Below are 53,865 nucleotides of genomic sequence, written 5' to 3' on the forward strand. Positions count from 1 at the left end.
CGATTAAAGATACCTTTCATGCAAGATCCTCCCAAAAGGCTCTGACATCATCGTTGCCGCATAACGGCGCTCTTTGGGGCGATTACGTATCGATCGAATCATCTTTCGATTGCAGCCGCTCAAGCAAAGTTGCTGTGCCGCCTTCCCCGCCTCCAGGGTGGGCGCTCACCGAGCCGCGGTGCGGAAGCCCGCGTAGATGTCGCGCCGGTCCGGCGTGAAGAAGTTGCGGTAGGCGTTGTCGACCATGCGGCCGCGGGTGATCCAGGCGCCGCCGCGCAGCACCTTGCGCGTGCCGAAGGCCGGCTCGGAATACTCGCGGTACACGTCGGGCGAGAAACCCGGATAGGGCAGGAAGTCGCTCGCGGTCCATTCCCAGACGTTGCCGAGCATCTGCCGGCAGCCCCAGGCGCTGTCGCCGTCCGCGTGGGCGGCGACGTCGACGCAGCCGAGGCGGCCACCGTCGAGGTTGGCTAGGCGGGCGTCCGGTGCAGTCTCGCCCCAGGGATAGCGCGACTTCGTGACGCCGATCGCGCCGTCCGGCGCCGGCGCCGTCGAGGCTGCGACCTCCCATTCGGCCTCCGTCGGCAGGCGCCGCCCGGCGAAGGCGCAGTAGGCTGCGGCCTCGTACCAGCTGACGTGGACCACCGGCTGGTGTGGGGCGAGGTCGGCGACGCCACCGAACCGGCTAACGCGCCAGCCCGCTCCGTCCCGCTGCCAATGCGCGGGATGCTCGGCTCCGGTCCGGCAGCGCCAGCGCCATCCCTCCGCGTCCCAGAACGACGGCTCGCGATAGCCACCGGCCTCGACGAAGGCGGCGAATTCGGCGTTGGTCACCGGCGCCCGCGCGATCTTGAACGGTGCGACCGCGATCGAGTGCGCCCACTTCTCGTTGTCGAAGACGAAGTCCGCGTCCGGCTCGGCGCCGAGCCGGAAGGTCCCGCCCGGGATCGCCGCGTCGCCCGGCCAGGGCCCTTCGGCGACGGGGGCGAGGCCGGCCGAGGCGGCGAAGGACGGCGCCGGATAGCCCAGCGTCTGGCGCGAATAGGTGAAGGCCTCCCCGTGCATGTCCTCGTGGTAGGTGGTCAGCCGGTAGCGGTAGGCCTCCTCGCGCGTCGGCGTGCCGTCGAGCCGGCGGACCAGCGCGTCGTGGACGCGGCCCATGTAGCCGAGCGTGTCCGCGAGCGGGGGTAGCGCGCGCACCCAGCGGTCGTCGTGGGCCAGCACCGCAGAGTTGTAGACCGCGTCGGCGTCCGCGATCGCCGGCGCGGCGCCGTCGAGGGCGCGCAGGATGAAGTGCTCGTGGAACCAGGCGAGGTGGCCGATCTCCCAGAGCAGCGGGTTGACGATGTCGAGGCGCGGCCCGATCAGCTGGTCGGGCACGAGACCGGCCACCAGCTCGAGGGTCCGGGCGCGGCTGTCCTGCAGCATCGCGATGAGTTGTGTGGCGTCGGTCATGGCGTGCGTCCGATAAGCGATCGACCCATGAACGTCATCCTGATCACGCCCGCACCCCGCCACTCGCGGACCGGCAACCGCACGACGGCCCTGCGTTGGGCCGGCCTCCTCCGGGGGGCCGGCCACCGCGTCGTGGTGGCGACCGCGTATGACAGCGAGCCCTGCGACCTGATGATCGCCCTCCACGCCTGGAAGAGCGCCCCGGCGATCCAACGGTTCCGTCGCGCGTACCCGGAGCGCCCCCTCGTCGTCGCGCTGACCGGCACCGACATCAACCACGATCTCGCCGCCGACCCGGCCAAGACCCAGCGCTCGCTCGATCTCGCCGACGCGCTCGTCGGCCTGCACGAACTCGTCGGCGAGGCGATCCCGGCGCGCCACCGCGAAAAGCTCGCGGTGATCGTGCAATCCGTGCCGGCGGGCGGGGACCGCCTGCCGGCGCTGAAGCGCGCCTTCGAAATCCTGGTCGTCGGGCACCTGCGCGACGAGAAGGACCCGCTGCGCGCCGCGATCGCCGCCCGCGCCCTGCCCACTTCCTCCCGCATCCGCGTCGTCCACCTCGGCGGCGCCCCCGACCCCGCCTGGGCGGCGCGCGCCCGGGACGAGATGCAGGCCAATCCGCGCTACGACTGGCGCGGCGAGGTCTCCGGTGCGCGCGTCAGGCGGTTCCTGCGGCGCGGGCGGCTGATGGTGCTGAGCTCGCTCAGCGAGGGCGGCGCCAACGTGGTCTCGGAGGCGGTCGTCGCCGGCCTGCCGATCCTCGCCTCTGCGATCCCCGGCAATGTCGGCCTGCTCGGGGGCGACCATCCGGGCTACTTCCCGCCCGGCGACCACGGCGCGCTTGCTGGCCTGATGCTGCGGGCGGAGCGGGAGCCCGACTTCCTCGAAGGCTTGCGCGCGCACGGGGCGGCGCGCGCCGACGCGTTCGACCCGGCCCGCGAGCGCTTGGCCTGGTCCGCCCTCGTTGAGCGCGCTTCCGCCGCGGCGCGGGCACGGGTGGCGTCCGGCATTGACGCGGCCCGTCCCGCACCGGCACTCCTGCAGCCATGAGTGAAGCCCCCGCGTCGCCGCTTGCGAACCGTCGCATTCTCCTCGTCGTCGGCGGGGGGATCGCGGCCTACAAGGCCCTCGACCTGATCCGCCGCCTGCGCGAGCGCGGCGCCACCGTCCGCCCGCTCCTGACGAAGGGCGCGCAGGAATTCGTCACGCCGCTCGCGGCCGCGGCGCTCGCCGGCCAGCCGGCCCATACCGACCTGTTCGACCGGGCCGACGAGGCCGAGATCGGCCACATCAAGCTCGCGCGCGACGCCGACGCGGTGGTGGTGGCGCCGGCCACCGCCAACCTGATGGCGCGGATGGCCACCGGCCACGCCCCCGACCTCGCCTCCACCGTGCTGCTCGCCACCACCCTGCCGATCCTGATCGCTCCGGCGATGAACGTGGCGATGTGGGCCCACCCTGCGACCCGGCGCAACCTCGCGACCCTGCTCGCCGACGGCGTCCGCGTCGTCGGCCCCAACGCGGGCAAGATGGCCGAGCCCGAGACCGGGCCGGGCCGCATGGCCGAGCCGGTCGAGATCGCCGACGCGGTGGCTGCGATGCTGGCCGAGGCGCCGCGCGAGACGGAGGGCTTCGGCTTCCTCGCCGGGCGCGCCAAGCCGCCGATACCCACGCCGACGCCGACGCAGCTTGCCGGGCTGCGGGTCCTCGTCACGTCGGGGCCGACGCACGAGCCGATCGACCCGGTGCGGTTCATCGCCAACCGCTCGTCCGGCCGCCAGGGCCACGCGATCGCCGCCGCAGCCGCGGCGGCCGGCGCCACGGTGACTCTGGTCTCCGGGCCGGTGGCGATTCCCGACCCGGCGGGCGTCACCGTGGTGCGCGTCGAGACCGCGCGCGAGATGCTCGCCGCGGTCGAGGCGGCCCTGCCCGCCAGCATCGCCGTGTTCACGGCGGCCGTCGCGGACTGGCGGCCCGCCACCGAGACCGGCTCCAAGATCAAGAAGGACGGCTCGGGGCCCGCCCCGCTGGCGCTGGTCGAGAACCCCGACATCCTCGCCACCATCGCCGCGCGGACGACGGGCCGCCCCGACCTCGTCGTGGGCTTCGCCGCCGAGACCGACACGGTGATCGCGCATGCGCAGGCCAAGATCGCCCGGAAGGGCTGCGACCTGATCGTCGCCAACGACGTCTCGGAGGCCGGCGGGGTGATGGGCGGGGGGACGAACACCGTGCACCTGATCGCCCGCGACGGCTCGGTCGAGACCTGGCCGACGCTCGACAAGGACGAGGTCGGCCGGCGCTTGGTCGCGCGATTCACGGAGCTGCTGCAGCGATAGGGACGGTCGCGCCGCCCCTGCCGCCCTGCCCTGCCGCCTAGCCCGGCGCGCTCTCCTGCTGCGCGGCCGCGAGGCGGGCGTCGTCGGCCGAGATCGCTTGGTAGGCCGGCCGCGCCCGGTAGCGCGCGAGGTAGGCCATGATCGCCGGCTCCTCAGGCACGAGCTTGAACGCGGTGGTCCAGCCGAGCGCCGAGCCCCACAGCACGTCCGCTGCGGAGAAGCGCTCGCCGAGGATCCAGGGGCCGGGGGTCAGCATGGCGATGACCTGGGACAGCACCGTGTCGTAGTCGCCGTAGGCCGACATCATCCGAGGCGGCGGGTCGCGCTCCATCGCCCGGTCGATCACGGCGGGCTCGAAGCACGAGCCGTAGAAGACCATCCAGCGCAGGTACGCGCCGCGAGCCGGATCGGTCAGGGCGGGCGCGAGGCCGGCCTCGGGAAACAGGTCGGCGAGGTAGAGGTAGCAGGCCGCCTGCTCCGCCACCGTCGCGGCGCCGTGGCGGATCGCCGGAACCTTGCCCATCGGGTTGACGGCGAGATGCGCGCTGCCCTGCTGCTCGCCCGCCTTCAGGTTGATGACGTGCAGATCGTGCGGCGCGCCGAGCTCCTCCAGCAGCACCCGCACGCCCGTCGAGCGGGTGTTCGGCGCGTGGTGAAGGACGATCGCGTCGGTCGTGGTCGGCATCGCGGTCTCCGAAGGGTGGACGTTTCGGGCGCACGCTATGCCGGTGCCCCGCTCCGGTCGAGCCGCAGCGTTCAGATCCGGTGCGTGCTCAGACCCGATACTTGCCGTTGCGTTTGATCAGCACCTGCGTTCCGACGGGGACGCGCTCGTAGAGGTCGACGATGTCCTCGTTGAGCATGCGGACGCAGCCGGACGACATCTGCTCGCCGATGCTCCAGGGCTCGTTGGTGCCGTGGATGCGGAACAGGATGTCGCGGTTACCCTGGTAGAGGTAGAGCGCGCGGGCGCCGAGCGGGTTGTCGACGCCGCCCTTGCGCTGGCGGTCGATCTCCGGGTGCAGGGCGACCATGGTCGTGGTCGGGCTCCAGTCGGGCCAGACGCCCTTGCGGCCGACGCGAGCCTCGCCCTTCCAGGAGAAGCCGAGCTTGCCCACGCCGACGCCGTACTGCATCGCCGTGCCGTCGGCCTGGACGAGGGCGAGCTGGCGCTTGTCGATGTCGACGACGATGGTGCCGGGCCGCTCGGGGCCGTTGTAGCTCACGACCTGCCGGCGGTACTTCGGATCGAGGCGGTTGGTGTCGACCAGCGGCACGTCGAACGGCTTGTCGGGCTTCGTGCCGATGTACCACGCCGCCTCCTCGTCGTTGGCGGCGACGTTCACCGGTCCGCGCTGGTTGCAGGCGGCGAGCGGCGCGATCAGGACCGCGGCGAGCAGGATCCGGCGGATTGGCATGGGGCCTCACGAGGCGAGGGAGCGTTCGGATCATGCCTACCGCCTCGCGTTCCCCCACGATGTGACTTTTGCGTCTCAGGTCGGACGAAGCGCCCGGTACGATTGCCCGGATTTCGCCTCGTTCGGCCGTGGCTTGCGCCCTAACTTTCCCGGATCGGTTTCGACACGAGGCGCATCATGGCCGACACGCTCACCCTTCCCGAGATGCAAGGCGCGCTGCCCGAGACGCCCCTGCGCCCGGCGATCCATCTCGACCATTGCGTGATCCACGTCAGCGACTGGACGCGAGCGAACGCCTTCTACGGCGACGTCGTCGGGGCCGAGGTTGTCCCGGTCGGGGCGGGCTTCGCCTACCGGCTCGGCGGGGTCCAGTTGAACTGCCACGGCCCGGGCCTGTCGCCGGAGCCCCTGGCGGAGAAGCCTGTGATGCCGGGCGGCAGCGACCTGTGCTTCCGCTGGTCCGGCACGATCGAGGAGGCGATGGCGCACCTGGCCGCCTGCGGCGTCCCCGTCGAGCGCGGTCCGGTCGAACGCCATGGCGCGGCCGGGCCCGGGACCAGCGTCTACTTCCGCGATCCCGACGGGTCGCTGATGGAGTTCATCACCTACCCGACGCCATAATCCGCCCGCGGCTTCAGCCGCGGCTCTGCGCCAGCGCCTGGTTCGTTTGCTCTAGGCGCAGTGCGAGTTCGCGCATCAGCGCGATGCTGATCTGAGGAAACTGCGCCAACAGCTCGAGGAACACGCCGCGGTCGATGCGCAGGGCCGTCGCCGCCGTCTCGGCGGTGACGGTGGCCGAGCGCGGCTGGTCGGCCAGGATGCCCATTTCTCCGACCAGCGCGTTTGCGCCGAGTAGGGCGAGCCGCACCGGCCCGGCGGCGCCGTCGATGGTCACCGCGGCGCTGCCCTCCAGGATCAGGTAGGCGGCGTCCGCCACGTCGCCGCGGGTGAAGAACTGTTGGCCGGGCTCGAAGTGCACCCGCTCGCTGGTGAAGGCGAGGAGCTTCAGCCGCGACGGCTCGACCTCGCGGAACAGCGGCACCTGCCGAAGGGAGGTAACCTCCGTATCGAGGGTCATGGGTGGGACTCCGGACCGCGCCGGATCTCGTGATGGGGCCGGCCGCGTCATCCATGCGGCTTGCGGCGATCTTGTCCAGCCCTCACGTTGCCGGGGCATGCTGCGACGGCTTGCCCCGGATGCCGCGCCGCATGGGATCGGGCATGCGGAGGCCCACAGGAGGTGCCATGAGCCGCGCCCGCCGTCTTCGCCTTGCTGCGTCCCTGCTCGCGCTGCTCGTGCTCGGCCTGCCGCTCGCCGTCGCGCCGGCGGCCGCCCGCCTGAACCGGATCGAACTCGCCCGCGTCGCGGTCGCGCCACCCTCGAGTGCCCGTGTCCCCCTCGACCTCGCGTTCACCGACGCGTCGGGCGACCGGCCGACCACCCTGGGTGCGGCTTTGGGCGGTCGGCCGACGCTGATGCTGCCGGTGGATTACACCTGCGGCAACGTCTGCGATCCGATGCTGGCGATGTCCGGGGCGGCGCTGGCCGCGACGAGGCTCGTCGCCGGCCGCGACTACAGCCTGATCCTCGTCGGCATAGACCCGCGGGACGACGCGGCCGCCGCCCGGCACATGCTCGGCACCGAACTGGGCGACCCGGCGCTCGCGGCAAAGGCGGCCGCCCTGGTCGGCGACGCCGGGGCGGTGGACAGGCTGACCCGGGCGCTTGGCTACGACTTCGTCTACGACGCGGGTACCGACAGCTTCGCCCACCCCGCCGCCGCGATCCTGCTGACCGGGGACGGCCGCGTCGCCCGCGTCCTTTCGCCTCTGGCGTTGAACGGCGGCGATTTGCGGCTCGCTCTCGTCGAAGCCGGCGAGGGTCGCACGGGCAGCCTCGCCGACCGGCTCGTCCTGCTCTGCTACGGCTACGATGCCGCCACCGGCATCTACACGCCTATGATCCGTCGCATCCTCAGCATCGCTGCGGCTGCGACGATCCTCGCGATGGCGGGCGGCATCGTGTTCCTCGCCCGTCGTCCGCGGCAGGCCTGAGCGTACTCAGCGCTTGGTGGACAGGCCGGGCTTCTCGTCACTCGGAGGATCGCGCTTCACGCTGGCGTTCGGCTGCGGCGAGTCGATCGGCTCCTCGTGGGTCGTCAGCGTCGCGCTGCCCTCGTCCGCGGGCATGGGCGGAAGCGCCGTCGTTTTCGGCTTCGGCGCGGCCTCCGCCGAAGCCCGGGCCGCGGCGGACACCATCTCGCGATTCGTCATGCTCGCAAACACCTTGTTCGAAGCGGGCGGAGAATGCTCGCGCCCCGCGCCTTCTGTGTTCCAACGCCATCGCACCGGCGTGGTTGCGGCTAAGCTTGTCGCAGAAGCGTGAGAGGAACCTTCGGATACTGGCGAAGGTTGTGAAAGGGTGAAGAGAAGCCTGAGGAGGAGCTGATGGCATCCGGTAATTCGACCTCCAAGCGAGGTTTTGCGTCGATGGATCTTGAGCGCCAGCGCGAGATCGCCAGCAAGGGTGGCCGCAGTGTGCCGGCCGAGAAGCGGTCCTTCTCGCAGGATCGCGAGCTGGCCTCGTCTGCCGGTCGCAAGGGCGGCCAGGCGACCGGCACCGGACGCGACGGCGCCGAATAATCGATCGTCGTCGGCGATAGGCGGCGCCTGCCCTCCGAGGGCAGGCGCCTTTTTTTGGTGCTCGGTTTCGGTGACGGAAAACGCAAAGGCCCGCCCCAGGTGTTGGGGCAGGCCTTTGCGTTGGTCGGTCTCAGTGAAACGTACTAGCACGACGTATCGATTAGGAAATGCAGCGGCCCGGGATCATGCGGCGGGCCTCGGGGCCAACGAGGGAACTCAGGGCCGCTTCGCAACCCTCGCGCATCCGCATGCGCGGCTTCAGCGGCGGCTTCGTCCCGATCTCCTGTGCCGTCTCCATTGCGGCCGGCACGGCACGGTTCGGCCCGGCCTGGAGGCTCGCCACGCGGCTCGGCCGGATCGCAAGCGACACGGGGCGCAGGCCGGGCAACGGACGCGCCTCGAACGAGGCCGGAGCCACGATAGGCGTTGCCGGAACCCACTGGTCGGCGCCGGCCTGCACCATCGGGTGGACGAGCAACGTCAGGATGGCGGCCGGTGCGCTAACGCCGAGAAGGAAGCCTGACCGAAGCATCGTCGTGATCTCCGAGTGGGAGCTTGACAGGATGATTCGAAAACGCGTCTTCCGCGATCCGGTTCCGTCACTGCCGCGCTTTCGCCGGAATCAGTATTGAGGTCGGATTTTTCGAATCGCTGCAGCGATCCGCGCATCTTATCCACAGGCGGCCGTCATGGCGTTAACGCCACACACGTCGAAAAAGCGCAGCGTATCGGAACTCACCGGGGTGGCGCTCGTTGATGATGCACCCGGCCACCTGGTCCTCCCCGCATTCCCCTTGTGCATCGGCCGGAACCTTATCGACGGGTCGGAGATTTCTCCGGCCCTTTTTTTTGTGCCCGGTCACCATCCGGGCGTTCGGGCAACAAAAAACCCCGGCGCGAGCCGGGGTTTCGTCGTTTTGGGGACCGAAGCGCAGGCGGCCGGGTCGCCGCCCGGATCTCAGGCGGACTTGGCTTCCCGCCGACGCGCCGTCTGCTGGAAGAACAGCGCCTGGCTGATGACGGCCGAGACGTTGGCGGGCTGGAACGGCTTGGCGATGAGGAAGGCCGGCTCGGGCCGCTCGCCGGTGAGGAAGCGCTCGGGATAGGCGGTGATGAAGATCACCGGAACCTCGAAGGTTTTCAGCAGGTCGTTCACCGCGTCGAGGCCGGACGAGCCGTCGGCGAGTTGGATGTCGGCGAGTATCAGGCCGGGGCGCTTGCTGTCGGAGGCGATCTTGACCGCCTCGGTGCGGGTGCGGGCGACGCCGATGACGTTGTGACCCAGCCCTTCGACCAACGCCTCGAGGTCCATGGCGATCAGCGGCTCGTCCTCGATGATGAGGATGTCGGTCGCCATGTCGGCGGCGAGCTCGCGGCCCGCCTCATCGACGAGGTCGCGGACTTGGCTGACATCGACGTCGAGGATGATCGCCGCGTCCTCCTCCGAGAATCCCTCGAGGCAGGAGAGCAGGAAGGCCTGGCGCGGCAGCGGCGTGATTTGACCGAGCCGGACCTCGGCGGGGAGATCGTGCTGCACCTGCTCGCTGCGGCCGTTGACCGACAGGGAGTTCCAGATACGCGTGAACACGCGGAACAGGTCGGCCTTCACGTTCGTGCTGCGGCCGAGCGTATCCGGCTCGTTGACCAGCGTCTCCAAGGTCGCGGCGACGTAGGCGTCGCCCGCCACCTGGCTGCCCGTCAGCGCGCGCGCATAGCGCCGCAGGTAGGGCAGGTGCTGCACCACGAGTTGCGATGTCGACATACGATCCCCTGTGCCTTGTCGGCCTGCTATTCAACCTGCCGCCCCAACGCGGGGCATCCGACTCCGTTCCGGGCGGGTGCGGAACCGCCTCCGCCCGTCGGCGTTGCTGATGCAGCCATGGCGTATGTCGCGCTTCAAGACAATGCGGGCATGGCTCGTGACGAGATGCCGTGAACGGCACCAGGGGGCGCGAGGATGACCGACGCTGCGAAAGCCGAGAGGCCGATCGGCCGTGGCCGTGCGGGCGATGGCATCGCCGACGGCGGCGGGGTCTCTCAGACGATCGTTCCCGACTCTGCGGGTCGGCACCGCGGATCGTCCCGCCTCAGCGATCATGCCCAGGCTCGTATCGGAAGCACGCTGCGTTCCCTCTACGACGGCCTCGTCCAGCAACCCGTCCCGGATCGCTTCCGCGACCTCATCGAGCGCCTCGACGCGAAGGAACCGAAGTCACCCTGAGGCGCTCCGGCTCCTTCCTAGAAGATCCCGCGGCGCGTTGAGCGCCTGCGGGATCTTGTATCAGTCTTCGTCACCCAGCGCGTGTCAGAGCGTCGGCGAACGGCCGCGCATCAAGCCGATCACGGCGGAGATGGCGAACAGGACGATCGCGACGAAGAACACCAGCTTCGCGGCTTCCATCGCCGTTCCGGCGATGCCGCCGAAACCGAGCAGAGCGGCCACGAGGGCCACGACGAGGAACGTAACGGCCCATCCGAGCATCTGCGTTGTCCTTGAAAACATGGACGCGGGCTTGGCCGCGACCTTCTGACATCCCAAACGTCAAGTCGTTGTTTCGGTTCCGCGACTTCGAATGCCTGCACACACGAAAAATGAGAGTTGCGGCCCGGGTGCCGGTGATTCGCCGAATTCCTCGATCGACCCCTCGCGCCAGCGCGCATGTCACGCCATATTGTTGGAGTGGGCACGAGGCCGCAGCCGGAACGGATCGATCCGGCCCGGCGTTCCTCATCCCAGGTCCGAAACCAGAGAACAGCGATGAGAAACGCCTCCGCCCTCGTCCAGCGCCTCACGGATATCGTCAACTCCGCCGCCGGAGCCGCCGCACGCGGCGTCGAGGAAGTGTTGGGCGCCCTGGTCCCGCAGCCGGAGGCGCGCCTCGTTCCGGTGCGCGTTCGGAGCAACGGACCGGTGCGCCGGCCCTGATCGCACCCGAGCTCATCCTGCGTCTTTCTGCGAGCCGCCCTCCGGGGCGGCTTTTTCATGCGCTGTCCACCGGTTTTCCGTGACGGAGAAAGTTCGAGAGCCGTGCCATCCACCGCGCCGATCCCGCAAGGGTCGAGGACGACGATCTGGGTCCAGCAAGTCGAAACGGCTGTAACCTTAACGCCGATCGCTGGTTCGACCGGCCTATTCCTGCTCCTGATCGCAGCGATGTTGTGATCAACTCGGTTGTCTTACGCACTTGCCGCTCGGCTTAACCGGTCTTTAAGTCGGCGCCGACCGCCCCGCCCTCGCCGGGCCGGCGTGCCGGACTGATTGGGATCTGACGAAGCATGGCGTTCTTGGCGCGGTGGAGTGCGTTTTACGGCTCCGGAGGAACGCGGCGACAGATGATCGGCACTGCGGTTGCGGGTCTGATCCTCGGGCTCGGCAGCGTCACGATCGGCTCGAGCCTCGTGCAGGCGTCCGAGCGCGGCGGCTTGTTCGACTTCTTCCAAGAGCTGTTCGCGCCGGCCCTGCCGCAGCCCGCGCCTCAGGTGCACCGGCCCGGACGCTACGCCAACCTGCCCGATGGCCGCCGCCTCGGCGTTCCGCGTCCGCTCTACCACACGCCGCGTCCCGTGGCCGACCTTGCGCTCGGCCGGTCGCGCCGGGCGCGGGCACGGGCTCGCTCGGAACGTGCGGCACCGGTCGCCGTGGCCGTCGCCTCCACCGGGCGGCGCACGGTCTGCGTGCGGATGTGCGACGGCTACCTCTTTCCCCTCGGCACCCTCGGAGCGCGGGCGGACATGCCGGTCCACGAGGCGGCCTGCGCCGCCGCCTGTCCTGGTGCGCCGACGAACGTCTACACCCTCGGCGCACGCGAAACCGAACTCGACCGCGCGATCAGCCCGCAGGGTTTGCCGTACCGTGCCTCGGCACTCGCCAACATCTACCGCCAGCGCCGCGTGGAGAACTGCTCCTGCCAGGCCGCGCCCGGCACTACCCCGCTGCCGGTCGCCAACGACTTGACGCTGCGCAAGGGCGACGTCGTCGCCACCCATGACAGCGCCGACGTGGTGACGCGCAGCCGTTCGGGCTCGGTTGCCCTCGTCGACTTTCGGCAAGCCGCGATCACGCGCGGCCAGAGCCGGCGGATCGAGGCCAAGGTCGGCGCGATCCGGCGTGACGCCGAAGCGCGCGTCTTCCGCAGGACGCTGCGCACCGCCGAGCGGGCGAGCCTCGTGCAGGTCGCCTCCGTCGGCGATGGCTTCCGTATCCCGGCCCGCGCCGTCGGCGGCCAGAACGAGATCCGCGTGGTCACGCCCTCCCCGTTCCGGTGACGGCGCGCCGCGATCGCGTACCGTCCCGCGCTCGATTGTCCACGATGCCGCGATCGCGTAGCCCCGGGTCGTTCGGGAGCGACAGGGGCCTACGATGGCGGAGACGAATGCGGGCGGTGACGCGCCGGACTTCGAGACGGCGATGCCTGCGAATGGCCGCCTTGAGACGCTGAGCCCTCTGGTCCGCCGTCGCGTTGCGCCCAATGGCGGTCCGTTCACGGCGAGCGGCACCTGCACCTACGTCGTCGGGCACGGGCAGGTCGCGGTGATCGATCCGGGGCCCGAGGATGCCGGCCACGTCGATGCGCTGCTGGCCGACCTCGGGTCCGAGACGGTCGCCGCAATCGTCGTTACCCATACCCATCGCGACCACTCGCCGGGCGCACGCCTGCTTCAGGCGCGCACCGGCGCGCCGATCGCCGGCTGCCTGCCGCATCGGGCGGCGCGCCCGCTCGCCGTCGGCGAGGTCGGCCATCTCGACGCCGCCGCCGACCGCGACCACGTCCCCGACCGGCCGATGCACGAGGGCGACACGCTCGACGGGTCGGGCTGGACGCTGGTCGCCGTCGAGACGCCGGGGCACACCATGAACCACCTCGCCTTCGCCCTGCCGGAGGAGGTGGCTCTGTTCTCCGGCGACCACGTGATGGCGTGGTCGACCAGCATCGTCGCGCCGCCCGACGGCTCGATGCGCGCCTACATGGATTCCCTCGACAAGCTCCGGGGCCGCGACGAAACCGTGTACTGGCCGGGACACGGGGGGCCGGTGCGCAACCCCCGTCGGTTCGTCCGGGGGCTCGCCAACCACCGCCGCCACCGCGAGGCCTCGATCCGTGCGCGGATCACTGCTGGCGACGACACGATCCCGGCGATCGTCACCGCTACCTACCAGAGCCTCGATCCGCGCCTGCGCGGCGCGGCGGCGCTGTCGGTTTTCGCCCACCTCGAGGACCTCGTCGCGCGCGGGCTCGTGGCCACGGACGGCCCGCCGCGGCTCGACGGCGTCTTCCGGCCGGTCACTCCGGCAGTCGGCTGAGGCGCCGGGCCGCAGGCCACTACTTCACCGCGAGCGCGAGGTTTGCGACCTCGTCGAGATAGGCTCGGATGCGGTCGGCGTTGACGCCGAGGTCGCGGGTGCCGAGCCGTGAGGCGGAGCGGACGTCGATGCGAGCGCCGTCGGCGCGCGGCCGGACGCGGATGGTGACGTCGTCGGGTAGGTTGAGGATGAGGCTGCGCGAGACGGCCTCGATCCGGCCGTTTCCGACCCGCCCGCCGGGGCGTATCGCCTCGACGATCTGCCACTTGCGGTTCACGGCGGCTTTGCGCGCCAGCTCGAACGCCTCGTCGGCGCCGATGTCTAGGGTCAGCGGCGCGATCTGCGGGTAGGCGGCGCGCTGCTTCTCGCGGGCCTGCGGACCGGGATCGGGCGGATAGCCTCCGTTGCGGGCGGCGAAGGCGGCGCGCGAGCGCGAGAAGGCTGGCGGGTTGTCGATGTCGGTGGTCACATCGGTCAGCGCGGGCAGCCGGAATCCGCGGAGCGCCGCGTAGGCCGGGTAGGCCAGGACCAGCATGGCGAGGACGAGGCCGGCGATCGCGGCGCCGAGGCCGCGGGCGCCCTCCCGCCAGACCCGGACGAAGGCGTACGCGGCGAGCGCCACGGCCACCAGCGCCACGCAAAGGCCGGCGGCGAGGGTCGCCAGCGCCGGCCCGGCCTCGGTACGGGGATCGCGCACCAGCATGATCGCGATCCCGGAGACCACGAGCGAGAACAGGGCGGTCCACCGTGCGAGCGGGCCGGCGCGGGTGACGGGTTCCTCGACGAGTAGGCGGCGCATGGCTCGTGTGGGGCTGCAGGGGATGCGAAGGCTATACCGGCCGCAGCGCAGCCGCGCCACTCGCGGGGACCGCCCGGTCTGCTATAGCCTCGTCCCCAATGCCGCGTTCCCTCCCAGCCCCCGATCCGGACCCCGCAGACGCCGCGGACCCCCTGCGCGTCTGGTTCCGCTTCATCCGTCTGAACCGGCGCGTGACCGCGGCGATGAGCGCGCGGCTGCGCGGCCTCGGCCTGTCGATCCCACAATTCGATGTGCTCTCCACATTGACCGAGCGCGAGGGCCTGACCCAGCAGGATCTCGCGGCCCGGCTCTACGTGACGAAGGGCAACGTCTCCGGCCTGATCGACCGCCTGGTCGAAGCTGGGCTCGTCGAGCGGCGGCCGATCCCCGGCGACCGGCGCTCGCACGCGCTCCACCTCACGCCGGTCGGGGCCGACCTCGCCGCGCAGGGGCTGGCGGCGCAGGCGGCCTATGTCGGGCAGACGCTGGGACGGCTCGGCGATGACGACCTCGCGGCTTTCGAGGCCTTGGTGCTGCGCTGGCGGGCGCTGGCCCGGGCGGAAGCCGAAAACCCTACCGACTGATACGGCTTCCGCTTGATCAAAGCGGAGGCCGTATCAGGCAAGCCCGCGCGGCGCCTGAGCGAAGCCTAAATCCGCCATCCCGAAGGGATCAACCGGATTTGGTATGACTGGGCCGGGCTCGGCGGATCAGGGTGCGTAGGCGCGCGCGGTGCCCGGGATCACGACCGAGGTCGGCACGTGCAGCGACGCCGGCCCTTCGTCGCGCCGCTCCGGCTCGGCCGCCTTCTGCGCGGCCCGGACGCGCACGGCATCCCACGGGCCGACGATCTCGAAGGCGAGCCCTGGGCGGCCGGGGTCGCCGCCGGCCTTCGGGCCGAGCTCCGCCCGAGCGCTGACGCTGCGCGCCGGCAGCGAGATCTGCCCGCGCAGGATGCCCGTGAGGCTCGCGGTCTTCAAAGTGCCCTCGCCGATCTCTCCGATGCCGTCGGCGAAGCGCAGGGCGATCGCGGCGCGCTCGAACGGCGTGCGGCCGTTGCGGCGGGCGAGCGCTCCGGGCGCGATCGCCCCGTTGCGGTGCAGGACGTCGACGAGGTCGATCCCGGCCAGCACGCCGCCGTCGATGGTGAAGCCCGCCCGCCCGGCGACGTGCGCCGCGAGGTCCGCGGTGTCGCGCCCGCTGCTCTCCAGGGTGAACTGGCCTTGCGTGCCGCCGAGCACCCAGCGCGCCTCCCCGAGGTCGAGGAGGAGCGATCCGAGGTCGAGCCGGTCGAACGCGCCCTGCGCTTTCACCTCGGTCTCGCCGCCGTCTGCGCCGGCGGCCGAGAGGGCGACCCGGCCCTTCAGGGTCGCGCCCTGCAGCCCGGCGCGGTTGAGCGCGACCTCGATCGAGCCCGGCCGCACCAGCACGCTCGCGGCGAGGTCGCTGAGGAGGACCGGGCCGATTCGGCTCTCGGCGGCCGAGATGCGCAGGTCGAGGTCGCCGCCGGTGAGCGGCGCCAGGGCCACCGGCCGGGCCGGCTCCGCGGTGCCGTCATCCGCCGGAGCGGTGCCGAAGACCTGCATCAGCCCGCCAAGCAGGGGCGCGAGGTTGAGGCTGTCGGCGGCGAGCGTTGCCTGGACCGCGGTGCGGGCCTCGCCGAAGCTCATCGAGCCCGCGCCTTCGAGCACGTCGTCGCCGAGGGTTGCGCGCAGGCTCGAGAACGACAGGGTCCGGCCGGCGGTCTCGAAGCGGCCGTCGAGCACGAGGGTCCGGATGAAGGGCGCCAGCGCCACGTCGCCGCCGATCCAGGCCATCGTCTCGGACAACGAGCGCGTCTCGACCCGTCCCCGCCCCTGCATCGCGAAGCCGCCCGCGGTGGTGGCGGTGCCGTCGGCCGACAGGCTCCCCGTGGGCCACGCGGCGTTCAGGGCGAAGGGCGACGCGGCTCCGGCCAGGAGGTCGCCCGCGCGCAGCCCGACGACCGCCACGCTGGTGCGCGCACCGCGCCAGGTCAGGGTCGCGGCCGCGTCGAGGCTGGCGCTCCAGATCGGCCAGGCGAGGGTCAGGTCGACCGCCTGCGCGCCGGCTCCCGGATTCGCGGAATCGAGGGTGGTGCCACTCAAGGTGATCCGGCGCGGATGGTTGGTGCCGCCTTGGGCTAGGCGCGCGCCGATGCGGCGGGCGGGCTCGGTCCAGCGCGGGTCGTCGGCGCCGTCGGGCATGTGGATGGTAGCGCCGCCCAGCGCGACCGAGCCGAGGTCGGCCTGGCCCGAGAGCAGGGCGAGCGGATTGAGGTCGAGGTCGAGGCTGCCGCCCTCGATCAGGGCAGGTCCGCCGGCCTGCGCCCCGGTGATCCGGGTGCGGGTGAAGCTCAGGCGCGGAAGCGGGAGTAGCGTCATCGTCGTCGCGCCCTCCGCGGTGAGCGCGAGGCCGAACTCGCGCAGGCCGCGGCTGACGAAAGCCGCCGCCGTCGGGGTGCCGACCGGCCAGGGCAGGGTCGCCAAGCCCGCCACGAGGGCGGCCATCGACGCGAGGCCGACGGCGATGAGGGGGCGGCGCGGCGACATTGCACTCCGGGCGGGCACGTCGCGGGAGCGCCGAGGAGCGGCGTAGGCGCGACGGGGGACGACGAACGCGTCCGCGATGTCTCAGGCTCCCCCCAGCCGTCATGCATCGGACCGTTCGGGTGATTCCCTTAAAGCCTTCGATCGGCTTTGTCTGCCCGCGGCGCCCGGCCGTCCCCGCCGCCTTCGAACGCATGCCGGCGCTTTGATTCCCGGCACCGGGCGCCTTTACCGGCGCGTCGGAATCGGAGACAGCTTTCGCGGAAACGATTGTCGGCGCCGTCGCGCGCGGGCCTTGATAGGGTTCAACGTCCATGAAGAAGGTCTATGCGGATCCGACGACGGCGCTCGCGGGGCTGCTGAAGAACGACATGATGGTGATGTGCGGCGGCTTCGGCCTCTGCGGCATCCCCGACGAACTGATCGAGGCTGTGCGCGAATCGGGCGTGAAGGGCCTGACCATCGTCTCGAACAACGCCGGCATCGACGGCGTTGGTCTCGGCAAGCTGCTCGACACGCGGCAGGTCTCCAAGATGATCTCGTCCTATGTCGGCGAGAACAAGGAGTTCGCCCGGCAGTATCTCGGCGGCGAACTCGAGATCGAGTTCAACCCGCAGGGGACGCTCGCCGAGCGCATCCGCGCGGGCGGAGCCGGCATCCCGGCCTTCTTCACCAAGACCGGCGTCGGCACCAAGGTCGCCGAGGGCAAGGAGGTGCGTGAGTTCGACGGCGAGCACTTCGTGATGGAGCGCGGCCTGTTCGCGGACCTCGCGCTCATCCACGCCCACACCGGCGACACCGAGGGCAACCTCCGCTACCGGAAGACCGCCCGGAACTTCAACCCGATGATGGCCACCGCCGCGACCATGACGGTGGCGCAGGTCGAGCACCTGGTGAAGCCCGGCGAGATCGACGCCGACGACATCCACACGCCCGGCATCTTCGTGAAGCGCATCATCCACGTGCCGGGACGCGAGAAGCGGATCGAGCAGCGCACGGTGCGCAAGCGCGCCGAAGCCGCGCCCGCGGCGGCCGGCGGCGGCCAGATCTGATCAGGCAAGAGGGAACACGAAAATGGCCTGGACCCGCGAACAGATGGCGGCACGTGCCGCGAAGGAGCTGGAGGACGGCTTCTACGTCAACCTCGGGATCGGCATCCCGACCCTGGTTTCCAACTACATCCCCGACGGGATGTCGGTTCAGCTCCAGTCGGAGAACGGCATGCTCGGCATGGGCCCGTTCCCGCTCGAAGGCGAGGAGGACGCCGACCTGATCAACGCCGGCAAGCAGACGATCACGGCGCTGCCGACGACGAGCTACTTCTCCTCGTCCGATTCTTTCGGGATGATCCGCGGCGGGCACATCAACCTGTCGATCCTCGGCGCCATGCAGGTGGCCGGGAACGGCGACCTCGCCAACTGGATGATCCCCGGCAAGATGGTGAAGGGCATGGGCGGCGCCATGGACCTCGTGGCCGGCGTCAAGCGCGTCGTCGTCGTCATGGAGCACGTGGCGAAGAACAAGGACGGCACCGAGAGCCCCAAGCTGCTCAAGGAATGCGACCTGCCGCTCACCGGCACGCACGTGGTCGACCTCGTCATCACCGATCTCGGCGTGTTCACGATCGACAAGCACGGCGACGGCGGGATGCGGCTGATCGAGCTCGCGGACGGCGTCACCGAGGACGAGATCCGCGGCAAGACCGAGGCGGCCTACACGGTGGGGCTCGCCTGAGGTTCTACGACGTGGCTCGGCCGCCCCGCCGGGCGCCGAGCCACGTCGCGGCGCCGACCGCGAGGCCGACCGCGGCGATCAGGAGCGTCGAGGCGGCGTTGATCTCCGGGTTCACCCCGAGGCGGACCTGGCTGTAGAGCCGCATCGGCAGGGTGGTCGCGCCCGGCCCGGAGACGAAGCTCGCGACCACGAGGTCGTCGAGCGACAGGGTGAAGGCCAGCAGGAACCCGGCGGCGATGCCGGGGGCCAGGAGCGGCAGCGTCACCGTGGCGAAGACCCGGAACGGCCCGGCCCCGAGGTCGGCCGCGGCCTCCTCCAGGTCGCGGTCGAGCCCGCGCAGGCGCGCGGCGACGACCACCGCGACGAAGCCGGTGCCCAGCGTCGCGTGGGCGACGACGATCGCCCCCATCCCGCGGTCGAGCCCGATCCCGACGAAGAGCAGCAGCAGCGACAGGCCGGTGATCACCTCCGGCATCACCATCGGCGCGGTGACGAGGCCGGTGAACAGCGTCCGCCCACTGAAGCGGCCGTGGCGGGCGAGCGCGAGGGCGGCGAGCGTGCCGAGCGCGGTGGCGATTGCGGCCGACAGGGTCGCGACCCGCAGCGACATCCAGGCGGATTCGAGCAACGGCCCGTCGGCCAGCAGCACGCCGTACCACCGGGTCGAGAACCCGCCCCACACCGTGACCAGCGCCGACGCGTTGAACGAGTAGGCGACGAGCACCAGGATCGGCGCGTAGAGGAAGCCGAACCCTGAGATCAGCACGGCACGGATCAGGACGGATCGGGTCAGCACGCTCATGGTGCGCCCTCTCTGCCCGGGATCTCTCTGCCCGAGCCCTCGCCGCTCGCGGCCTCGGCGGCGGCGTCGCGGAACAGCACCACCGGGCCGACCACGAGGACGACCAGCAGGATCGCCACCGCCGAGGCGAGCGGCCAATCGCGGTTGGAGAAGAACTCGCTCCACAGCACGCGCCCGAGCATCAGCGTCTCGGAGCCGCCGAGCAGGTCCGGGATCACGAACTCGCCGACCATGGGGATGAAGCAGAGCGCTGCGCCGGCCAGCAGGCCGGGGAGCGCGAGGGGCAGCGTCACCGTCCGGAACACCCGGGCCGGCGAGGCGCCGAGGTCGGCGGCCGCCTCGCGCAAAGCCGGATCGAGGCGGCTCAGCACGGCGTAGAGCGGCAGCACCATGAACGGCAGGTAGGCGTAGACGAGGCCGATGAGCACTGCGACGGGGGTATTCAGGATTTCTAGCGGCTGTCCGATCAGCCCCAGGCGCATCAGCCCGAGGTTGAGCAGGCCTTCCGGCTTCAGGATCGCGATCCAGGCGTAGACCCGGATCAGGAAGCTCGTCCAGAACGGCACCACGACGAGGGCGACGAGCAGCGGCTGACGCCCCGCCGGGCTCCGGGCGATGGCGTAGGCGAGCGGGGTGGCGATGCCCGCCAGGATGATCGTCGCCGCCAGCGCGTAGGCCACCGAGGCCAGGGCCGCGTCGCGATAGAGCGCGTCGGTGGCAAGCGTGACGTAGTTCTCGACGTTCAAGGCCTGGAGGAAGTCCGACCAATCCCCCGCCCCGCCCCGCCAGTCGAGCACCGGCAGGTACGGCGGCATCGCGGTGGCCGGCTCCGACAGGCTGATCTTCAAGGTGATGACGAACGGCACCAGGAAGAACGCGCCGAGCCAGAGCCAGACCGGCAGGCGAAGCAGGGCCTGTAGGCTTCGCGCGCGCGACAGGGGGATCATTTCGAGAACCTCACCCGAACCACAATCTCCGGGGCGACGACGTTCATACATTGCACATGCGAAGCCGCCACGCGTTCCCTCCCCACGCAAAGAAGGGAGGAAGATGCGCGTCGTGGTCGCGACACACCAAAACCACCCCGCGCGAACAAAAGTCCGCCGGCGGCATGGCCCGAACATCACGAAACAGGAGACGCGGGACGCCGCGGAACCCTGTGATGATGCGCGATTAGCCGGTTCCCCGGCGTCCCGCGGTGCCGGGCCCGGAACGCGGGCGTCGGCGCCGATTTGGCGTCGCGACTGGTTCGATCGTAGCCACACAACGCGGGGCAGGAGGCGTAAAACCTCGAACGCCTGTCACGCTTCCGCGTCCGCGTGAGCGGTCGGTCGCGCCTAAGCCTTCCCGCGCGAGCACGAGCCCAGCCCCGCGTTGCGGGTCCGGTCACTCCGGGCCACGGCACGCGGGTGAACCCGCCGCTCTGTGTCCCTGCCCCACGATGCCCGCGCCGCCGGCTGACCGACCGACGACCCGGGAGCCGCCACGCTGCCGACCGCCCCGTCGATCACCGGGCCGGCTCCTGACGGCGGCACCGGGACGAAACGCAGCCCCGGCGCCGTGCAGCGCGTGATGGGGTTATAGGCAGGTTGTAGGAATTTTGTCAAGATTGCCCCGAGCCCGCCCCGATTTGGGCCGTTCCTGCATGCGATGATGAGCGACCGTCCGTTGGGTCAAGCAGCGACGGGGCGGTTTTGTCGGATGTCTCGGACTTGTGCGTCGAGCCGAGGTCGTCGTCCTTTCATCCGGCCAGTCGTCGCTTGGTGTGCACAGAGGCCTTCTTCTCGTCCCGGCCGACGATGTCGAGGGCGAGACGGCGCAGGAGGGCGAGGTCCCGAGCCGTCGGGGACAAGTCCTGCACTGCACGCATCGACCCCCTCCCGGCTTCTAATAGGCGTCGACGCACCACCCTCACCGCAGCGAGGGCTGGAAAAGCCATGTGCGATCGCTCTGCCCGCTTCAGGGGGAAGGCGGGTCGTCGTCGGAGATAGGCATGACGACGATCGTAGGGATCGCCGGTCCTCTCATGCCGGCAGGATCGTCGCGGCGTCGGGGGCGAAGCGGATCGCGACCGCTTCGCCCACGGCCGGTGCCCCCTCGCCCGGCGCGGCGGTCGCGCGCAGCAGGGTGCCGTCGGCGAGGCGGAGGACGCGGCGGATGCGGTCGCCGAGAAAGGTCTCCTCGATCAGCGTCGCGGGCGCGCCCTCCCCGCCGAGGCGCAGATCTTCGGGGCGCAGATCTTCGGGGCGCAGATCTTCCGGGCGCAGATCTTCGGGGCGGACTGCCAGGACGACGGCGGCGCCGGCCGCGACCGGCGCCTCGGGTGCGCGCCCGAGCCAGGTCCCGAATGCGGTCTCGACGGCGCGGTGCGGGCCGGGCGCGTCCGCCCCGAGGCGGCCGGGGATGAGGTTCACGTCGCCGAGCAGGCCCGCGACGAAGCGCGTGGCCGGCCGGCGGTAGAGGTCGGCGGGGCGTCCCACCTGAACCAGCCGGCCGCGATCCATCACGCCGACGCGGTCGGCGAGGGTCATCGCCTCGGCGGGGTCGTGGGTGACGACGACGAAGGCGGTGCCGAGCCGGCGCTGCAGGGCGCGCAGCTCCCCTTGCGTCTCCTCGCGCAAGCTCCGGTCGAGGGCCGCCATCGGCTCGTCCAGGAGCAGCACCCGCGGCTCGCGGGCGAGGGCGCGGGCGAGCGCCACGCGCTGGCGCTGGCCGCCCGAGAGCGTCGCCGGGGCGCGGTCGGCATAGCCGTCGAGGCGTACGAGGCGAAGCAGCGCCGCGACCCGCTCGGTCGTCGCCGCGCGGCCCGTGACGAGGCCCTTCAGCCCGTAGGCGACGTTGCGCCCGACGCTCATGTGCGGGAACAGCGCATAGGACTGGAACATCATGTTCACCGGCCGTCGGTGCGCCGGCAGCGCGGTAAGGTCCTCGTCCCCGAGGCGGATCGCGCCCGAATCGGGTGCCTCGAACCCGGCGACGAGGCGGAGCAACGTGCTCTTGCCGCAGCCCGAGGGGCCGAGCAGGCAGAAGAACTCGGACGCCGCCAGGTCGAGGGACACGGCGTCGACCGCGATCCCGCTTCCGAACCGCTTGGTCAGGGTCTCCAGTCGCAGCAGCGGCGCGGACAAGGCCTCAGCTGTCCTCGCGCAGGGCCTCGGCGACCCGGGCCTCCAGCAGGTCCGGCCGGCGGATCACCAGGGCGCCGCGGGTGCGGTCGACGAGGCCTTCGGCGGCCATCACCGTGAACTCGCGGGTCACCTGCTCGCGGCGGCAGCCGATGCGGGCTGCGAGCACGTGGTGGTAGGGCGGCGGCGTCACCACCCGTTCGTCGCCCCCGCCCGCCCGCGGCACCGAGAGCCGCAGCAGCTCGGCGTAGAGCCGGTGGCGCAGGTCGAGCAGCGCGTGCTCCATCAGGCGGGTGTTCAGCTCGCGCACGCGCTTGGTCAGCAGGCGGAACAGCCGGTCTGCGATGGGCTCGGAGGCGAACACCATCTGGCGGAACACCGAGGCCGGGACGACGCAGAGCTCGCCGCGGGTGAGCGCCGTGACGTTGGCCGAGCGGCCGACGCCGTCCAGCGCCGACAGCTCGCCGAAGAACGCGCCGCCGCGCATCTCGCCCAGGATCACTTCCTTGCCGGATTGCGTGCGGTTGAGGATCCGGACCTCGCCGGTGACCAGGAAGTACACGTCGGTAGACACGTCGTCGAAGTCGACCAACACCTCGTTCTCGTCGAAGCGGCGCCAGTGGCAGCGCGTCTCGAAGGGCGCGAGCTCGATGCCCGGCTCCTTGAAGAACGGAATGGTGGAGAGCCGCGCCATCGAAAACCGGTCCCTTCGCGATGCGCCGGGACCGTCGCGCCGCGGACCGTCTAGAAGTCCGCGCAGCCGACCCGGAGCGTCGCGTCGTCGAATGTGTTGCAAGATCGTGACGACCGGGTCGTCACCGGTCAAGCCGACGGCGGCCGATGAGGGTGGATGGTGCCGCCCGAGACGGCACGAGGCCGTGATTTCCTGACCCTGCCGGATGACTTTAGGTATAAAGCCCGCATTCGGCCTGCGAGGGTGCCCGGAACCCGGAATGCAGCGTCAGCCGCCCCCCGACCCGATGCCTCCAGCCTTTCCCTCCGAACGATCCGCGCCGGACCTCGTCTCGACGCCGGGCGGCCCCTTCCGCGCGACGCTCGGCGCCGCGTTCTCCCTGTCGGGACGTGGGCTCCACACCGGGCGCCGCGCCACCGTCCGCGTCGGCCCTGCGCCGCCCGGCCACGGCGTCGTCTTCCGCCGAACGCTGCGCGACGGCCGCACGGTCGACGTGCCGGCTTCGTGGTCGCTGCGCGAGCGCCAGCCGCTGTGCACCGCGTTGCGGTCCCCGGAGGGACCGCTGATCCGCACCGTCGAGCACCTGCTCGCCGCGCTCTCGGCCGAGGGCGTCGACGAGGCGCTCGTCGAGATCGACGCCGAGGAGCTGCCGATCTTCGACGGCAGCGCCGTGCCCTGGTGCCGCGCGATCCGTGCCGCAGGGCGGATCGAGAACGGCGCGCCGCGCCGGACGATCCGGATGCTGCGCACGGTCCAGGTGGAGGATGGCCGGCGCACCTTACGGATCGAGCCGCATGACGGGCTCCACGTCTCAGCCCACCTCGCGCTGGCGCATTTCGGCCCGCTCGACTGGTCCGGGACGATCACGCCGGACGTGTTCCTGTCCGAGATCGCGCCGGCGCGGAGCTTCGGCCGCTATTGGCGCGCCATGCTCGGGCGCGCCTACGGCTTCGTCACGCGAAAACCCTTCCTGCAGGGCTGCGGCGTCCGCTCGGCGGCGATGATCGTGCGCGGGCGCATCCTCGGCGGGATGCGGGTGGCCGACGAGCCTGTCCGCCACCGCGTCCTCGACCTCGTCGGCGACCTCGCGCTCGCCGGTCACCCGATCCGCGGGCGGCTGATCGCGGCCCATACCGGGCACGAGCTCAACCACGCCCTGGTGGCCCGGCTGTTGGCCGAGCCCGACGCCTGGGAGCTGGTCTGAGCGTTCGCCGCCGTCCGGCGCTTGCCACGGGGCGCCGGCCTCGCCAGAACGCCCCATGCTCCGCGTCAACGACCTCACCCTCCGCATCGGCGAGCGCCTGATCCTCGACGGCGCGAGCTTCTCCATCCCCGACCGCGCCCGCGTCGGCCTCGTCGGCCGCAACGGCGCCGGCAAGACCACGCTGTTCAAGGCGATCCTCGGCGAGTGGCCGGTGGATGCGAGCGCGGTCTCGATGCCCAGGGGCATGCGCATCGGCGCGGTGGCGCAGGAGGCGCCGGCCGGCCCCGAGACCCTGCACGCCGTCGTCCTCGCCGCCGACACCGAGCGGGCGCGGCTGATGGCCGAGGCGGAAGGCGCCGACGGCCTGCGCCGCGCCGAGATCGAGACGCGGCTCGTGGACATCGGCGCGCATTCGGCGCCGGCCCGCGCGGCGGCGATCCTGCACGGCCTCGGATTCGACGCGGCCGCGCAGGGGCGCCCGTGCTCGGACTTCTCCGGCGGCTGGCGGATGCGCGTGGCTTTGGCCGCGGTGCTGTTCTCCGAGCCCGACCTGCTGCTGCTCGACGAGCCGACCAACTACCTCGACATCGAGGGCACGATCTGGCTCTACGACTACCTCGAGCGCTATCCGCGCACCGCGATCATCATCTCCCACGACCGAGACCTGCTCGATGAGAGCGTCGACCACATCCTGCATCTCGACCGCGGCAAGCTGACGATCTACCGCGGCGGCTACACCTCCTTCGCCAAGCAGCTCTCCGAGAAGCGCATGCTGCAGGCCAAGGCCAAGGTGAAGCAGGATGCCGAGCGGGCGCACCTGCAGAGCTTCATCGACCGGTTCAAGGCCAAGGCGACCAAGGCGCGCCAGGCCCAGTCGCGCGTGAAGAAGCTCGCCAAGATGGTGCCGATCGCCGGGCTGATCGAGGACGACGTGCCGGTCATCCACCTGCCGAGCCCGGAAAAGCCGCTCTCGCCGCCGATCGTCGCGATGGAGCGGGTCGCCGCCGGCTACCCCGACCGCATCGTGCTCTCCGGGCTGAACCTCAGCCTCGCCCCGGACGACCGCGTCGCGCTGCTCGGCGCCAACGGCAACGGCAAGTCGACCTTCTGCAAGCTGATCGGCGGCCGGCTCGACGCGCTCTCGGGCGAGCTTCGCCGCTCCTCGAAGATGAAGGTCGCGTACTTCGCGCAGCACCAGCTCGACGAGCTGCGCCCGGCCGAGAACGCGGTGGCGCACCTGCGCACGCTGATGCCGGACGCGCCCGAGGCGCGGGTGCGCGCCGCCACCGCCCGGCTCGGGTTTCCCGCCAACAAGGCGGACACGCCGGTCTCGCAGCTCTCGGGCGGCGAGAAGGCCCGCCTGCTGATGGGGCTCGCGGCCTTCGAGGGGCCGCACCTGCTGATCCTCGACGAGCCGACCAACCACCTCGACATCGAGAGCCGGCAGGCGCTGGTCGAGGCGATCAACGACTACGAGGGCGCCGTCATCCTGGTCAGCCACGACCGCTTCCTGGTCGAGGCCTGCGCCGACCGCCTCTGGCTCGTCGCCGACGGCTCGGTGAAGGCCTTCGACGGCGACATGGACGACTATCGCCGCCTGGTGCTCGCCGGCCCCGAGCGCGACACCGCCCGCGACGAGGACGCGTCCGGCGGCAAGCAGGCCGAGGCCCGCCGCTCGGCGGTCGAGCGCCGCGCCGCCCTCGCCCCCTTGCGCAAGCGCCTCGAAGGCCTCGAGGCGCGCATGGAGAAGCTCACCGCCGCCATCGCCAAGATCGACGCGGCCTTGGGCGACGGCACCGCCTTCCTCCAGAACGCCGCCAAGGCCGGCGAGATCGCGAAGATGCGGGCGGATGCCGTGGCCGCGCTCGGGGTCGCCGAGGAAGAGTGGCTGACGGTGAGCGGGGAGATCGAGGCGGCGTGAGACACCACCGCGCTAGAATTCGGCTCGGCCCGCGATCGATCCCGCTCCCGCCGAGGCGCTTTCAGCCTGCGTACAGGCGCGGGCGGCGATGGAACCGCGACGCTCCGAGACACGAACCATCGCCATCCGGGAGCGCGTCGGCGATCGAGGATTGATGATGGCCGACACGGTCCAGCGCGATGCCACCCGGCCGACGTCGACCGCGGCTAGGTCACCCGATACCATCGTTGCCATCCCCGTGCGCAACGAGGCCGAGCGCATCGGCTTCTGCCTCGACGCGCTCGACGCTCAGGAAGGCCTCGCACCGGGCCGCCTCGGCCTGGTGTTGTTCCTCAACAACTGCACCGACGACACCGCCCGGATCGTGGCCGCGCGCGTGCCGGCCCTGTCCATGCCGGTCCGGGTGATCGAGGCGGAGTTCGCCGGCGCCCATGCCGGCTGGGCCCGGCGCAAGGCGATGGACGCGGCCGCCGAGTGGCTGGCCGAGGCCGGCACGATCCTCTCCACCGACGCCGACAGCCGCGTGCCGCCGGACTGGGTCTTCGCGAACCTGCGCGCGCTGGCGGCCGGCGCCGACGCGGTCGCGGGCCGCGTCGAGCTGATCGCCGAGGAGGCGGCCCTGCTGCCGCCCTCGCTTCCGGCCCGCGGGCGGCTGGAAGACGCCTACAGCGCGCTCTTGACCGAGGCCGAGGCGCGGATCGACCCCGATCCGAACGACCCCTGGCCGTGCCACCGCACCACCATCGGCGCGACGCTCGCGGTCAGCCGCGACGCCTACCTCCGGGTCGGCGGCATGCCGGAGATCGCGCTCGGCGAGGACGGCGCCTTCGTCGCCCGCCTTCTCGCCCATGGGTTCCGCGTTCGCCACGACCCGGCTGTGATGGTGTTCATCTCCGCCCGCCTCACCGGCCGGGCGCCGGGCGGGGTCGCCGACACCATCCGCTCCCGCTGCGAGGATCCGGGCGCGCTCTGCGACGCGCGCCTCGAGCCGGTGCCAAGGGCGCTGCACCGCTACCTCTGGCGCCGGCGACTCCGTCGCCTTCACGCCTCCGGCCGCCTCGGCACCTCGACGGCCTGGGCGCACCGCCTCGGCATCCAATCTCACGAGGCGGCGCGGATCGCCGCCCTGCCCCTCGTCGGGCAGGTCGTGGAGGAGGCCGAGCGGGCGAGCCCGAAGCTTCGTCACGCCCCGCTGAGCGTGCCGCAGCTGCCGGGCCAGATCAGGCTCGCGAAGGCGGTGCTGCCGCTCGTGCGGGCGTTCGCCTCGGTTCGGGATCGCTGGAAGGGGTCTGCCGCGGCCGCCACGCCGTCGCCGACGCCGTCGGTCACGCGGGCCATGCCTTGACCGGATCGGGAGCGGCTCCCCTCTCGTAGGACTCGGGATTTCTCGAAACGCGTTTTCGGACCCGCACCGTCATCCCGGGGCGGCGTAGGCGAGCCCGGGATCCAGAACCGCAGGTCGACCTTCAGGTCGGCTCCGTCGACGGCTCTGGATGCCGGGCTCTGCTGCGCAGCCCCGGGATGACGAGGTGGAGCGGGACCGACCGCGATCCATTCGGGGGGGCGTCAGGCCCGCGCCGCCGCGGTTGCCGGCGGTTTCGGCTTTCCCAGGCCGAGCACCAGCGCGCAGCCGGCGGCGGAGAGGATGGCCAGGGGGAGGAGGCCGAGCGGGTAGCTGCCGGTCGCGTCCTTGATCACGCCGAGCAGGTAGGTGCCCAGGAACCCGCCGATGTTGCCGATGGCGTTGATCTGGGCGATGCCGGCGGCGGCTGCGCCCGCCGAGAGCCACTCGGTCGAGAGCGCCCAGAACGGGCCCTTCACCATGTAGGTGCCGGTGACGGCCAGGCACAGGATCAGCATCGTCGGCCAGAGTTGGGTCGTCAGCACCGCGGCGCCGAGGCTGAGCGCAAGCAGCCCGAGCGGCAGCGCCGTATGCCAGGTGCGCTCGCGGCGCCGGTCGGACGAGCGTCCCCACAGGATCATCAGCACCGAGGCGATGCCGAAGGGCACCGCGTTCAGGAGCCCGGTCTCCAGGTTGGTGAGGCCGAAGGACTTGATGATCTGCGGCTGCCAGAGCGACAGGCACTGGCTCGCCCCCGAGGCGCCGGCATAGATCAGCGAGGCGGCAAGCACGTAGCGGTTGGTCATCACCTGCCGCAGCGAGAGGTGGCCGGCGGGCCGGGCCGCGCCCTCGACCACCGAGGCCCGCTCGTCGGCCAGGCGCCCCGTGAGCCAGGCGCGCTGCTGCGGCGTCAGCCAGTTGGCGCGGGCCGGGCCGTCCGGCAGCAGGAGGAAGGCGAGGATGCCGAGCACCACCGCCGGCACCGCCTCGATCAGGAACAGCCACTGCCAGCCGCGAAAGCCCAGCATCCCGTCGGTGCCGAGCAGCCACGCCGAGAGCGGCGAGCCGAGGAAGCTCGAGATCGGGATCGCGACCATGAAGATCGCCACGATCCGCCCGCGATAGGCGCGCGGGTACCAGTAGGTCAGGTAGAGGATCACGCCGGGGAAGAACCCGGCCTCGGCGGCTCCGAGCAGCAGCCGCACCGCGTAGAACGAGAACGGCCCGACGACGAAGGCCATCCCCGCCGAGACCAGCCCCCAGGTGATCATGATCCGCGCGATCCAGATCCGGGCGCCGAACCGCTCCATCGCGACGTTGCTCGGCACCTCGCAGAGCACGTAGGACACGTAGAACAACCCGCCGCCGAGGCCGAATTGCGCCGCCGACAGGCCGATGTCCTGGTTCATCTGCAGGGCGGCGAAGCCCGCGTTCACCCGGTCGACGAAGGCGACGAAGTAGGCGAGCATCAGGAACGGCAGGATGCGCCACGTCACCGTGCGCAGTGTGGCGCGCTCGATCGCGCCGATCTCCGTCTGAACCATGGCTTATCGTCCCCGCGCCGTCGGCGCACGCAGCGTTCGGCCATCCCGATCGCCCTTGGCCAGAGCCGATCACGACACCGCCGTCCATCCGTCGGCCGCCGCCCGACGCATGGCAACGTTCCGCCCGCCACCTCGTTGTCGCGACGACCGCTCAGCTCCAAGGACGCGCAAGGCGATGGCGACGAGCCTCGACGCATTAACCCCTGCCCTCCCCGGGCGCCGGGAGGTGATCGACACGGCGGCCGGCCGGGTCGGCTTCTACGCTTCGTCCGAGGCCGAGGGCGTGCCGCTGCTGCTGATCCACTCGATCAACGCCGCCGCCAACGCCTACGAGGTCCGCCCGCTCTACCTGCACGCGCAAGGCGCCCGCCCGGTCTACGCCCTCGACCTCCCGGGCTTCGGCTTCTCCGAGCGGTCGCGCCGCCTCTACGATCCGCGCCTGATGGTGGACGCGATCCACGCCGTCGCCGCCGAGATCGCCGGGCGGCACGGCGGCGTCCGCGTCGACGCGATCGCGGTGTCGCTCTCGGCCACCTACCTCGCCCGCGCCGTGGTCGAGCGGCCCGAGGTCTACCGCGCGATCGGCCTGATCAGCCCGACCGGGTTCGACCGGCGACTCGCCGGGCGCGGGCCGGCGGGCGGCGACCGCGGCAGCCCGCGCGTCCGCAGGATCGTCGACTCGGCCGTCCTCGGGCCGGCGTTGTTCGCCCTCCTCGTCAGCCGCCCGAGCATGCGCTTCTTCCTGCGCAAGACCTTCGGCTCGAAGCGGATCGACGAAGGGCTGTTCGCCTACGATCACCTGTCGGCCCACCAGCCGGGCGCGCGGCACGCACCGTACTGCTTCGTGGCCGGCTACCTGTTCCCCACCGACGCCACCACGCTCTACGAGGCGCTGACGCTCCCGGTGCTGATGCTGCACGGCAGCCGCGGCGACTTCGTCGACTTCCGCGACGCGCCGCGTTTCGCCGGCCGGCCGAACTGGACGATCCGCGCCCTGCCCACCGGCGCCTTCCCGCATTTCGAGGACCCGGCGACGGTGACGGGCGCCTTCGATGCGTTCTTCGCCGGCCTCGCTTGACCGGGCGCCTCGCTCAGCTGACCCGCCATCGCGATTCGAAGCCGGCGAGCCGCGCAGCACCGAGGGTGGCGCGCTCCACGCACTCGGCCGGGACCCGGCGCCACGCCGGGGGCCTGCGGAAGTCGAAACGGCACATGGTCTCGCGCATCAGGAGCGCGATCTGCGCTTCGGTCTCCGCCGGGATCGGCCGGCCGGCCCACTCATTCGGCGCCCGCGCGGGCGCCGCAGCGACGACCCGATCCCATGGCAGGCCCCAGGCCAGCTCGGCGAAGCGCGCGCAGGTGGCGGCGAAGCGGTCGGCGAGTTCCTCGGCAAGTTCCGGCGCGTCGCCGCGGAACGGCTCGGGATCGAGGCCGCGCGACCACGCCGCCTGATCGAGGACGTGACCGATGCGGCGCGGGTGGCCGTCCACCTGCCGGTGGACCCTGAGGCTCCGCAGCCGGCGCGAAGCCTCGACGGCGAGCGGCCCGGAACTGCGGTTGGTCACGGTGCCCAGGACCGCGGCGTCCATCATCGGCCCGAGCCGCCCGGCGAGGCCGAGGGCGGCGACGAACCGCTCGACCAGCGTCGCGTCGGAGCGCGCGTCGCGAAGCGGCACGGCGGTGACGGCGCCATCCGTCGCCCGCGCCCACGGGGCGATGAGCGCGCGGTAGTCGAGGCGCCCGGAGCGGCGATGCGCGCGGGCGTATTCGCGGAAGGTCCGCGGCTCCTTCACCAGCTGCGCGCGGTGGGCGTAGGCGGAGTTCAGGAACTCGAACGGCGGCTTCACCGCCATCACGACCTCCATCGCGAAGCCGCGCCGGGCGAACACCTCGGACAGCGTCCGCGGAACGCCGAAGCTCGGCCGCTGCACCGAGAAGTCCTCGTAGGAGAGGATCACGGTGTCGGCGTCGGTGTCGGCGAGCGCCCGATCGAGGCGCGCCAGCATCGTGCGGCGCTCCGCCTTCGGCCGCCGGCCGTCGAGCGCCTCGCCCAACACCTGGTGGTTGACGTCGGCCCCAGACCGGGCTCCCTCGGGCGCGAGGTTTGGGTAGAGCAGCCCGGCCTCCGCCAGCCTCGGACGCAGAGTGGCCAGCACCAGCTGCAGCGATGTGGACCCCGTCCGGGGCATTCCGATATGGATGATCGCGCGACGCATCGTCGATCGCCTCCTTGTCCTGATCCCTGGCCGTCGCGGACCGTCCGCCCCGGCTGTCCGTCCCCCCAATCCCCCGGTTCCGATGATCGACCTGACGCTCGAGTCCGCCCGCATCATCGTCGCGACCGCCTTGGAGACGGCCCGAACGCGCGGCCTGAAGCCGCTCGCCGTGGTCGTCTATGACGATCGAGGGTCTCTGAAATGTGTCCAGGTGGAGGACGGCGCCTCGCTCCGCCGCGCCGAGATCGCGATGGGCAAGGCCAACGGCGCCCTGGCGCTCGGCCTCGGCTCGCGGGCGATCCATGCCCGGGCGGAGGCCCAGCCCTACTTCGTCGCGGCGGTGAGCCACGTGGTCGGAGCCGCGGCCCTGGTGCCGGTGCCGGGCGGCGTGCTGATCCGCGCGGCGGACGGCCGTCTGCTCGGCGCCGTCGGCATCTCGGGCGACACGTCGGACAACGACGAGATCTGCGCGCTCGCCGGCATCGAGGCCGCCGGGCTCGTGCCAGAGACCGGCGCCTGAGCCGATGCGCCTGCCGCGCCGTGGCTGGCTTTCCGGCGCGGGCGCCATGCTGCTCGCGGGTACTGCCGGAGCGCGGGCGGCGCCGGACGGCACGTATCGGCGCGGCAACGACGCCGACCCCGAGACCCTCGACCCGCACCGGTCGTCGACCGTGGCCGAGGCGCACATCCTGCGCGACCTCTATGACGGGCTGCTCACCTACGACAACCGCGGCGCCATCATCCCCGGCGCCGCGCAATCCTGGCGCGTGTCGGACGACGGGCTGACCTACACCTTCACCCTGCGCGAGGGCGGGCGTTGGTCGAACGGCGACCCGGTCGAGGCGGAGGCCTTCGTCTACTCCCTGCGCCGCATCCTCGCGCCGGAGACGGCGGCAAAGTACGCCGAGGTGCTGTTCCCGATCCGCAACGCGGCGGCGATCAACCGCGGCGCGATGCCGGCGACGGCGCTCGGCGTCGCCGCGCCCGACCCCCGCACGGTGACGATCGCGCTGGAGGCGCCGACTCCCTACCTCCTCGAACTCCTGACGCACCAGACCGCGCTGCCGGTGCACCGTCCGTCCGTCGAACGCTTCGGCGAGAGCTTCACCCGGCCGGGCAACCTCGTCTCGAACGGACCCTACGCTCTGGTCGACTCGGTGCCGAACGACCGCATCGTGCTCAGGCGCAACCCGCATTTCCACGCGGCGGCCGAGATCGCGATCCCGCAGGTCGCCTTCGTGCCGACGCCGGACCTGTCGAGCGCGGTGCGGCGCTACGATGCGGGCGAGCTGGATTCGCTGGCCGACCTGCCCGGCGACCAGATGGCGTCGCTGCGCCGCCGCTTCGGCGACCAGGTCGTGCTCGGGCCTTCGCTCGGCCTCTACGCGCTGGCGGTGAACACGCGGAAGCCGCCCTTCGACGACGTCCGCGTTCGGCGCGCCCTGTCGTTGGCGCTCGACCGCGAATACCTCGCCGAGGCGTTGTGGGGCGGCACCATGAGCCCGGCCTACTCGCTCTGCCCGCCCGGGCTCGACAACTACCGGACGCCCCCGGAGACGGAGGGGCGCACCCGCCTCCCGATCGACAACGAGGAGACGGCCGCCCGCCTGCTCGCGGAGGCGGGCTTCGGGCCGGACCGGCCGCTGCGGGTCGAGTACCGTTTCAACACCAGCGACAACAACCGCAACACCGCCGTCGCGGTCGCCGAGATGTGGCGCGGCCTCGGGATCGAGACCCGGTTCGTCTACACCGACGCCAAGACCCACTTCGCGTATCTGCGCGACGGCGGCGACTTCGACGTCGCGCGGATGTCCTGGATCGCCGACTACTCCGACCCGCAGAACTTCCTGTTCCTGCTCACCACCGGCAACGACGGGATGAACCCCGGCCATTGGTCGAACGCCGAGTACGACGCCCTCCTGGCGAAGGCCGCGGCCGAACGCGACCTCACCGCACGCGCCGACCTTCTCTACCGCGCCGAGGCGCTGGTGATGCGCGACCCGCCGTGGATCCCGGTGATGCACACCCGCTCCAAGGCGCTGATCGCGCCGCGCCTGCACGGCTACGTGCCGAACCTGCGCAACGCCGCGCCGACGCGGTTCCTGCGGCTCGTCGGATGAGCGGGCGCTTGTCTCGCCTCGGCGCGCGACGGATACACTTCGGCACGACCGGCGGGGCATTTTATGAACGATGGAGTACGGCCGGCCTCGCCCGGGATGGGCATCCGGGCCGGATGTCCCGAGGCGCGGCCGGCGTGATCGCACCAGCAAGGCTCCATCGCCTTTACGTATCCCGTAGCGGGTCGGGAGAGGGGAGCGACGATGCCGGATACGGCGCTCCCCTCTCCCGACCCTCGCTGACGCGAGGCCCACCCTCCCCCGCAGAGGAGGGAGGGAGACGCGCCTTTTACGAATGCGGCGAGCCGTGTGCCAGGTGGGTTGCCCCAGCGTCCAAGCATCGGTCGTTTTGCGCATGACCGGCTACGTGCTGCGCCGGCTGCTGCAGGCGATCCCGACGCTGTTCGTGGTGATTGCGCTGAGCTTCTTCCTGATGCGGCTCGCGCCCGGCGGGCCGTTCGACCTGGAGCGGCCGTTGGCGCCTGCGGCCATGGACAACCTGCGCCGGGTCTACGGGCTCGACCAGCCGCTGGCGGTGCAGTTCGGGCGCTACCTCGCGGCCCTGGTCCGGGGCGATCTCGGGCCGTCCTTCTCCTTCCGCGACATGAGCGTCGCCGACCTGTTCGCCCGCGGCCTGCCGGTGTCGATGATCCTCGGCGGCTTGGCGCTTGCCGTCTCGCTCGCGCTCGGCGTCGGCCTCGGCGCGTGGGCGGCGTACCGTCGCGGCGGATGGGTCGACCGTTTGGTCGGGGCGGCCGCCTCGCTCGGCCTGTCGGTGCCGGGCTTCGTCGTCGCGCCGCTGCTGCAGATCGCCTTCGGCCTCTCGCTGCGCTGGCTGCCGGTGAGCGGCTGGGAGGGGGGCGCGCCCTCGCACCTGATCCTGCCGGTGATCACCCTGGCGCTGCCGCAGGCCGGAGGCATCGCCCGGCTCACCCGGGCGTCGATGGCGGAGGCGTTGCGCGCCCAGCACGTGCGGACCATGCGCAGCCTCGGCCTGCCGCCCTGGCGCATCGCCCGGCACGCCCTGCGCGGCGCGCTGCTGCCCGTCGTCGCGATCCTCGGGCCGCTCTCGGCCAGCCTGCTCACCGGCTCGGTGGTGGTCGAGACCATCTTCGGCCTGCCCGGGATCGGCCGCTACTTCGTCGAGGGGGCCTTGAACCGCGACTACACCCTGGTGATGGGGACGGTGGTGCTGGTGGCGGTGCTCGTCGTCGTCCTGAACCTCGTCGCCGACCTCGTCTCGGCGTGGCTCGACCCGCGCCTGCGGCTGCACGCGTGAGCGCGCCGCCCAAGTCGCCGACGCGCCGCGCGATCCTGCGCCTGTCGCGCGACCGTGGCGCGATGACGGCGCTCGCCGTGCTCGCCCTGATGACGCTCGCCTGCCTGGTCGGCCCGCTGCTCACCGGCCATGCGCCCGCGCGGACCTACCCGGACCTGCGCCAGCTTCCCCCCGGCCTCGCGGCCCAACCCGACGCGGATCGTCTGCGGCCCACGCTCGATCGCCTCGCCTTCCGTATCCGCGCGACGGTGGCGGAGGCCGAGAGGACGGGCGACACGCTCCGCCTCGTCCTGGCCTCGGACGCAACGATCGACCCGCGCGGCCTCGTCTACCTGCCGCGCTCAGACCTGTTCGGCGCCCCCCGCGTCGTCGCCAGCGAGGACGACGGGCGGCGCCTCACCGTCGCGGTGCCAGTGCGGAGGCTCCACTTCCTCCTCGGCACCGACGTGCATGGGCGCGACCTCCTCAGCCGCAGCCTCGTGGCCGGCCGCGTCTCGCTGCTGATCGGGCTCACCGCGACGCTGGTCGCGCTTGGCGTCGGCATCCTCTACGGCGCCGTCTCGGGGTTCGCCGGAGGGGCCGTCGACGCCGCGATGATGCGGGTGGTCGACATCCTCTACGCCCTGCCGTTCGTGTTCTTCGTGATCGTGCTGGTGGTGTTCTTCCGCGCGAGCCTCGCCCTGATCCTGGTGGCGATCGGCGCCGTGGAATGGCTCGACATGGCCCGCATCGTCCGCGCCCAGACCCTGGCGCTGCGCCGCCGCGACTTCGTCCGCGCCGCCGAGGCGCTCGGCCTGTCGTCCGCCGCGATCCTGCGGCGGCACATCGTGCCGAACACCCTCGGGCCGGTGACGGTCGCCGCCACCTTGCTGGTGCCGCGGGTGATCCTCCTGGAGAGCTTCCTGTCGTTCCTCGGCCTCGGCGTGCAGGAGCCGGCGACGAGCTGGGGCGTGCTGATCGCGGAAGGCGCGCGCAGCCTCGAATCCGCGCCGCACATGCTCGCCGGGCCGGCGGCGTTCCTGGTTGCGACCCTCGTGGCCCTCAACGTGCTCGGCGACGGGCTGGCCGCCGCGCTCGATCCGCGGGCGGAGGCCTGATCGCGCGGCCTGATTGCGAGGCGTGGCCTCACCGTATCTCGGTATAGGCCGGGTAGACCTGCCGAACCCGGCGCCGCTCCTCAGGGATCGGCATCGCCGGGCGCACCCGCGCCTGCGCCGCCGCCGGCAGGACGATGTTGGTCTCGGCCGGGCGCAGGCGCCAGCGGTCGGAGCCCGACATCGTCACCGGCTGCCGGTCCCGGGCCAGCGTCGCGTCGGCCCCGTGGGTCGGCACGACGGCGAGGCCGGCGAGCGCCGCCGTCGCCAGGATGCCCAGCCGCAGGCAGGGCCCGAGGCGGCGGGCCTGGGAGCGTGCATGAGAGCGGGGGTGGGACGGAGCACGGAACCGCGACGGGGAGCGGACTGTCTTGCGAACGTCGAGGCGAGGCTTCATGGGAGGCATCCACGGTGATGCCGTCATCAAAGCCCGCAACGATGAAAGCTCAGCCGAACCTTTCGCTGGTCTCCGCCGTTCTGAACAGGCGTCTCGAGTCAAGGTAAACACAGTCATGGCGACCAAAGTCGAGACCGCGTCGGGCAAGACGACGCCCGAGCGCGCCCCCATGGGCACGATCGTCGACACCGACATCTCCGCACGACTGGACCGCCTGCCCTGGGGCCGGTTCCACGTCCTCGTCATCGTGGCGCTCGGCATCACCTGGGTGCTCGACGGGCTGGAGGTGACGCTGGCCGGCGCGCTCGTCGGCGCGTTGCGCAAGGCGCCGATGAGCTTCACCGAGTTCGATGTGGGGCTGGCCGCCTCCTCCTACCTGGTCGGCGCGGTTACGGGGGCGCTCGGCTTCGGCTGGCTGACCGACCGCATCGGCCGCAAGAAGCTGTTCTTCATCACGCTGGCCCTCTACCTCGCGGCGACCGCGGCCACGGGCCTGTCGTGGAACGTCTACTCGTTCTGCATCTTCCGCTTCCTCACCGGCGCCGGCATCGGCGGCGAGTACACCGCGATCAACTCGACGATCCAGGAGCTCGTGCCGGCACGCGTCCGCGGCTGGACCGACCTCGTGATCAACGGGTCGTTCTGGATCGGCGCCGCGCTCGGCTCCTTCCTCTCGATCGTGCTCCTGAAGCCCGAGGTGATCGACCCGGCCTGGGGCTGGCGCGTCGCGTTCTTCACCGGCGGCGCCATCGGCCTCGTGATCCTGCTGCTCCGCACCTGGATCCCCGAGAGCCCGCGCTGGCTCGCGACCCACGGCTACACCGCCGAGGCCGACCGGGTGGTCTCCGGCATCGAGAAGCGCTTCACCGACGAGGGCCACACCCTGCCGCCGGTGGACGAGGGCAAGCGGATGAAGCTGCGCACCCGCGACCACACCCCGCTCTCGGAGGTGTTCGGGACGATGTTCGGCACCTCGCGCAAGCAGACCGTCGTCGGGCTCGCGCTGATGATCGCGCAGGCGTTCTTCTACAACGCGTTGTTCTTCACCTACGCCCTGGTGCTGGAGCGGTTCTACGGCGTGCCCGGCGGCAGCGTCGGCTGGTACCTGCTGCCGTTCGCCCTCGGCTCCTTCCTCGGGCCGCTGCTCCTCGGGCGCCTTTTCGACACGGTCGGCCGCCGGCCGATGATCGCCTTCACCTACGGCATCTCGGCGGTGCTGCTCGCGGGCGCCGGATACCTGTTCAAGATCGAGGTGTTCGGGGCCTGGGCGCAGACCGGCGTGTGGATGGTGGTGTTCTTCTTCGCCTCCGCCGCGGCGAGCGCCGCCTACCTCACCGTCGCCGAGACCTTCCCTCTGGAGATCCGGGCCCTGGCCATCGCCGGCTTCTACGCCATCGGCACCGGCATCGGCGGCGTCTCGGGGCCGCTCCTGTTCGGCTCGCTCGTGGAGACCGGCTCCCGCGAGGCGGTCTTCGGCGGCTATCTCGTCGGGGCCGCGCTGATGGCGGTCGCGGCCATCGTCGGCGGCCTCTTCGGCACGGCAGCCGAGGGACGCTCGCTGGAGGACGTGTCGAAGCCGCTCGCGGCGGCCTGACGGTCCTGTTGCGATGCCATCGCGCGTGGCGCTGGGGTCAGGCCCCCCGGCGCCACACCTGGCCGTGATAGACGAAGGTCTCGCCCTCGCTCGCCAAGGCCGCGAGGCCGGTGAAGGCGGGGTCGTGGACGGTGATGACGCTGGTCGGGATCGCCCGCATCATCGCGGAGAACGGCGCCTTGCGCTCGAACGCCGCGCGGAAGCCGCCTTGCTGCAGGAGCTTGACGATCCGCGGGGCGATGCCGCCGCCGACGTAGACGCCGCCGGTGGCCAGGAAGGTCAACGCGAGGTCGCCGCAGACCCGGCCGAGCAGGCGCCCGAACAGCTCCAACGCTTCCGCCGCATGCGGGTCGGAGGCGTCGAGGCCCGCCTGGGTCACCGCCGCCGGCTCGATCTTCTCCGCCGGCACGCCTGTCCGGACGTGGCGCACGGCGGCGTGCAGGCGGGCGAGGCCAGGGCCTGAGAGCACCGTCTCGACGGTGACCCGGTCCTCGACCCGCTCCAGGGCGTGCCAGACCTTCTCCTCGAAGGCGTCCGAGGGGCCGAGGTCGGTGTGGCCGGCCTCCGTGGAGACGATCGCGAGGCGGTCCGAATACGGGACCAGGGCCGCGGCGCCGAAGCCGGTGCCCGGCCCGAGCACCACGCGGGCGCCGCCCGGCTCGTGCCCGACCGGCCCCACCAGAGTGAGGTCGTGCGGCGCGATGCCCGCTGCGCCGGCCGCGACCGGCACGTAGTCGTTGACCACCACGGAGGTCTCGAGGTCGAAGTCGGCGCCGATCTTGGCGCCCTCGATCACCCAGTGGGCGTTGGTGAGCTGCACCTTCGGGCCGTCGACCCGGCCGGCGATGGCGAGGATCGCCGAGCGCGGCGCCGGCCCGCCCGCGTGCTTGCCCCCTTGCCCGTCCTTGGCCAGGGCCGCGCGGATGGCGCTCGACGGATCGGGGTGGCCCGCCGTCGCCTCGTGCGAGAGCAGGCGCGGCGCCGCGCCCTTCGACTCGACCACCCCGAAGCGGGCGTTCGTGCCGCCGATGTCGCCGACGAGGACCGGAAACGCGAACATGCGGTACCCTTTCCCGATCGACGCGGGGCCGTCCCGGCCGACGCGTCGCTGCCTATCCGAGGGAGTCGCCGGCGCGGCTCAGGCCGCCGGCAGCGCGTCCAGATCGATGGTCCCGCCCGCCGCCCAGCCGCCTAGCAAGGCCCGCACCGCGTCCGGGCCGGGCAGGCGCCGTTCTGCCGCGGTCTCGCCCGGTCCGATCCGGATGCCGAGGCCGCCATACGCCGCGACGCTGGCGAAGGCGATCTCGTCGGTGCGGTCGTCGCCGAGGAACACCGCGCGGCGGCCGGCATAGGGGGCGTTCTCGAGGAAGGCGCGGATCGCGTGCGCCTTGGTGGCCGAGGCCGGCACGATCTCGCCGACCGCCTTGCCGAGCTGGAGCCGGTAGCCGCCCGCCAGCTCGGCGGCGATCGCGGTGACCGCCTCCTCCGCCCGCTCGGCGTCCGCCGGCGTCGCCAGACGCCAGTGCACGGCGACCGAGGCGCCCTTGTCCTCGATCAGCACCGCGTCGAGGTCGGCGACCATGGCCCGGAGCCGGGGCATCCGCGCACGCAGCTCCGGATGGTCGTCCGGGCTGCCGCCGGTGAGGACGCCGTCGACCCGGCGCTCGACCCCGTGCAGGCCGGCGACGTCGAAGGCGGCGGGCGCGAGGAAGGCGTCGATCACCGAGACCGGGCGACCGGTGACGATCGCCAGCGCCCCGTCCAGCCGCGCATGGAGCGCCTGCAGCATCGGCACCAGGTCCGGCTCGACGCGAACGAGGTCGGGCCGTGGCGCGATCTCGACCAGCGTGCCGTCGAAATCGAGGAAGAGGGCGATCGGTGTGTCCAACGTCGGCGCTCCAATGTCCGTTCGGGGCTAGCATGTCGCGCGCCTGCGGCAAACGCATTGTCGCGCCGCCCTATCTCTCGGGGACGACGAACGGAGGACGACGCGATGCATCCGACCCCAGCCCCGACGAAGCCCGGCGAGGAGAGCGTTTGGGATTATCCCCGCCCGCCCCGGCTCGAACCGGTCGCCGCGACCCTGAAGGTCGTGCTGGCCGGCCGTACCATCGCCGAGACGCGGGCGGGCTTCCGCGTGCTGGAGACCAGCCATCCGCCGACCTACTACTTCCCGCCGGGCGACGTCGCCGCGGGCGTGCTCGGGCCGGCGCGCCGGGCCGGGATCTGCGAGTGGAAGGGACGCGCCGTGCTGTTCGACGTTCTGGCAGGCGGCGCGACGACCCCTGGCGCGACGACCCCTGGCGCGACGATCCCGGGAGCAGCTTGGGCCTATCCCGATCCGACGCCGGGCTTCCGTGCGATCGCGGGCTACGTCGCCTTCTATGCCGGCCCGATGGAGGCCTGCTTCGTCGGCGGCGTCCGCGCGGAGCCGCAGCCGGGCGGGTTCTACGGCGGTTGGATCACCCCCGGCGTCGTCGGCCCGTTCAAGGGCGGCCCGGGAAGCATGGGTTGGTGAGCCGTTGCAGCGGTCCTGAGAGCTGTACCGCCGCGCGGCGACCGCTACATCGGGCGTCGGGAGCCGAGGGGCGCATAAGGATTATGACATGAGCGATGCGATCGACGGCAGGCCGCATGAGGTGGGCGTGGACCCCGGCCGCCTGGAGCGGATCGACGGCTGGATGCGAGACCTCGTCGCGCAGGGCAAGCTCGCCGGGCTGTCGGTGAGCGTGGCGCGGCGCGGGCGCACGGTGTTCCGGCGCGCCCACGGCTTCGCCGACCTCGCCCGCAAGACGCCGTTCACCACGGATACTGTGACGCGCATCTACTCGATGACGAAGCCGCTGACCTCGGTCGCGGTGATGCAGCTCTACGAGGAGGGCCGCTTCCAGCTCGACGACCCGGTCTCGCGCTTCCTGCCGGAATTCTCCGAGATGCGGGTCGCGACCGGCGGCAACCGCGCCAAGCTCGAGACCGAGCCGGCCCGCCGCCCGATCACCATCCGCGACCTGCTCACCCATACCGGCGGCCTGACCTACGGCTTCATGGAATCGACCCTGGTCGACGCACTCTACCGCCAGCAGGGCGCCGACTTCCTGCGGCCGGATGCGAGCCTCGCCGAGGTGGTGGCCACCGTGGCGAAGCTCCCACTGCTGTCGCAGCCGGGGGAAGCCTGGAACTACAGCGTCTCGACGGACGTGCTCGGCCACCTCGTGGCCGTCGTCTCGGGGCGCGACTTCGCGGATTACCTGCGCGAGGCCGTGATCGCGCCGCTCGGCATGGTCGACACCGACTTCTTCGTGCGTCCCGAGAACCTCGGTCGGTTCGCGGCGAACTACGTCTACGATCGCAGCCGCACGCTCACGCTCTACGACGACGCGGTCGAGACCACCTTCGCCAAGCCGCCGGCGATCGCGGGCGGCGGCGGCGGCCTCGTCTCGACGGCGTCGGACTACATGCGCTTCTGCCGGTTCATCTTGAACAGGGGCGAACTCGACGGCGTGCGCCTGCTCGGACGCAAGACGGTCGAGCTGATGACCATGAACCACCTGCCCGGCGACCTCGCGGCAATCGGTACGCCGCGGTTCGCCGAATCGTCCTACCACGGTATCGGCTTCGGGCTCGGCTTCTCGGTGATGCTCGATCCGGCCAAGGCCCAGATCGTCGGCACGCCCGGCGAGGTCGCCTGGGGCGGCATGGCCTCGACCGCGTTCTGGATCGACCCGGCCGAGGACCTCGCCGTGGTGCTGCTGACGCAGCTCGTCCCGTCCTCGGCGCTGCCGATCCGCAAGGAACTGCGGGTGCTGACCTACGCCGCTTTGGTCGATTGAGACCTGATCACGTGATCCGCGGTCGCCTTCTATCCGATCGCGCCGCCGAGGCGCGATCGGTTTAGGCCATGGACTATTCGGCGGCGGGGGCGGCCGTGGTGCCGGCCGGGGCCGGCTTCGCGCCGGGCTTCGGCGCGGGGGGCTTGGCCGCGTTCGCGCCGGTCGCGGCGGGCTTGCCGGCCATGTATTCCGGATCGGTGCGCGGGCCGCCCGGGCCGTTGGTCGGCCCGGTCATCTGGCCGGCGACCACGTCGGTCACGCGGTTCCAGGTTTGCGACTTGCACAGGAACGCGATCAGGCAGCCGCGGACGGTGAGTTCCTCCGGCGTGTCGGACCAGATCGTCACGTCGTAGGACTTGCCGTCCTCGGAATTGTAGATCTTGCCCTCGTAGTGGGCGTCGGCGTTCGGCTTCAGCCCCATGATGAGCTGGTGGCCGAGCGAGGCGCGGGCCTGCTTGCTCGCGTCGGGGTTCTTGAAGTCGACCCGCGGCTGGCCCTTGTCGTTGAGCGGCACCTTCAGCCACACGACGTAGCCGCACAGGCTCTTGTTGCTCGGGCCGCACTTCTCCACCCGGATGCGGGCGCGCCCGTCCTCGGTGAGCCACGTGCCGCTCGGGTCCGCAGGCGTCGCCGCATGGGCGACGCCAGTCAGCATCGCCAGCGCCATCGCACGTCCGGCCCAGGCGCCGATTCCCGCGCCGATCCGTCGAACCGTCATACCCATTACTCCTTGCCGCGCGCCGGCTGCGTGGCCTTGGCCCGTCGGCGTGCACGATCTCTCAGGCCCGCCAATCCGCTCCGAACATGACGGGATCATGGCCGTGCGGCGGCTCGCAGGGGACGCGCGGCCGATGACGGGGGCGGCCCGGACGGCTAAGCCTGCCGTCCATGATCGTTCGCCCGCGCCCCAACCTCTTCGCCATCCTGTTCACCCTGCGTGGCTCGATCCTGCCGCGGGTGGCGCTGAAGGTCCTCGGGCTGACGGCCTTCGCCGCCCTGGTGGTCGCCGTCGAGCAGCGCGTCCCGGAGAAATTCCCGGTGACGGCGGGGATCGGGCCCTTCACCCTGATCGGGCTGGCGCTGTCGATCTTCCTGAGCTTCCGCAACAACGCCTGCTACGAGCGCTGGTGGGAGGCCCGGAAGGCCTGGGGGGCGCTCATCGTCGAGGTGCGCGGCTTGAGCCGGACCCTGGTCGCGCTGCTGCCCGGCGACGCGCGCGCCGGCCTTCGCCGGTCGAGCCTGCGCCGGGTCGTCGGCTTCGGCCACGGCCTGCACGCGCGTCTGCGCGGCCTCGACGAGGCGGCGGCCGTCGCGCCCTGGCTGCCGCCGGCCGAGGCTGCGCGGCTGCGCGCCTGCCCGAGCCCGACCGATGCGGTGCTGGCCGGCCTGACCCGCGACCTCGCGGACGCGTATCGCGACGGGCACCTCACCGACGTGCTGTTCGGCCTCCTCGAGCGCAAGGTCTCGGACCTGTCGGCGATCCACACCGCCTGCGAGCGCATCCACGGCACGCCCCTGCCCTTCGCCTACACGCTGCTGCTCTACCGCACGGCGTGGCTCTACTGCCTGCTGCTGCCGTTCGGCCTGTCGGCCTCGCTCGGCTGGGCGACGCCAGTCGCGACCATGCTGGTGGCCTACACCTTCTTCGGCCTCGACGCGCTCGGCGACGAACTCGAGGAGCCCTTCGGCCTCGAGGCGAACGACCTGCCCCTCGACGCGATGCTGCGCACGGCCGAGCGCACGGTGCTCGACGCCCTCGGCGAGCCGCTGCCGCCCGCGATGGAGCCGGTGCGCTACCGGCTGGACTGAGCGGGCGGGACCTTCGCACGCGGCGTTCGGCGTCCATTTTTTCGCGAAGTTGCGCGGTCACGCCCGCGTCGGGGCCGTGTCCGGTCCGGGGCCGGGACGCCGCTGCATCAGCACGGTGCCGAGCCAGCGCCCGTGCTTGTGGCCGACGTTGTCCAGCACGCCGACATGCGCGAAGCCCAGGGCCACATGGAGGGCGGCCGACGTCTCCGAGCCCGGATCGGTGATCACCGCCACCATCGCCCGCGCGTCGATCGCCTCGCAGGCCGCGATCAGGGCCGTCAGGAGGGCGCGGCCGATCCCGAGCCCGCGCGCGGCCTCGGCGACGTAGACCGAATCCTCCACCGTCGAGCGGTAGGCCGCCCGCGCGCGGTACGGGCCGGCATAGGCGTATCCGCGAACGACGCCGTCCTGCTCGGCGACGAGGTAGGGGAAGCCGTCCGCGACCAGCGCCGACCGGCGGCGCGCCATCTCGGCCTCCGTCGGCGGCTCGACCTCGAAGCTCGCCGTGCCGTTCAGGACGGCGTCGGCGTAGATCCGGGTGATCGCGGGAATGTCGGCCTCCACGGCCGGCCGTAGGTTCGGCGTCATCGCTCCGCTCACGCAAAGAAGGGGCCGGCGCGCATGCGCCGGCCCCTCTGCCGTTAACCGTGCGGCGGCCGATCGAGGACCGCCCGTGGCTTACTCGGCCGCGGTCATCTCGGCGGTGAAGTGGCCGCACCAATCCTGAGAGGCCACCACCGGCCACAGGCCCTTCGACTCGGGAGCCGGCTGGCTGACCGGCGGGTTGAAGCGGCACAGGCCCTGGTCGCCGGCGGCGGAGGCGCCGTTGGTCTTGTGGTCGTCGAAGAAGCGGCAGCTGTCGCAGGAGGCGTTGGTCGAGGTCATGGGGTCACTCCGGTTCTGGCGTCTGTCGCGAGCCTTGGAAACCGTCGCCGGCCCCGTTGCCCGTCCGCAGTTCTTAATTAGAACAGCTCCAATGAAGCGTCAACCGGTCGGCGGGCGCGTTGTTCCCGCGCTCGCTGCGATCTGCGGAAACCGATCGCGGCATGGCGCCTGCTGGCCGGTAACGGACTGAGCGCGGAAACGCCGGTCGTTGCGGCCCGCCTGTCACCCGCTGCCGGTCCGTGGGCGGCGAGCGTCATCGACTCGCCATGGGCCCTCCCCTAACGTCCGCGGCGGAACCGGCGCCGGTGCCGGTTGGGAGGGTCCCGCCCATGGTGCTGGAAACCGAATCGGCCCTGGAATCGGCCACTGCGCTGGCCACGAGCGAGGCGAAATCCGCCCGCACCGACCTCATCGAGGCGGCGGCCTCGGTCGTCGGCGGGCGCGGCGGCCCGGGCGGCTTCGTCCGCGACCTGTTCGGGCGGGTGCCGCCGGAGGATCTGGCGCCCTACCCGGCCGAGGCGCTGGCCGACCTCGCGATCGCCGCCCGCGACCATCTCGCGATGCCCCGCGCCACCGGGTCGGCGGCGAACCTGCGCCTCGTCGACGTGGCTTTGCCCGCCCTCGGGCGCACCCGCGAGCTGACCGTCGTCGAGGTCGTCAACGACAACCGGCCCTACCTGCTCGATTCGACCCTGGCCGAGCTGACCGAGCAGGGCCTGACGCCCCACCTCGTCGCCCACCCGATCCTCGGCGTCGAGCGGGATGGGGCGGGCGCCCTGCTCCGCGTCGTCGGCGAGACCACGGCGGACGCCCACGGCGCGCTGCTGCGCGAGAGCTTCATCCACATCCACCTCGACCGGCTCGATGCCGGCGAGGCGCGCGAACGCCTCGAAGCCGGCCTCGCTCAGGTCTTCCGGGACGTGGCCCTCGTCACGGACGACAACGACGCGATGCTGGCGCGGCTGGCGGAGCTCGCCGAGGGCTACGGCCGCAACCCCCCGCCCCTGCCGGAGGGCGAGGTCGCCGAGGCGCGGGCCTTCCTCGAATGGCTGCGCGACGGCCACTTCACCCTGCTCGGCATGCGCGAACACGCGCTGCCCGGCGAGGCCGCCACCGAGGCCGAGAGCCTCGGCATCCTGCGCGATCCCGGCCTCGCGGTGCTGCGCCGCGGCCGGGCGCTGGTCGACATGACGCCGGAGATCGTGGCCTTCCTCGAAGAGCCGCACGCGCTGATCATCACCAAGTCGAGCCTCAAGGCCCGCGTCCACCGGGCGGCGCATCTCGACTACGTCGCGGTGAAGCTCTTCTCCACCACCGGCAAGCTCACCGGCGAGGTCCGCATCGTCGGGCTGTTCACCGCGGCCGCCTACACCGCGCTCGCCCGCGAGGTGCCGTATCTCCGCGGCAAGGTTGCGGCCGTGGTGGAAAAGGCCGGCCTCGACCCGACGAGCCATGCGGGCCGAGCGCTGCTCGCGGTGCTCGAGACCTACCCGCGCGACGACCTGTTCCAGATCGACGTGGACCGGCTGTTCCGCTTCACCCTCGCCATCGCCAACCTCGCCGACCGGCCGCGCATCCGCGTCCTGTCCCGGACCGACCGGTTCGGGCGCTTCGTCTCGCTCCTCGTCTACGTGCCGAAGGACCGCTACGATTCGGTCGTGCGGGCCCGCATCGGCGCCTACCTGGCGCAGGAGCACGGCGGCCGGCTCTCGGCGACCTATCCCGATCTGCCCGAGGGGCCGCTGGCGCGCATCCACTACGTGGTCGGCTTCTCGGAGGCCGGCGCGCCGGAGCGCGACCCGTCGGCGCTCGAAGCCGGGATCGCCGCCTTGGTGCGGACCTGGGGCGACGCGCTCCGCGCCGCCCTCGGCGACGCCATGGGCGGCTCGGAGGCGCGGACGCTGGCCGCCCGCTACGGCGAGGGCTTCTCGGCGGCGTACCGCGAAAACTTCTCCGCCGAGGTCGCCATCGGCGACATCGCCATCCTCGAATCGCTCTCCGAGGAACGACCGCGCGCGGTCGCCATCGACCGCCGCGACACCGACCCGGCGGCGCAGGTGCGCCTCAAGGTGTTCTCGCGCGGGGCGTCGCTGCCGCTGTCGGACCGGGTGCCCGGCCTGGAGAACCTCGGCTTCCGCGTGATCAACGAGCGGACCTACAGCGTTTCGGCGGTCGGCGCCGACACCAGGGTCTGGCTGCACGACATGCTGCTGGAGCGCGCCACCGGCGCGGCGATCGAGATCGGCCCGCTCGAGGCGCCGCTGGAGGCGGCGATGCTCGCCATCGCCGCGGGCCAAGCCGAATCCGACGGCTACAACCGCCTCGTGCTGGAGGCCGGCCTCGCCTGGCGCGACGTGGCTTTGCTGCGGGCGCTCGGCCGCTACCTGCGCCAGCTCCGCGTGCGCTACGGCCAGGATTACCTCGCCGCGACCCTGAGCCAGCACCCCGGCATCGCCCGCCAGCTCGTCGCTTTGTTCTACGCCCGCTTCGACCCCGTCACCGAGGGCGACCGCCAAGCGAACGAGGCCGCCGTCCGCGAGGCCATCGAAACGGCGCTCGCCGACGTGACCAGCCTCGACGAGGACCGCATCCTGCGCCGCTTCGTCAACCTCGTGGAGGCCGCGGTCCGCACCAACTTCTTCCAGACGGCCGCCGACGGGCTCCCGCGCGAGACGATCGCCTTCAAGTTCGCCTGCGCCAAGGTGTCCGGGATGCCGCTGCCGCGGCCGTTCTTCGAGATCTTCGTCTACGCGCCCCGCGTCGAGGGCCTGCATCTGCGCTACGGCTATGTCGCCCGAGGGGGCCTGCGCTGGTCCGACCGGCCGGAGGATTTCCGCACCGAGATCCTGGGGCTGGTGAAGGCCCAGCAGGTGAAGAACGCGGTGATCGTGCCGGTGGGCGCCAAGGGCGGGTTCTTTCCCAAGCGCCTGCCGCCGGCTTCCGACCGCGCGGCGTGGCTCGCCGAAGGCACCGAGAGCTACCGCATCTTCATCCGCACGCTGCTCGAACTCACCGACAACTTCGTCAGCGAGGGCATCGCGCCGCCGGCCGACACCGTGCGGCACGATTCCGACGACGCCTACCTCGTGGTCGCCGCCGACAAGGGCACGGCGACCTTCTCCGACATCGCCAACGCGCTCTCGCTGGAGCGCGGTCACTGGCTCGGCGACGCCTTCGCCTCCGGCGGCAGCCAGGGCTACGACCACAAGGGCATGGGCATCACCGCGCGTGGCGCCTGGGAGGCGGTGAAGCGCCACTTCCGCGAGATCGACGTCGACACCCAATCCGATCCGGTGACGGTAGTCGGCGTCGGCGACATGTCGGGCGACGTGTTCGGCAACGGCATGCTGCTCTCGCGCACGCTGAAGCTGATCGCGGCCTTCGACCACCGCGACGTGTTCCTCGACCCGAACCCCGACATGGCCGGGAGCTTCGCCGAGCGGAAGCGGCTGTTCGACCTCGGCCGGTCGAGCTGGGCCGACTACGACAAGGGCCTGATCTCGGCCGGCGGCGGCGTGTTCTCGCGCGCGCTGAAGGCGATCCCGCTCTCGGCGGAGATCCAGGCGGCGCTGGGCTTCGACCGCGCCTCCGCCTCGCCGGCCGAGCTGATGCAGGCGATCCTCAAGGCGCCCGTGGACCTGCTGTGGTTCGGCGGCATCGGCACCTATGTCCGCGCCACCACCGAGACCGACGAGCAGGCCGGCGACCGGGCCAACGACGCGGTGCGCATCACCGGCCCGGAGATCCGCGCCAAGGCGGTGGGCGAAGGCGCCAACCTCGGGCTGACGCAGGCCGGGCGGATCGAGGCGGCGCGTGCCGGCGTGCGGCTCAACACCGACGCGATCGACAACTCGGCCGGCGTCAACACCTCCGACGTCGAGGTGAACATCAAGATCGCGCTGATGATCCCGGAGCGCGACGGCCGCCTCGACCCGGACGCCCGCAACGCGCTCCTCGTCGCCATGACAGACGAGGTCGCGCACCTCGTGCTGCGCAACAACGAGCTGCAGACCCTGGCCCTCACCCTCGCCCTGCACCGGGGCCTCGGCGAGACCGGTTTTGCGATGCGCACGATGCAGGGGCTGGAGGCGGAAGGCCGGCTCGACCGCGCCGTCGAGGTTCTGCCGGACGACGCGACCCTCACCGAGCGCATGCGCCGCGGCGAGGGTCTGACGCGGCCGGAATACGCGGTGCTGCTGGCCTACGCCAAGCTTTCGCTCTACGACTCGGTGCTGGCGAGCCCGGTGCCCGACGACCCGTACTTCGACCGCGAGTTGCAGCGCTACTTCCCCAAGGCGCTCCGCGAACGCTTCCCCGACGCTGTGAAGGGACACCGTCTGCGCCGCGAGATCATCGCCACCGCCCTGTCGAACATCATCGTCAACCGCGGCGGCATCTCGCTCGTCACCCGGCTGACCGACGAGACCGGGGCGGACGCGGCCACCATCGCGAAGGCCTACGCCGTGACCCGCGACGCCTTCGGCCTGATGGAGCTGAACGCGGCGATCGACGGGCTCGCCGGGCGCATCGGCGGGCAGGCGCAGGTCGGACTCTACGCCGAGGTGCAGGACCTGCTGGTCGACCGCATCGTCTGGTTCATCCGCAACCTCGACCTGACCGGCGGCATCGCTCCGCTCGTCGCGCGGTACCGCGACGGGATCGGCGCGGTGCTTGCGGCCCTTCCCGGCGTCCTCGGCGCGGACGCCAACGCCGCGATCGAGCGGCGGCGGGCGGAGCTCGTCGGGCAGGGCATGGACGACGAGCCGGCCCTGCGCCTCGCCTCGCTCCGCGCGCTGACCTCGGCGCCCGACATCGTCCGCGTCGCAGGCACCAGCGGGCGGCCGGTGGCGGAGATCGCGGCGACGCATTTCGCGCTGGAGCGGGAGTTTTCCCTGGATGCGCTGGCGGCCGCCGCCCGCGCCGCGCCGGTCTCCGACACCTTCGACCGGGTCGCCCTGGAACGGGCGGTGGCCGGCATCTCGAGCGCCCACCGCCAGCTCACGTCGGAGGTCGTGGACGACATCGGCCCTGGGCCGGAGGCGGTCGCCGCCTGGGGCAAGGCGCGCGGTCCGGCGCTGGCGCGTATCCGCGGGGCGGTCGACGCCATCGCGGCCTCGGGGCTGACGGTCTCGAAGGCCACCGTCGCCGCGAGCCTGCTCGGCGATCTCGCGCGACGCTGATCGGCCCGGTCGCAGACACGAAAAAGCCGGCCCGGCGCTTGAGCGGGACCGGCTTTTTAAGGGCCGACGGGTTGTGCGCGTAGGCTCAGAACGGGCCCATCCGCATGTCGAGCATGCGCTGGTTGTGCTCGAGCCAGAGGCGCAGCATCTGCGAGAACAGGCCGGGCTTCGGTGCAGGCTGGGTCATGGTTCGCACTCCGTAGGTGTGACGGTCGTAGGCGCCGTCCGTTCGCCCGGAAGATGCGCGTCATGGTGCATCGCAACAATGGCGTCCGTCGCACGTAACGGATGCGTCGATCGCATGGCAAGCGCTAAAAATTAACGATTTTGCGCCGGGGCATGCGAAAATTGCAGTATCTTGCAGCTCGGCTGCGAGCGTCGTTCTTCATGTCAGCCGGGATGGATCGGCGCCGGCAGCACCGACCGCGTCGGGCCCGACATCGCCGACAGCGCGAGGCCGAGCCCCAACGTCGACACCGCCGCCGCGATCAACGGCAGCTGCGCGTATCCGACGCCCGCGGTGAGTGCGACCCCGCCGAGCCAGGCGCCGGTGGCGTTGCCGAGGTTGAACGCGCCCTGGTTGAGCGTCGAGGCGAGGTTCGGCGCGTCGCTGGCGGCCTCCACCACCCAGATCTGCAGCGGCGAGACCAGGGCGAAGGCGAGCCCGCTCCACACCACCAGCGCCGCGAGCATCGCGAACTCGAAGCGGGCGACGCCGACCAGCAGCGTCAGCACGGCGATGAGGCCGAGGAAGCTTCCGATCACCGTGGCGGTGAGATTCCCGTCGGCGAGCCGTCCGCCGATCAGGTTGCCGGCGGTCAGCCCGATGCCGGCGACGAACAAGGCGCCGGTGACGCCGCGGGCGCTGAGTCCGGTCACCCCCATCAGCAACGGCGTGATGTAGGTGAAAACCGTGAAGAAGCTCACAGAGGACAAGGTCGAGACCAGCATCGGCCGAAGCACGGGCCAGCGCCCGAGCGCCCGGAACTCTCCCGCCAGCCCGCCGCGCGAGCCGGGGAGCCCGGCCGGCACGAACAGCTGGATCGCGAAGCCCGCCGCGACGCCGATCGCCACCACCGCCCAGAAGGTCGCGCGCCAGCCCGCCGCCTGGCCCAGCGCGGTGCCGAGCGGCACGCCGAGCACGTTGGCGAGCGTCAGCCCAGCGAACATCAGCGACACCGCCTGCGTCCGCTTCTCCCGCGGCACCAGGTCCCGCGCCACGATCGCGCCGATGCCGAAGAAGGCGCCGTGGGCGAAGGCGGTGGCGATGCGCGCGAGCATCAAGGTGGCGTAGGTCGGCGCGACGGCGCAGGCGACGTTGCCCATGAGGAACACCGCCATCAGGGCGAGCAGGGCGGTCTTGCGCGGCAGGCCCGCGGTGGCGATCGCCACGAGCGGCGCGCCGACCACCACGCCCATCGCGTAGCCGGAGACGAGGTAGCCGGCCTGCGGGATCGTGACGGAAAAGCTCTGCGCCACCTCCGGCAGCAAGCCCATGATCACGAATTCCGTGGTGCCGATGCCGAAGGAGGCGACGGCGAGGGCGAGGATCGGCAGCGAGGCCATTCGGAGGCTCCGTTGGCACGGGACCGGGGCGCGGGGGCCCGTCCCTCTTTGTGCGGTGCGGTATGCCCTCAACATGGCGGATCGCCCGCGGTTGCGAACCGTCGGTGATCGGGACGCAGCCCTGTCCCACGGACGGGGCTGCCAGGGGCGGCGTCGATCGGGCCGGGATAACTGCCCGGGTGCGTACACTGCCACCCCGTCGTCGTGCAGGCTGCTGATTACAGTCCTAGGCGCAACGCGCGGCGACCGGCCGTCGCGATCCTCAGAATTCGATTGGAGACGACGTGATGAAGGCTCTTATCCTGGCAGGCGCGACGCTGGCCGCCGCCGTGGTCGCGGTTCCCGCAAGCGTCGAGGCCCGCCCGTATGGCGGTGGCTGGGGCGGCCATGGCGGGTTCCGCAGCGTCGGCTTCGCCGGCTCGCGTGGCGGCTACGGTGGGTATCATGGCGGCTACGGTGGATACCGGGGCGGCTATGCCGGCAATCGTGGCGGATACGGCTACCGCGGCGGCTACGGCCGGGGCGTCGGCTACGGCATCGCCGGCGCCGGGATCGGCCTGGGCCTCGGGCTCGCGGCCGGCGCCCTGTCGGGTGGCTTCGGCGGCTACGATGACGGCAGCAGCTACGGCGGCGGGTATGGCGGCTACGGCTACGCCCCCGCCTACGGCGCGAGCTACGCACCCGTCTACAACGGGAGCTACGGCGGCTACGCGCCGGCTGCCTACGGCTATGGCAGCGGTTGCACCTGCTCGGGCTACTGAGCCGAACGGCTGAGCCGCGCGGCGGCGGGCGATTCGGGCACCCGCCGCCCAGGTATCTCAAGTACAACCCGCCTCACGGCTCGGTCAGCGGCAGGCCGCGGCTCGGCGGGCTCCAATGCAGGTCCGGCGTCGCGGCATAGAGCCGGCGGTGGGCGAGCACGGCGTAGGTGTCGGTCATGCCGGCGATGTAGTCGGCGATCCGGCGCGCGATCCGGCCCGGCGGCGCCCCATCGAGCCCCGCGCTCCATTCCTCGGGCATCCGCGTCGGGTCGGCGGAGAACGCCGCGAACAGGTCCGCGACGATGGCGTTGGCCTTCTCGCGCACCGCCATCACCTCGGGATGCCGGTACATCCGCGCGTAGAGGAAGCGCTTGATGTCGGCGTCAGCGGCCGCGATCGCGGCCGAGAACGCGATCACCGGGGCGTCGGCCGCGCGGATGTCGGCGACGCTTGCCGGGGCCAGACGATCCAGCCGCCGCCGGCTCTCCGTGATCACGTCCTCGACGAACCGGGTGATCACCCGCCGCGCGAGTTCGTGGATGGTGCGCGACGCCTCCAGGCCGGGGTGCAGGGCGGCGATCTCGTCGAGCAAGCCGCGCAGGAACGGCACCTCGCCGAGGTCGGCGAGGTCGAACAGCCCGGCGCGCAGGCCGTCGTCGAGGTCGTGGCTGTCGTAGGCGATGTCGTCGGCGAGCGCCGCCGCCTGCGCCTCCGGGCCGGCGTGGCGGGCGAGCTCCAGCGGATGCAGGGCATCGTATTCGAGGATCGCTGCCGGGATGCCTTCGCAGGCGTAGCGCGGAGTCGGGCGCCCGTCCGGGCCGAGCAGCGGGCCGTTGTGCTTGACCAGGCCCTCCAAGGTCTCCCAGGCGAGATTCAGCCCGTCGAAGCCGGCGTAGCGCCGCTCCAGCCGGGTCACGATCCGCAGGGCCTGCGCGTTGTGGTCGAAGCCGCCATGGGACGCCATGCAGGCGTCGAGCGCGTCCTCGCCGGTATGGCCGAAGCAGGTATGGCCGAGGTCGTGGGACAGCGCCAACGCCTCCGCCAGGTCCTCGTCGAGGCCGAGCGCGCGGGCGAGCGCGCGGGCGATCTGGCTGACCTCCAGGGTATGGGTCAGCCGGGTGCGGTAATGGTCGCCCTCGTGGTGCACGAAGACCTGGGTCTTGTGCTTCAGCCGGCGGAACGCGGTGGAATGCACCACGCGGTCGCGGTCGCGCTGGAAGTCGCTACGCGTCGGCGAGGCCGGCTCTGGGATCAGCCGCCCCCGGGTCGCGCCCGGGTCGGTGGCGTAGGGCGCGCGCCAGCGCTCACCGTTGGCGCGCACGGGTCCCGCCCATCTGTTCGCGATGTCCTGCCCGCATGGTCCCCTCGCGGTTCGGCGACGCACGCGTTGCGGCGCGCCGTCCTACCTCATATCTTGGTTCGATCACGCGGCAGGCAATCGCCCGCCGCGCCCAGACCCCGACGACAGCGCCGATGGCTTCCCAGATGGCCGAGATCACCCTGACCCCCCGCGCCGCCAAGCGCATCAACGAGATCATGGTCGCCGAGCCGCCGGGCGCGGCGCTCCGCGTCAGCGTGAACGGCGGCGGCTGCTCGGGCTTCTCCTACGCCTTCGACATCACCCGCGAACAGGCGGCGCAGGACGTCGCCATCGAGCGCGACGGCGCCACCGTGATCGTCGACCCGGTCTCGCTCGAGTACATGGCCGGCTCGACCATCGATTTCGTCAACGACCTGATCGGCCAATCCTTCAAGATCGAGAACCCGCAGGCCACCTCGTCCTGCGGTTGCGGCACCTCGTTCTCGCTCTGACCCCACCCGACCTCCCAACGCCGGCACCGTTGTGCCGGGACGAAAGGTGCGGGCCGGCGAGGCTTGCGACAGGGTTTGCGACGTGGCGCACCGATTGCCTCGCGCGCCGAAATGCGGGACGACGGCGCCGTCTTCTCGGTCTGGCAATCCCGGCAGCGGTCCGCACACGATGATCCCTCACCGAACGGTCCGCGCCAGCCTGCTCCGGGCGGCTCGACTCTGCTTCTGTGCCGGCCTCGTCCTCGGGGGCGCCGGTCTTGCGGCCGTCCCGGCCACGGCGCAGGAGGCGGCCTCCGCCGTCCAGGACGTCGTGCTCGTCGATGTGGCGCTGCCGCTCGGCGATACGCTGTTCAAGGCCGCCCGCGTCACGGTGAGCGGTACCCGGCTGTCGCGCGGCGACCTGACGGCGATCCTGGCACCGGACTCGGCCGAGCCG

Annotated in this window: 53 protein-coding genes and 2 pseudogenes (1 of these 55 only partly in view); 29 read left to right on the top strand and 26 right to left on the bottom strand. The window is 71.8% G+C overall.

From position 1 onward, the window contains the following. Positions 1-165: 165 nt before the first annotated feature. Entirely contained in the window at positions 166-1,455 is a 1,290-nt protein-coding gene (senA, locus tag MFF13_RS11205; RefSeq protein ID WP_147828067.1) for a selenoneine synthase SenA, read from the bottom strand. 27 nt (positions 1,456-1,482) lie between these two features. On the opposite strand from senA, the gene senB reads away from it, so the two are divergent. After that, a complete protein-coding gene (gene senB, locus MFF13_RS11210; RefSeq protein WP_147828068.1) occupies positions 1,483-2,505 on the top strand; it encodes a selenoneine biosynthesis selenosugar synthase SenB in 1,023 nt (340 codons plus the stop codon). Continuing rightward, positions 2,502-3,794, top strand: coding sequence for a phosphopantothenoylcysteine decarboxylase domain-containing protein (locus tag MFF13_RS11215; RefSeq protein WP_238272198.1), 1,293 nt, complete (start codon positions 2,502-2,504; stop codon positions 3,792-3,794). The genes senB and MFF13_RS11215 overlap by 4 nt, the downstream gene beginning before the upstream one ends. Before the next feature lie 37 nt (positions 3,795-3,831). Here MFF13_RS11215 and MFF13_RS11220 read toward each other — a convergent pair whose 3' ends face one another. Continuing rightward, on the bottom strand, positions 3,832-4,479 hold the full coding sequence (locus MFF13_RS11220; protein WP_147814178.1) for a glutathione S-transferase family protein: 648 nt from the start codon (positions 4,477-4,479) through the stop codon (positions 3,832-3,834). Positions 4,480-4,567: 88 nt separating this feature from the next. Then, complete coding sequence (locus tag MFF13_RS11225; protein WP_147753124.1) at positions 4,568-5,212, bottom strand: L,D-transpeptidase; 645 nt, start codon at positions 5,210-5,212, stop codon at positions 4,568-4,570. 177 nt (positions 5,213-5,389) lie between these two features. Between MFF13_RS11225 and MFF13_RS11230 the strand changes: the two genes are divergently transcribed. Then, the gene (locus MFF13_RS11230) at positions 5,390-5,833 is read left to right on the top strand and encodes a VOC family protein (protein WP_147828071.1); all 444 of its coding nucleotides are present in this window, start codon (positions 5,390-5,392) and stop codon (positions 5,831-5,833) included. Positions 5,834-5,846: 13 nt separating this feature from the next. Here MFF13_RS11230 and MFF13_RS11235 read toward each other — a convergent pair whose 3' ends face one another. Beyond that, positions 5,847-6,290, bottom strand: coding sequence for a cyclic nucleotide-binding domain-containing protein (locus tag MFF13_RS11235; protein ID WP_147753122.1), 444 nt, complete (start codon positions 6,288-6,290; stop codon positions 5,847-5,849). A 167-nt stretch (positions 6,291-6,457) separates the two neighbouring features. On the opposite strand from MFF13_RS11235, the gene MFF13_RS11240 reads away from it, so the two are divergent. Beyond that, positions 6,458-7,267 carry an SCO family protein gene (locus tag MFF13_RS11240; RefSeq protein WP_147828072.1) on the top strand — a complete coding sequence of 270 codons (810 nt, stop codon included), beginning with the start codon at positions 6,458-6,460 and terminating at the stop codon, positions 7,265-7,267. 6 nt (positions 7,268-7,273) lie between these two features. Here the strand turns inward: MFF13_RS11240 and MFF13_RS11245 are convergent, their stop codons facing one another. Continuing rightward, a complete protein-coding gene (locus MFF13_RS11245; protein ID WP_238272199.1) occupies positions 7,274-7,486 on the bottom strand; it encodes a hypothetical protein in 213 nt (70 codons plus the stop codon). A 174-nt stretch (positions 7,487-7,660) separates the two neighbouring features. Between MFF13_RS11245 and MFF13_RS11250 the strand changes: the two genes are divergently transcribed. Further along, on the top strand, positions 7,661-7,855 hold the full coding sequence (locus MFF13_RS11250; protein ID WP_147753119.1) for a con-10 family general stress protein: 195 nt from the start codon (positions 7,661-7,663) through the stop codon (positions 7,853-7,855). A 160-nt stretch (positions 7,856-8,015) separates the two neighbouring features. Here MFF13_RS11250 and MFF13_RS11255 read toward each other — a convergent pair whose 3' ends face one another. After that, positions 8,016-8,387: a hypothetical protein gene (locus tag MFF13_RS11255; RefSeq protein WP_147828074.1), complete on the bottom strand. Its 372-nt coding sequence runs from the start codon at positions 8,385-8,387 to the stop codon at positions 8,016-8,018. A 426-nt stretch (positions 8,388-8,813) separates the two neighbouring features. Continuing rightward, on the bottom strand, positions 8,814-9,617 hold the full coding sequence (locus tag MFF13_RS11260) for a response regulator (protein ID WP_147753118.1): 804 nt from the start codon (positions 9,615-9,617) through the stop codon (positions 8,814-8,816). 195 nt (positions 9,618-9,812) lie between these two features. On the opposite strand from MFF13_RS11260, the gene MFF13_RS11265 reads away from it, so the two are divergent. Continuing rightward, positions 9,813-10,076, top strand: coding sequence for a NepR family anti-sigma factor (locus tag MFF13_RS11265; RefSeq protein ID WP_147828076.1), 264 nt, complete (start codon positions 9,813-9,815; stop codon positions 10,074-10,076). 84 nt (positions 10,077-10,160) lie between these two features. Here the strand turns inward: MFF13_RS11265 and MFF13_RS11270 are convergent, their stop codons facing one another. Next, on the bottom strand, positions 10,161-10,337 hold the full coding sequence (locus MFF13_RS11270; RefSeq protein ID WP_003599466.1) for a DUF1328 domain-containing protein: 177 nt from the start codon (positions 10,335-10,337) through the stop codon (positions 10,161-10,163). A 276-nt stretch (positions 10,338-10,613) separates the two neighbouring features. Here MFF13_RS11270 and MFF13_RS11275 point away from each other — a divergent pair, with 276 nt between their 5' ends. From MFF13_RS11275 to MFF13_RS11285, 3 genes are all read left to right on the top strand, one after another. Beyond that, entirely contained in the window at positions 10,614-10,781 is a 168-nt protein-coding gene (locus tag MFF13_RS11275; protein ID WP_238272201.1) for a hypothetical protein, read from the top strand. Positions 10,782-11,188: 407 nt separating this feature from the next. Next, positions 11,189-12,121 carry a DUF2865 domain-containing protein gene (locus MFF13_RS11280; protein ID WP_238272202.1) on the top strand — a complete coding sequence of 311 codons (933 nt, stop codon included), beginning with the start codon at positions 11,189-11,191 and terminating at the stop codon, positions 12,119-12,121. A 94-nt stretch (positions 12,122-12,215) separates the two neighbouring features. After that, positions 12,216-13,157: an MBL fold metallo-hydrolase gene (locus MFF13_RS11285; protein ID WP_147828078.1), complete on the top strand. Its 942-nt coding sequence runs from the start codon at positions 12,216-12,218 to the stop codon at positions 13,155-13,157. 19 nt (positions 13,158-13,176) lie between these two features. On the opposite strand, the gene MFF13_RS11290 is transcribed toward MFF13_RS11285, so the two are convergent. Beyond that, positions 13,177-13,956: a DUF1499 domain-containing protein gene (locus tag MFF13_RS11290; protein WP_238272203.1), complete on the bottom strand. Its 780-nt coding sequence runs from the start codon at positions 13,954-13,956 to the stop codon at positions 13,177-13,179. A 98-nt stretch (positions 13,957-14,054) separates the two neighbouring features. On the opposite strand from MFF13_RS11290, the gene MFF13_RS11295 reads away from it, so the two are divergent. After that, positions 14,055-14,540: a MarR family winged helix-turn-helix transcriptional regulator gene (locus MFF13_RS11295; protein ID WP_147815814.1), complete on the top strand. Its 486-nt coding sequence runs from the start codon at positions 14,055-14,057 to the stop codon at positions 14,538-14,540. A 126-nt stretch (positions 14,541-14,666) separates the two neighbouring features. On the opposite strand, the gene MFF13_RS11300 is transcribed toward MFF13_RS11295, so the two are convergent. After that, positions 14,667-16,526, bottom strand: coding sequence for an AsmA family protein (locus MFF13_RS11300; protein WP_238272204.1), 1,860 nt, complete (start codon positions 16,524-16,526; stop codon positions 14,667-14,669). A gap of 311 nt (positions 16,527-16,837) precedes the next feature. Between MFF13_RS11300 and MFF13_RS11305 the strand changes: the two genes are divergently transcribed. Then, on the top strand, positions 16,838-17,575 hold the full coding sequence (locus MFF13_RS11305; protein WP_147752224.1) for a CoA transferase subunit A: 738 nt from the start codon (positions 16,838-16,840) through the stop codon (positions 17,573-17,575). A 22-nt stretch (positions 17,576-17,597) separates the two neighbouring features. After that, entirely contained in the window at positions 17,598-18,257 is a 660-nt protein-coding gene (locus tag MFF13_RS11310; protein ID WP_147752225.1) for a 3-oxoacid CoA-transferase subunit B, read from the top strand. A 4-nt stretch (positions 18,258-18,261) separates the two neighbouring features. On the opposite strand, the gene MFF13_RS11315 is transcribed toward MFF13_RS11310, so the two are convergent. From MFF13_RS11315 to MFF13_RS26550, 4 genes are all read right to left on the bottom strand, one after another. Further along, the gene (locus MFF13_RS11315; protein WP_147828080.1) at positions 18,262-19,059 is read right to left on the bottom strand and encodes an ABC transporter permease subunit; all 798 of its coding nucleotides are present in this window, start codon (positions 19,057-19,059) and stop codon (positions 18,262-18,264) included. Then, positions 19,056-20,006, bottom strand: a complete 951-nt coding sequence (locus MFF13_RS11320; RefSeq protein ID WP_238272205.1) for an ABC transporter permease — start codon at positions 20,004-20,006, stop codon at positions 19,056-19,058. Before MFF13_RS11320 ends, MFF13_RS11315 begins: the two co-directional genes overlap by 4 nt. Before the next feature lie 794 nt (positions 20,007-20,800). After that, entirely contained in the window at positions 20,801-20,929 is a 129-nt protein-coding gene (locus tag MFF13_RS26375) for a hypothetical protein (RefSeq protein WP_281407946.1), read from the bottom strand. 154 nt (positions 20,930-21,083) lie between these two features. Then, the gene (locus MFF13_RS26550; protein WP_238272222.1) at positions 21,084-21,347 is read right to left on the bottom strand and encodes a TOBE domain-containing protein; all 264 of its coding nucleotides are present in this window, start codon (positions 21,345-21,347) and stop codon (positions 21,084-21,086) included. On the opposite strand from MFF13_RS26550, the pseudogene MFF13_RS26555 reads away from it, so the two are divergent. After that, positions 21,302-21,466: pseudogene (locus MFF13_RS26555) on the top strand (hypothetical protein); the annotation flags it as partial. The gene MFF13_RS26550 and the pseudogene MFF13_RS26555 overlap by 46 nt on opposite strands. A gap of 241 nt (positions 21,467-21,707) precedes the next feature. Here the strand turns inward: MFF13_RS26555 and MFF13_RS26560 are convergent. Both MFF13_RS26560 and MFF13_RS11340 read right to left on the bottom strand, forming a co-directional pair. After that, positions 21,708-22,118, bottom strand: a pseudogene (locus MFF13_RS26560) (ABC transporter ATP-binding protein); the annotation flags it as partial. Between the two features lie 73 nt (positions 22,119-22,191). Then, on the bottom strand, positions 22,192-22,878 hold the full coding sequence (locus MFF13_RS11340) for a Crp/Fnr family transcriptional regulator (RefSeq protein ID WP_238272206.1): 687 nt from the start codon (positions 22,876-22,878) through the stop codon (positions 22,192-22,194). Positions 22,879-23,137: 259 nt separating this feature from the next. Between MFF13_RS11340 and MFF13_RS11345 the strand changes: the two genes are divergently transcribed. From MFF13_RS11345 to MFF13_RS11355, 3 genes are all read left to right on the top strand, one after another. Further along, complete coding sequence (locus MFF13_RS11345; protein WP_238272207.1) at positions 23,138-24,082, top strand: UDP-3-O-acyl-N-acetylglucosamine deacetylase; 945 nt, start codon at positions 23,138-23,140, stop codon at positions 24,080-24,082. 55 nt (positions 24,083-24,137) lie between these two features. Continuing rightward, entirely contained in the window at positions 24,138-26,003 is a 1,866-nt protein-coding gene (locus MFF13_RS11350; RefSeq protein ID WP_147828082.1) for an ABC-F family ATP-binding cassette domain-containing protein, read from the top strand. 154 nt (positions 26,004-26,157) lie between these two features. Beyond that, positions 26,158-27,348, top strand: coding sequence for a glycosyltransferase family 2 protein (locus tag MFF13_RS11355; RefSeq protein ID WP_373322518.1), 1,191 nt, complete (start codon positions 26,158-26,160; stop codon positions 27,346-27,348). A 221-nt stretch (positions 27,349-27,569) separates the two neighbouring features. On the opposite strand, the gene MFF13_RS11360 is transcribed toward MFF13_RS11355, so the two are convergent. Further along, complete coding sequence (locus tag MFF13_RS11360; RefSeq protein WP_147828084.1) at positions 27,570-28,889, bottom strand: MFS transporter; 1,320 nt, start codon at positions 28,887-28,889, stop codon at positions 27,570-27,572. Positions 28,890-29,064: 175 nt separating this feature from the next. On the opposite strand from MFF13_RS11360, the gene MFF13_RS11365 reads away from it, so the two are divergent. Continuing rightward, positions 29,065-29,967, top strand: coding sequence for an alpha/beta fold hydrolase (locus MFF13_RS11365; protein WP_238272208.1), 903 nt, complete (start codon positions 29,065-29,067; stop codon positions 29,965-29,967). A gap of 13 nt (positions 29,968-29,980) precedes the next feature. On the opposite strand, the gene MFF13_RS11370 is transcribed toward MFF13_RS11365, so the two are convergent. Beyond that, a complete protein-coding gene (locus MFF13_RS11370; protein WP_238272209.1) occupies positions 29,981-31,105 on the bottom strand; it encodes a hypothetical protein in 1,125 nt (374 codons plus the stop codon). Between the two features lie 82 nt (positions 31,106-31,187). On the opposite strand from MFF13_RS11370, the gene MFF13_RS11375 reads away from it, so the two are divergent. The 4 genes from MFF13_RS11375 to MFF13_RS11390 all read left to right on the top strand — a co-directional run bounded on the left by MFF13_RS11375 (position 31,188) and on the right by MFF13_RS11390 (position 35,598). After that, complete coding sequence (locus MFF13_RS11375; RefSeq protein WP_147828087.1) at positions 31,188-31,625, top strand: GlcG/HbpS family heme-binding protein; 438 nt, start codon at positions 31,188-31,190, stop codon at positions 31,623-31,625. A 4-nt stretch (positions 31,626-31,629) separates the two neighbouring features. Continuing rightward, the gene (locus tag MFF13_RS11380) at positions 31,630-33,225 is read left to right on the top strand and encodes a peptide ABC transporter substrate-binding protein (protein ID WP_238272210.1); all 1,596 of its coding nucleotides are present in this window, start codon (positions 31,630-31,632) and stop codon (positions 33,223-33,225) included. Between the two features lie 352 nt (positions 33,226-33,577). Further along, positions 33,578-34,501, top strand: coding sequence for an ABC transporter permease (locus MFF13_RS11385; protein ID WP_147828089.1), 924 nt, complete (start codon positions 33,578-33,580; stop codon positions 34,499-34,501). After that, on the top strand, positions 34,498-35,598 hold the full coding sequence (locus MFF13_RS11390) for an ABC transporter permease (RefSeq protein WP_147828090.1): 1,101 nt from the start codon (positions 34,498-34,500) through the stop codon (positions 35,596-35,598). Before MFF13_RS11385 ends, MFF13_RS11390 begins: the two co-directional genes overlap by 4 nt. Before the next feature lie 28 nt (positions 35,599-35,626). On the opposite strand, the gene MFF13_RS11395 is transcribed toward MFF13_RS11390, so the two are convergent. After that, positions 35,627-35,992: a hypothetical protein gene (locus tag MFF13_RS11395; RefSeq protein ID WP_238272211.1), complete on the bottom strand. Its 366-nt coding sequence runs from the start codon at positions 35,990-35,992 to the stop codon at positions 35,627-35,629. A 115-nt stretch (positions 35,993-36,107) separates the two neighbouring features. Here MFF13_RS11395 and MFF13_RS11400 point away from each other — a divergent pair, with 115 nt between their 5' ends. Further along, positions 36,108-37,586: an MFS transporter gene (locus MFF13_RS11400; RefSeq protein WP_147762063.1), complete on the top strand. Its 1,479-nt coding sequence runs from the start codon at positions 36,108-36,110 to the stop codon at positions 37,584-37,586. A gap of 37 nt (positions 37,587-37,623) precedes the next feature. Here MFF13_RS11400 and MFF13_RS11405 read toward each other — a convergent pair whose 3' ends face one another. Further along, a complete protein-coding gene (locus MFF13_RS11405; RefSeq protein ID WP_373322519.1) occupies positions 37,624-38,589 on the bottom strand; it encodes a glucokinase in 966 nt (321 codons plus the stop codon). 135 nt (positions 38,590-38,724) lie between these two features. Then, a complete protein-coding gene (otsB, locus tag MFF13_RS11410) occupies positions 38,725-39,474 on the bottom strand; it encodes a trehalose-phosphatase (protein WP_147828093.1) in 750 nt (249 codons plus the stop codon). 105 nt (positions 39,475-39,579) lie between these two features. Here otsB and MFF13_RS11415 point away from each other — a divergent pair, with 105 nt between their 5' ends. Both MFF13_RS11415 and MFF13_RS11420 read left to right on the top strand, forming a co-directional pair. After that, positions 39,580-40,104 (top strand): DUF427 domain-containing protein, encoded by a 525-nt coding sequence (locus MFF13_RS11415; RefSeq protein ID WP_147762065.1) that lies wholly within the window; start codon positions 39,580-39,582, stop codon positions 40,102-40,104. Between the two features lie 88 nt (positions 40,105-40,192). Continuing rightward, the gene (locus MFF13_RS11420; protein WP_147828094.1) at positions 40,193-41,416 is read left to right on the top strand and encodes a serine hydrolase domain-containing protein; all 1,224 of its coding nucleotides are present in this window, start codon (positions 40,193-40,195) and stop codon (positions 41,414-41,416) included. 73 nt (positions 41,417-41,489) lie between these two features. Here the strand turns inward: MFF13_RS11420 and MFF13_RS11425 are convergent, their stop codons facing one another. Further along, positions 41,490-42,134 (bottom strand): DUF2147 domain-containing protein, encoded by a 645-nt coding sequence (locus MFF13_RS11425; protein WP_147752244.1) that lies wholly within the window; start codon positions 42,132-42,134, stop codon positions 41,490-41,492. A 170-nt stretch (positions 42,135-42,304) separates the two neighbouring features. Here MFF13_RS11425 and MFF13_RS11430 point away from each other — a divergent pair, with 170 nt between their 5' ends. Beyond that, entirely contained in the window at positions 42,305-43,225 is a 921-nt protein-coding gene (locus tag MFF13_RS11430; protein WP_147828095.1) for a bestrophin family protein, read from the top strand. Between the two features lie 57 nt (positions 43,226-43,282). Here MFF13_RS11430 and MFF13_RS11435 read toward each other — a convergent pair whose 3' ends face one another. After that, a complete protein-coding gene (locus tag MFF13_RS11435) occupies positions 43,283-43,813 on the bottom strand; it encodes a GNAT family N-acetyltransferase (RefSeq protein WP_238272212.1) in 531 nt (176 codons plus the stop codon). 90 nt (positions 43,814-43,903) lie between these two features. Beyond that, entirely contained in the window at positions 43,904-44,110 is a 207-nt protein-coding gene (locus MFF13_RS11440) for a hypothetical protein (RefSeq protein ID WP_147751923.1), read from the bottom strand. A gap of 329 nt (positions 44,111-44,439) precedes the next feature. Here MFF13_RS11440 and MFF13_RS11445 point away from each other — a divergent pair, with 329 nt between their 5' ends. Next, a complete protein-coding gene (locus tag MFF13_RS11445; RefSeq protein ID WP_238272213.1) occupies positions 44,440-49,290 on the top strand; it encodes an NAD-glutamate dehydrogenase in 4,851 nt (1,616 codons plus the stop codon). Between the two features lie 390 nt (positions 49,291-49,680). Here MFF13_RS11445 and MFF13_RS11450 read toward each other — a convergent pair whose 3' ends face one another. Continuing rightward, entirely contained in the window at positions 49,681-50,856 is a 1,176-nt protein-coding gene (locus tag MFF13_RS11450) for an MFS transporter (RefSeq protein WP_147828098.1), read from the bottom strand. A gap of 287 nt (positions 50,857-51,143) precedes the next feature. Here MFF13_RS11450 and MFF13_RS11455 point away from each other — a divergent pair, with 287 nt between their 5' ends. Further along, the gene (locus MFF13_RS11455) at positions 51,144-51,617 is read left to right on the top strand and encodes a hypothetical protein (RefSeq protein ID WP_147828099.1); all 474 of its coding nucleotides are present in this window, start codon (positions 51,144-51,146) and stop codon (positions 51,615-51,617) included. 73 nt (positions 51,618-51,690) lie between these two features. Here MFF13_RS11455 and MFF13_RS11460 read toward each other — a convergent pair whose 3' ends face one another. Next, positions 51,691-52,938, bottom strand: coding sequence for a deoxyguanosinetriphosphate triphosphohydrolase (locus tag MFF13_RS11460; protein ID WP_238272214.1), 1,248 nt, complete (start codon positions 52,936-52,938; stop codon positions 51,691-51,693). Positions 52,939-53,102: 164 nt separating this feature from the next. On the opposite strand from MFF13_RS11460, the gene MFF13_RS11465 reads away from it, so the two are divergent. Together MFF13_RS11465 and MFF13_RS11470 are read left to right on the top strand one after the other, a co-directional pair. After that, a complete protein-coding gene (locus MFF13_RS11465) occupies positions 53,103-53,429 on the top strand; it encodes a HesB/IscA family protein (protein ID WP_147828129.1) in 327 nt (108 codons plus the stop codon). A gap of 169 nt (positions 53,430-53,598) precedes the next feature. After that, positions 53,599-53,865, top strand: the beginning of a protein-coding gene (locus MFF13_RS11470) for an aq_1923 C-terminal domain (protein WP_238272215.1). 1,620 nt of this gene lie beyond the right edge of the window; 267 of the gene's 1,887 nt are visible here — the first part of the coding sequence; its start codon is at positions 53,599-53,601; its stop codon lies off the right edge, out of view.

The organism is Methylobacterium cerastii (assembly GCF_022179125.1).
Lineage (GTDB): Bacteria > Pseudomonadota > Alphaproteobacteria > Rhizobiales > Beijerinckiaceae > Methylobacterium > Methylobacterium cerastii.

Bases quoted from the DNA above. Each gene is read 5' to 3' on its own strand.
- senA (WP_147828067.1), bottom strand. From the start codon at position 1,455: ATGACCGACGCCACACAACTCATCGCGATGCTGCAGGACAGCCGCGCC.
- senB (WP_147828068.1), top strand. From the start codon at position 1,483: ATGAACGTCATCCTGATCACGCCCGCACCCCGCCACTCGCGGACCGGC.
- MFF13_RS11215 (WP_238272198.1), top strand. From the start codon at position 2,502: ATGAGTGAAGCCCCCGCGTCGCCGCTTGCGAACCGTCGCATTCTCCTC.
- MFF13_RS11220 (WP_147814178.1), bottom strand. From the start codon at position 4,479: ATGCCGACCACGACCGACGCGATCGTCCTTCACCACGCGCCGAACACC.
- MFF13_RS11225 (WP_147753124.1), bottom strand. From the start codon at position 5,212: ATGCCAATCCGCCGGATCCTGCTCGCCGCGGTCCTGATCGCGCCGCTC.
- MFF13_RS11230 (WP_147828071.1), top strand. From the start codon at position 5,390: ATGGCCGACACGCTCACCCTTCCCGAGATGCAAGGCGCGCTGCCCGAG.
- MFF13_RS11235 (WP_147753122.1), bottom strand. From the start codon at position 6,290: ATGACCCTCGATACGGAGGTTACCTCCCTTCGGCAGGTGCCGCTGTTC.
- MFF13_RS11240 (WP_147828072.1), top strand. From the start codon at position 6,458: ATGAGCCGCGCCCGCCGTCTTCGCCTTGCTGCGTCCCTGCTCGCGCTG.
- MFF13_RS11245 (WP_238272199.1), bottom strand. From the start codon at position 7,486: ATGACGAATCGCGAGATGGTGTCCGCCGCGGCCCGGGCTTCGGCGGAG.
- MFF13_RS11250 (WP_147753119.1), top strand. From the start codon at position 7,661: ATGGCATCCGGTAATTCGACCTCCAAGCGAGGTTTTGCGTCGATGGAT.
- MFF13_RS11255 (WP_147828074.1), bottom strand. From the start codon at position 8,387: ATGCTTCGGTCAGGCTTCCTTCTCGGCGTTAGCGCACCGGCCGCCATC.
- MFF13_RS11260 (WP_147753118.1), bottom strand. From the start codon at position 9,617: ATGTCGACATCGCAACTCGTGGTGCAGCACCTGCCCTACCTGCGGCGC.
- MFF13_RS11265 (WP_147828076.1), top strand. From the start codon at position 9,813: ATGACCGACGCTGCGAAAGCCGAGAGGCCGATCGGCCGTGGCCGTGCG.
- MFF13_RS11270 (WP_003599466.1), bottom strand. From the start codon at position 10,337: ATGCTCGGATGGGCCGTTACGTTCCTCGTCGTGGCCCTCGTGGCCGCT.
- MFF13_RS11275 (WP_238272201.1), top strand. From the start codon at position 10,614: ATGAGAAACGCCTCCGCCCTCGTCCAGCGCCTCACGGATATCGTCAAC.
- MFF13_RS11280 (WP_238272202.1), top strand. From the start codon at position 11,189: ATGATCGGCACTGCGGTTGCGGGTCTGATCCTCGGGCTCGGCAGCGTC.
- MFF13_RS11285 (WP_147828078.1), top strand. From the start codon at position 12,216: ATGGCGGAGACGAATGCGGGCGGTGACGCGCCGGACTTCGAGACGGCG.
- MFF13_RS11290 (WP_238272203.1), bottom strand. From the start codon at position 13,956: ATGCGCCGCCTACTCGTCGAGGAACCCGTCACCCGCGCCGGCCCGCTC.
- MFF13_RS11295 (WP_147815814.1), top strand. From the start codon at position 14,055: ATGCCGCGTTCCCTCCCAGCCCCCGATCCGGACCCCGCAGACGCCGCG.
- MFF13_RS11300 (WP_238272204.1), bottom strand. From the start codon at position 16,526: ATGTCGCCGCGCCGCCCCCTCATCGCCGTCGGCCTCGCGTCGATGGCC.
- MFF13_RS11305 (WP_147752224.1), top strand. From the start codon at position 16,838: ATGAAGAAGGTCTATGCGGATCCGACGACGGCGCTCGCGGGGCTGCTG.
- MFF13_RS11310 (WP_147752225.1), top strand. From the start codon at position 17,598: ATGGCCTGGACCCGCGAACAGATGGCGGCACGTGCCGCGAAGGAGCTG.
- MFF13_RS11315 (WP_147828080.1), bottom strand. From the start codon at position 19,059: ATGAGCGTGCTGACCCGATCCGTCCTGATCCGTGCCGTGCTGATCTCA.
- MFF13_RS11320 (WP_238272205.1), bottom strand. From the start codon at position 20,006: ATGATCCCCCTGTCGCGCGCGCGAAGCCTACAGGCCCTGCTTCGCCTG.
- MFF13_RS26375 (WP_281407946.1), bottom strand. From the start codon at position 20,929: ATGCGTGCAGTGCAGGACTTGTCCCCGACGGCTCGGGACCTCGCCCTC.
- MFF13_RS11340 (WP_238272206.1), bottom strand. From the start codon at position 22,878: ATGGCGCGGCTCTCCACCATTCCGTTCTTCAAGGAGCCGGGCATCGAG.
- MFF13_RS11345 (WP_238272207.1), top strand. From the start codon at position 23,138: ATGCAGCGTCAGCCGCCCCCCGACCCGATGCCTCCAGCCTTTCCCTCC.
- MFF13_RS11350 (WP_147828082.1), top strand. From the start codon at position 24,138: ATGCTCCGCGTCAACGACCTCACCCTCCGCATCGGCGAGCGCCTGATC.
- MFF13_RS11355 (WP_373322518.1), top strand. From the start codon at position 26,158: ATGATGGCCGACACGGTCCAGCGCGATGCCACCCGGCCGACGTCGACC.
- MFF13_RS11360 (WP_147828084.1), bottom strand. From the start codon at position 28,889: ATGGTTCAGACGGAGATCGGCGCGATCGAGCGCGCCACACTGCGCACG.
- MFF13_RS11365 (WP_238272208.1), top strand. From the start codon at position 29,065: ATGGCGACGAGCCTCGACGCATTAACCCCTGCCCTCCCCGGGCGCCGG.
- MFF13_RS11370 (WP_238272209.1), bottom strand. From the start codon at position 31,105: ATGCGTCGCGCGATCATCCATATCGGAATGCCCCGGACGGGGTCCACA.
- MFF13_RS11375 (WP_147828087.1), top strand. From the start codon at position 31,188: ATGATCGACCTGACGCTCGAGTCCGCCCGCATCATCGTCGCGACCGCC.
- MFF13_RS11380 (WP_238272210.1), top strand. From the start codon at position 31,630: ATGCGCCTGCCGCGCCGTGGCTGGCTTTCCGGCGCGGGCGCCATGCTG.
- MFF13_RS11385 (WP_147828089.1), top strand. From the start codon at position 33,578: ATGACCGGCTACGTGCTGCGCCGGCTGCTGCAGGCGATCCCGACGCTG.
- MFF13_RS11395 (WP_238272211.1), bottom strand. From the start codon at position 35,992: ATGAAGCCTCGCCTCGACGTTCGCAAGACAGTCCGCTCCCCGTCGCGG.
- MFF13_RS11400 (WP_147762063.1), top strand. From the start codon at position 36,108: ATGGCGACCAAAGTCGAGACCGCGTCGGGCAAGACGACGCCCGAGCGC.
- MFF13_RS11415 (WP_147762065.1), top strand. From the start codon at position 39,580: ATGCATCCGACCCCAGCCCCGACGAAGCCCGGCGAGGAGAGCGTTTGG.
- MFF13_RS11420 (WP_147828094.1), top strand. From the start codon at position 40,193: ATGAGCGATGCGATCGACGGCAGGCCGCATGAGGTGGGCGTGGACCCC.
- MFF13_RS11425 (WP_147752244.1), bottom strand. From the start codon at position 42,134: ATGACGGTTCGACGGATCGGCGCGGGAATCGGCGCCTGGGCCGGACGT.
- MFF13_RS11430 (WP_147828095.1), top strand. From the start codon at position 42,305: ATGATCGTTCGCCCGCGCCCCAACCTCTTCGCCATCCTGTTCACCCTG.
- MFF13_RS11435 (WP_238272212.1), bottom strand. From the start codon at position 43,813: ATGACGCCGAACCTACGGCCGGCCGTGGAGGCCGACATTCCCGCGATC.
- MFF13_RS11440 (WP_147751923.1), bottom strand. From the start codon at position 44,110: ATGACCTCGACCAACGCCTCCTGCGACAGCTGCCGCTTCTTCGACGAC.
- MFF13_RS11445 (WP_238272213.1), top strand. From the start codon at position 44,440: ATGGTGCTGGAAACCGAATCGGCCCTGGAATCGGCCACTGCGCTGGCC.
- MFF13_RS11450 (WP_147828098.1), bottom strand. From the start codon at position 50,856: ATGGCCTCGCTGCCGATCCTCGCCCTCGCCGTCGCCTCCTTCGGCATC.
- MFF13_RS11455 (WP_147828099.1), top strand. From the start codon at position 51,144: ATGAAGGCTCTTATCCTGGCAGGCGCGACGCTGGCCGCCGCCGTGGTC.
- MFF13_RS11465 (WP_147828129.1), top strand. From the start codon at position 53,103: ATGGCCGAGATCACCCTGACCCCCCGCGCCGCCAAGCGCATCAACGAG.